This is a genomic window from Pseudoxanthomonas suwonensis (assembly GCF_010093235.1).
Lineage (GTDB): Bacteria > Pseudomonadota > Gammaproteobacteria > Xanthomonadales > Xanthomonadaceae > Pseudoxanthomonas > Pseudoxanthomonas suwonensis.
In genome coordinates this window covers 112,716-155,061 of record NZ_PDWP01000003.1, presented here as the reverse complement: position 1 = coordinate 155,061, position 42,346 = coordinate 112,716, and the positions used below count along the sequence as shown (strand labels likewise).

The 42,346-nt window shown below is 71.1% G+C and carries 39 protein-coding genes, 2 tRNA genes and 1 pseudogene (1 of these 42 running past the window's edge); 17 read left to right on the top strand and 25 right to left on the bottom strand.

The genetic code is table 11. The features are described from left to right. Positions 1-294 (top strand): annotated as a pseudogene (locus CSC68_RS02500) (hypothetical protein); the annotation flags it as partial. A gap of 249 nt (positions 295-543) precedes the next feature. Continuing rightward, a complete protein-coding gene (locus CSC68_RS02495; protein WP_162201914.1) occupies positions 544-3,918 on the top strand; it encodes an autotransporter domain-containing protein in 3,375 nt (1,124 codons plus the stop codon). Between the two features lie 86 nt (positions 3,919-4,004). Here the strand turns inward: CSC68_RS02495 and folE2 are convergent, their stop codons facing one another. From folE2 to efp, 6 genes are all read right to left on the bottom strand, one after another. Beyond that, positions 4,005-4,949, bottom strand: a complete 945-nt coding sequence (folE2, locus tag CSC68_RS02490; RefSeq protein ID WP_162201913.1) for a GTP cyclohydrolase FolE2 — start codon at positions 4,947-4,949, stop codon at positions 4,005-4,007. A gap of 164 nt (positions 4,950-5,113) precedes the next feature. Then, complete coding sequence (locus CSC68_RS02485; RefSeq protein WP_162201912.1) at positions 5,114-5,830, bottom strand: squalene/phytoene synthase family protein; 717 nt, start codon at positions 5,828-5,830, stop codon at positions 5,114-5,116. Positions 5,831-5,883: 53 nt separating this feature from the next. Continuing rightward, on the bottom strand, positions 5,884-6,570 hold the full coding sequence (gph, locus tag CSC68_RS02480) for a phosphoglycolate phosphatase (protein ID WP_162201911.1): 687 nt from the start codon (positions 6,568-6,570) through the stop codon (positions 5,884-5,886). Beyond that, positions 6,567-7,295, bottom strand: a complete 729-nt coding sequence (gene ubiG / locus CSC68_RS02475; protein WP_211365678.1) for a bifunctional 2-polyprenyl-6-hydroxyphenol methylase/3-demethylubiquinol 3-O-methyltransferase UbiG — start codon at positions 7,293-7,295, stop codon at positions 6,567-6,569. Before ubiG ends, gph begins: the two co-directional genes overlap by 4 nt. A 73-nt stretch (positions 7,296-7,368) precedes the next feature. Beyond that, entirely contained in the window at positions 7,369-8,706 is a 1,338-nt protein-coding gene (locus CSC68_RS02470) for a TRZ/ATZ family hydrolase (protein ID WP_162201909.1), read from the bottom strand. Between the two features lie 383 nt (positions 8,707-9,089). After that, positions 9,090-9,656 carry an elongation factor P gene (gene efp, locus CSC68_RS02465; RefSeq protein WP_162201908.1) on the bottom strand — a complete coding sequence of 189 codons (567 nt, stop codon included), beginning with the start codon at positions 9,654-9,656 and terminating at the stop codon, positions 9,090-9,092. Positions 9,657-9,769: 113 nt separating this feature from the next. On the opposite strand from efp, the gene epmB reads away from it, so the two are divergent. Next, entirely contained in the window at positions 9,770-10,810 is a 1,041-nt protein-coding gene (epmB, locus tag CSC68_RS02460; protein ID WP_162201907.1) for an EF-P beta-lysylation protein EpmB, read from the top strand. Positions 10,811-10,823: 13 nt separating this feature from the next. On the opposite strand, the gene queA is transcribed toward epmB, so the two are convergent. Then, positions 10,824-11,855, bottom strand: coding sequence for a tRNA preQ1(34) S-adenosylmethionine ribosyltransferase-isomerase QueA (queA, locus tag CSC68_RS02455; RefSeq protein WP_162201906.1), 1,032 nt, complete (start codon positions 11,853-11,855; stop codon positions 10,824-10,826). 59 nt (positions 11,856-11,914) lie between these two features. Then, on the bottom strand, positions 11,915-12,346 hold the full coding sequence (locus tag CSC68_RS02450) for an Lrp/AsnC family transcriptional regulator (protein ID WP_162201905.1): 432 nt from the start codon (positions 12,344-12,346) through the stop codon (positions 11,915-11,917). Between the two features lie 196 nt (positions 12,347-12,542). On the opposite strand from CSC68_RS02450, the gene CSC68_RS02445 reads away from it, so the two are divergent. Then, the gene (locus CSC68_RS02445; protein WP_162201904.1) at positions 12,543-14,039 is read left to right on the top strand and encodes an aminotransferase class III-fold pyridoxal phosphate-dependent enzyme; all 1,497 of its coding nucleotides are present in this window, start codon (positions 12,543-12,545) and stop codon (positions 14,037-14,039) included. A gap of 143 nt (positions 14,040-14,182) precedes the next feature. Here CSC68_RS02445 and CSC68_RS02440 read toward each other — a convergent pair whose 3' ends face one another. Genes CSC68_RS02440 through CSC68_RS02430 form a run of 3 tightly spaced genes read right to left on the bottom strand, consistent with a single transcriptional unit; the run spans position 14,183 to position 17,356 of the window. After that, a complete protein-coding gene (locus tag CSC68_RS02440; RefSeq protein WP_013534880.1) occupies positions 14,183-14,800 on the bottom strand; it encodes an inorganic diphosphatase in 618 nt (205 codons plus the stop codon). 55 nt (positions 14,801-14,855) lie between these two features. After that, positions 14,856-16,232 (bottom strand): purple acid phosphatase family protein, encoded by a 1,377-nt coding sequence (locus tag CSC68_RS02435; RefSeq protein WP_162201903.1) that lies wholly within the window; start codon positions 16,230-16,232, stop codon positions 14,856-14,858. Next, positions 16,220-17,356: an NHL repeat-containing protein gene (locus CSC68_RS02430; RefSeq protein WP_125076891.1), complete on the bottom strand. Its 1,137-nt coding sequence runs from the start codon at positions 17,354-17,356 to the stop codon at positions 16,220-16,222. Before CSC68_RS02430 ends, CSC68_RS02435 begins: the two co-directional genes overlap by 13 nt. A 164-nt stretch (positions 17,357-17,520) precedes the next feature. Between CSC68_RS02430 and CSC68_RS02425 the strand changes: the two genes are divergently transcribed. After that, positions 17,521-19,920: a TonB-dependent receptor plug domain-containing protein gene (locus tag CSC68_RS02425; protein WP_162201902.1), complete on the top strand. Its 2,400-nt coding sequence runs from the start codon at positions 17,521-17,523 to the stop codon at positions 19,918-19,920. 98 nt (positions 19,921-20,018) lie between these two features. Next, positions 20,019-20,651, top strand: coding sequence for a uracil phosphoribosyltransferase (gene upp, locus CSC68_RS02420; protein ID WP_162201901.1), 633 nt, complete (start codon positions 20,019-20,021; stop codon positions 20,649-20,651). Positions 20,652-20,709: 58 nt separating this feature from the next. Here the strand turns inward: upp and CSC68_RS02415 are convergent, their stop codons facing one another. From CSC68_RS02415 to rsmD, 7 genes are all read right to left on the bottom strand, one after another. Then, positions 20,710-22,470: a glycoside hydrolase family 9 protein gene (locus CSC68_RS02415; protein WP_162201900.1), complete on the bottom strand. Its 1,761-nt coding sequence runs from the start codon at positions 22,468-22,470 to the stop codon at positions 20,710-20,712. 141 nt (positions 22,471-22,611) lie between these two features. After that, positions 22,612-23,517, bottom strand: a complete 906-nt coding sequence (locus tag CSC68_RS02410; RefSeq protein WP_162201899.1) for an MBL fold metallo-hydrolase — start codon at positions 23,515-23,517, stop codon at positions 22,612-22,614. A gap of 54 nt (positions 23,518-23,571) precedes the next feature. Continuing rightward, the gene (gene ggt / locus CSC68_RS02405) at positions 23,572-25,341 is read right to left on the bottom strand and encodes a gamma-glutamyltransferase (RefSeq protein ID WP_162201898.1); all 1,770 of its coding nucleotides are present in this window, start codon (positions 25,339-25,341) and stop codon (positions 23,572-23,574) included. Then, on the bottom strand, positions 25,338-25,619 hold the full coding sequence (locus tag CSC68_RS02400) for a YfhL family 4Fe-4S dicluster ferredoxin (protein ID WP_162201897.1): 282 nt from the start codon (positions 25,617-25,619) through the stop codon (positions 25,338-25,340). Before CSC68_RS02400 ends, ggt begins: the two co-directional genes overlap by 4 nt. Before the next feature lie 108 nt (positions 25,620-25,727). Beyond that, positions 25,728-26,231 carry a hypothetical protein gene (locus tag CSC68_RS02395; protein ID WP_162201896.1) on the bottom strand — a complete coding sequence of 168 codons (504 nt, stop codon included), beginning with the start codon at positions 26,229-26,231 and terminating at the stop codon, positions 25,728-25,730. Positions 26,232-26,260: 29 nt separating this feature from the next. Beyond that, positions 26,261-26,788 carry a pantetheine-phosphate adenylyltransferase gene (gene coaD, locus CSC68_RS02390; RefSeq protein ID WP_162201925.1) on the bottom strand — a complete coding sequence of 176 codons (528 nt, stop codon included), beginning with the start codon at positions 26,786-26,788 and terminating at the stop codon, positions 26,261-26,263. Further along, complete coding sequence (gene rsmD, locus CSC68_RS02385) at positions 26,775-27,416, bottom strand: 16S rRNA (guanine(966)-N(2))-methyltransferase RsmD (protein ID WP_162201895.1); 642 nt, start codon at positions 27,414-27,416, stop codon at positions 26,775-26,777. The genes coaD and rsmD overlap by 14 nt, the downstream gene beginning before the upstream one ends. Positions 27,417-27,500: 84 nt before the next feature. On the opposite strand from rsmD, the gene ftsY reads away from it, so the two are divergent. The 3 genes from ftsY to CSC68_RS02370 all read left to right on the top strand — a co-directional run bounded on the left by ftsY (position 27,501) and on the right by CSC68_RS02370 (position 30,190). Further along, positions 27,501-28,745 carry a signal recognition particle-docking protein FtsY gene (gene ftsY, locus CSC68_RS02380; protein ID WP_162201894.1) on the top strand — a complete coding sequence of 415 codons (1,245 nt, stop codon included), beginning with the start codon at positions 27,501-27,503 and terminating at the stop codon, positions 28,743-28,745. Positions 28,746-28,838: 93 nt separating this feature from the next. Beyond that, positions 28,839-29,897, top strand: coding sequence for an A/G-specific adenine glycosylase (mutY, locus tag CSC68_RS02375; protein ID WP_162201893.1), 1,059 nt, complete (start codon positions 28,839-28,841; stop codon positions 29,895-29,897). A gap of 14 nt (positions 29,898-29,911) precedes the next feature. Further along, positions 29,912-30,190 carry an oxidative damage protection protein gene (locus CSC68_RS02370; protein WP_162201892.1) on the top strand — a complete coding sequence of 93 codons (279 nt, stop codon included), beginning with the start codon at positions 29,912-29,914 and terminating at the stop codon, positions 30,188-30,190. Between the two features lie 761 nt (positions 30,191-30,951). Here the strand turns inward: CSC68_RS02370 and CSC68_RS02365 are convergent. Then, a tRNA-Phe gene (locus CSC68_RS02365) sits at positions 30,952-31,027 on the bottom strand. 153 nt (positions 31,028-31,180) lie between these two features. Between CSC68_RS02365 and CSC68_RS02360 the strand changes: the two genes are divergently transcribed. The 6 genes from CSC68_RS02360 (at position 31,181) to dxs (ending at position 35,923) form a co-directional block, all read left to right on the top strand. Then, entirely contained in the window at positions 31,181-31,639 is a 459-nt protein-coding gene (locus CSC68_RS02360) for a DUF6491 family protein (protein ID WP_162201891.1), read from the top strand. A 118-nt stretch (positions 31,640-31,757) separates the two neighbouring features. Continuing rightward, positions 31,758-31,967, top strand: a complete 210-nt coding sequence (locus CSC68_RS02355; RefSeq protein ID WP_162201890.1) for a hypothetical protein — start codon at positions 31,758-31,760, stop codon at positions 31,965-31,967. Positions 31,968-32,046: 79 nt separating this feature from the next. After that, positions 32,047-32,643, top strand: a complete 597-nt coding sequence (locus CSC68_RS02350; protein ID WP_162201889.1) for a lipocalin family protein — start codon at positions 32,047-32,049, stop codon at positions 32,641-32,643. A gap of 31 nt (positions 32,644-32,674) precedes the next feature. Continuing rightward, positions 32,675-33,163, top strand: coding sequence for an LEA/WHy family protein (locus CSC68_RS02345; RefSeq protein WP_162201888.1), 489 nt, complete (start codon positions 32,675-32,677; stop codon positions 33,161-33,163). A 176-nt stretch (positions 33,164-33,339) separates the two neighbouring features. Then, positions 33,340-33,861: an HNH endonuclease gene (locus CSC68_RS02340; RefSeq protein ID WP_425501191.1), complete on the top strand. Its 522-nt coding sequence runs from the start codon at positions 33,340-33,342 to the stop codon at positions 33,859-33,861. 154 nt (positions 33,862-34,015) lie between these two features. After that, entirely contained in the window at positions 34,016-35,923 is a 1,908-nt protein-coding gene (gene dxs / locus CSC68_RS02335) for a 1-deoxy-D-xylulose-5-phosphate synthase (protein ID WP_162201886.1), read from the top strand. 43 nt (positions 35,924-35,966) lie between these two features. On the opposite strand, the gene CSC68_RS02330 is transcribed toward dxs, so the two are convergent. Further along, a complete protein-coding gene (locus CSC68_RS02330; protein WP_246193424.1) occupies positions 35,967-36,941 on the bottom strand; it encodes a TraB/GumN family protein in 975 nt (324 codons plus the stop codon). A 283-nt stretch (positions 36,942-37,224) separates the two neighbouring features. Here CSC68_RS02330 and CSC68_RS02325 point away from each other — a divergent pair, with 283 nt between their 5' ends. Both CSC68_RS02325 and CSC68_RS02320 read left to right on the top strand, forming a co-directional pair. Then, the gene (locus tag CSC68_RS02325; protein WP_162201885.1) at positions 37,225-37,815 is read left to right on the top strand and encodes a hypothetical protein; all 591 of its coding nucleotides are present in this window, start codon (positions 37,225-37,227) and stop codon (positions 37,813-37,815) included. Between the two features lie 237 nt (positions 37,816-38,052). Then, positions 38,053-38,271 carry a hypothetical protein gene (locus CSC68_RS02320; protein WP_162201884.1) on the top strand — a complete coding sequence of 73 codons (219 nt, stop codon included), beginning with the start codon at positions 38,053-38,055 and terminating at the stop codon, positions 38,269-38,271. Between the two features lie 144 nt (positions 38,272-38,415). Here CSC68_RS02320 and CSC68_RS02315 read toward each other — a convergent pair. The 5 genes from CSC68_RS02315 to pheS all read right to left on the bottom strand — a co-directional run. Next, positions 38,416-38,492: transfer RNA gene (locus CSC68_RS02315), tRNA-Pro, on the bottom strand. Positions 38,493-38,559: 67 nt separating this feature from the next. After that, complete coding sequence (locus tag CSC68_RS02310; protein WP_162201883.1) at positions 38,560-38,916, bottom strand: MerR family transcriptional regulator; 357 nt, start codon at positions 38,914-38,916, stop codon at positions 38,560-38,562. Continuing rightward, positions 38,909-39,214 carry an integration host factor subunit alpha gene (locus CSC68_RS02305; RefSeq protein ID WP_162201882.1) on the bottom strand — a complete coding sequence of 102 codons (306 nt, stop codon included), beginning with the start codon at positions 39,212-39,214 and terminating at the stop codon, positions 38,909-38,911. The genes CSC68_RS02310 and CSC68_RS02305 overlap by 8 nt, the downstream gene beginning before the upstream one ends. Before the next feature lie 15 nt (positions 39,215-39,229). Further along, entirely contained in the window at positions 39,230-41,647 is a 2,418-nt protein-coding gene (gene pheT / locus CSC68_RS02300; protein ID WP_162201881.1) for a phenylalanine--tRNA ligase subunit beta, read from the bottom strand. 136 nt (positions 41,648-41,783) lie between these two features. Continuing rightward, positions 41,784-42,346, bottom strand: the 3' portion of a protein-coding gene (gene pheS / locus CSC68_RS02295) for a phenylalanine--tRNA ligase subunit alpha (protein WP_162201880.1). Its footprint extends 433 nt past the window's final position; 563 of the gene's 996 nt are visible here — the last part of the coding sequence; its start codon lies off the right edge, out of view — the gene reads right to left on this strand; the stop codon is at positions 41,784-41,786.

Here is a 42,346-nt window from a genome sequence, read left to right as displayed (position 1 = left end):
GGCGATGTTCCGCTTCCTGCGCATCGCCATCCGATACCGCCCCGGTCGTCCCCTGGCGAGCTGGTACCCAATACCGGGATGCGGGTGCCGCGCACGGCCGCGGCCGGCGAGACCTTCACCATCAGCGTCCCGGTCGGCGCGGTGGTCGAAGCCTTCGGCGAGCATGTGGAAGCCCAGGCCGGAGGAGAAATCCGCCTCCAGGCCCCGGAAGCACCCGGCGTCCATGTCATCCGTGTCAGGCAATCCGGGCGCGCAAGTCCGGTGCCGTTCCGGATCACGATCACGCCGCGCTGAGCCGCCCTGACCCGGGCGGCGCACCAGCACGCCGCGGGAGCCGTCTCCGCTGACACGCATGCCTACGCGATGTGCGTCCGCCCCCGCGCGCTACCCAGTGGCACTGCCGAACCATGGACCGCCAGTGACGCCGGCCTTGCACGTTCGTCGGATCGCGCGGCCGCGACCGTTGTCCTGAACACCGGATAAAGCTAGCGTCCACTCCGTCGTCGCGCACGACGCGGCGGCCCTAACAGACAAGGATTTCCAATGAACAAGACGTTCTGCCTCCGCGGCCGCGGGCCCCGTGGGCACTCGGCGCTGGCCCTTGCCATCGCCACTGGCCTCGCCTCCCTCGCCTCGGTTCCCGCCACTGCCGCCGGGCTGGATACCCTGCAGCAGCAGGCCGCCAAGGCCGCGATCGCCAGCGCCTTCCGTGCCGCGAATCCGGCCGTGGCCATGGCGCTCGCCCAGGCCCCGCTGCCGGGCGACGCCTTCAGCCGCCGCTGGACCGCGGTTACGCCCTCCAACCCGTCCGACCCCGATGGCTGGGTCGACGATGAATTCGAGGCCGACTGGGGCCTGGCCGCCATCAACGCGCAGTACGCCTATGCGCGCGGCCTCAGCGGCGCCGGCGTGCGCCTGGGCCTGGTCGACTCCGGCACCGCGTTCCATCACTCCGAATTCGCCGGCAAGGACCATCGCGCCCTGGTGATGGCCGACCTGCTGGCCGACGGCTCCCGCTGCGCGGACACCGGCGTGGTGTGGAACGCGTCCGGCACCTGCTTCTACTCCGAAGGCGACAAGCCCGCCGTCACGGCCGAGGACTTCCTCCTGGTCGATCCAGCCGACCTCGCGCCGGATTGGCAATTCCTCGCCGGCAATGTCTTCTACAAGTTCGACAGCCACGGCACCCACGTGGCGGGCACCATCGCGGCCAACCGCGACGGCAGCGGCATGCACGGCGTCGCCTTCGGCGCCGCCCTCAGCGCCGTGCGCATGTTCAACGACGCACTCACCCTGTACGACTACGACTGCCTCGCAGGCTTCGATGAGTGCCTCACGGTTACGACCAACCCCAGCGGCAGCGCACTGGGCTACGCCTACGACCAGGCCATCGCCCAGGGCGTGCACGTGATGAACCACAGCTGGGGCTTCGGCTACGAGGTCTACACGCCCTCGGACGCCGTGATCCGGACCGAACAGATCCTGCTGCATCCGGGGGATGCCGCCTACGTCGGGGCCATCGCGGACGCCTCGGGGCGTTCGGGCATGGTCCAGGTGTTCTCGGCCGGCAACACGTTCGACGTCATCGCCAACCCCGGCGTGGCCAGCCCGCAGCCCACCGCGCCGGCCACCCTGCCCGTGGTCTTCCCGGAGATCGAGCAGTACTGGGTCAGCGTGGTCAACCTCAACGACCAGCTCCAGCTGAGCAACCGCTCAATGAAGTGCGGCATCACCGCCGAGTGGTGCATCGCGGCCCCGGGCAGCGAGGTCCTTTCGACCGTGGTGGCCGAAGGGACGGACGTGGGCGACGAATGGGACTCGCTGGCCGGCGACTGGCTGGTCGACTCCGACGGCAACCTGCGCTTCGAGCTCGAGGACCGCATCGGGGTCGAGGGGTACGCCAAGTACTCCGGCACCTCCATGGCCGCCCCGCACGTGACCGGCGCCCTGGGCCTGCTGCTGGAGCGCTTCCCGTACCTCACCGCCGCCCAGGTACGCGACGTCATGTTGACCACCGCCACCGACCTGGGCGCGCCCGGCGTGGACGAGGTCTACGGCTGGGGACTGCTGAACCTGCGCAAGGCGATCGAAGGCTACGGCCAGCTGCGCGTGGACACCGAGGTGGTGATGAACGCCGCCGCCGGTGGCATCAAGACCTGGGAAGGCGGCGCATGGGATGACTGGACCAACGACATCGGCGGCCCGGGCCGGCTGACCAAGTCCGGCGCCGGCTGGCTGCGCCTGTCCGGTGACAACAGCTTCGGCGGCGCCACCGTCACCTCGGGCATCCTCGAGTTCGACGGCGACAACCACCTCACCTCCAACGTGCGCGTCGAAGGCGGCACCCTGGTGGTCAACGGCAGCTTCAGCGGCAGCCCGCTCGACGTGGTCGGCGGCATGGCCGTGGTGAACGGCACCGTCTCCGGCACCCCCACCTACGTCGGTCCCGATGGCACCCTGGGCGGCAGCGGCACCCTGGGCGACACCCGCGTGGCCGGCACCATCGCCCCGGGCAACTCGATCGGCACCCTGACCATCGACGGCGACTACGTGCAGGAAGCCGGTGCGCGCTTCGTGGCCGAACTGCTGCCGCCGGACCAGGCCGACCTGCTGCGCGTCACCGGTACCGCCACCCTCAACGGCGGCACCCTGGTGCTCAGCTCCGAGGCGGGCCAGCCCTTCGTGCTCGGCCAGCAGTACCAGCTGCTGACCGCCGAAGGCGGCATCATCGGCAACTTCGCCTCGGTCGACAACTCGAACCTGTCGCCGTTCCTGTCGGTCTCGCTGCTGCAGGACGCGGGCACCTTCGGCGTGGACGTGATCCGCGGCGCGGCCCTGGCCACCGCCGCCGGCACCCCGAACCAGTCGGCCATCGCCGCCTCGCTCGACGCGCTGCCGGACAGCAGCAGCCTGCTGCGTGCCCCCACCCAGCTGTCGGCCGCCGAGGCCCGTGGCGCGTTCGACAGCCTCTCCGGCGAAATCCACGCCAGCGCCCAGCAGGTCCTGCTGGAAGGCAGCCGCCTGGTCCGCGATGCGGCCCTGGGCCGGGCCGGCGGCAACGCGTTCGACGTGGAAGCCGGACGGGATACCGGCGCCTGGGTGGAGATCCAGCACCAGGGCGGCGAGATCGCCGCCGACGGCAACGCGGCGCGGGCCAGGTACAGCGGCAACGCCGTGCTGGTGGGCATCGACCACGCCTTCGACGCCGGCTGGCGCATCGGCGTGTTCGGCGGCACCGGCGACACCGACTTCAACGTGCGTGGCCGCGGCTCGCGCGGCGAGGCCAGCAGCACCCACGTCGGAGTCTATGCCGGCACCTCGTGGGGCAGCTTCGGCCTGTCGCTGGGCCATGCCCGCAGCCAGAACGAAGTCGACGTCAACCGCACGGTCGCCTTCCGTGGCTACTCCGACGCCCTGGCCAGCCGCTACGACGCCGACAGCAGCCAGACGTTCGTCGATGTCGGCTACCGCTTCGCCAGGGGCCGGCTGGAACTGGAGCCGTACGTCCAGTACGCCCATGTCGAAGTCGACACCGACGGCTTCAGCGAGCGTGGCGGCGCGGCGGCCCTGGCCGGCCGTGGCGCCGAGGCCCGTGCGGACCTGTCCACCGTCGGCCTGCGCCTGGCCACCCACCTGCCCGGCAGCGAGCAGTCCGATGCCTGGCTGAGCCTGCGCGCGAACCTGGGCTACCGCCATGCCAGCGGCGACCAGGTCCGGCACGCCCGGCTGGGCCTGGTCGACGGCGGCGAGGCGTTCGACGTGGCCAGCCCGGCCATCCGCGACGAGGCCCTGCTGCTCCAGATCGGCGCGGCCGCGCGCCTCTCGGCCAACAGCCAGCTGGACCTGGGCCTGAGCCATGTCGATGCCGACGTGGCCAACGACACCGGCATCAACGCCCGGTTTACGGTCAACTTCTGACCCGCTGGACGAAAAAGGGCGCGGCCTCGCCGCGCCCTTTTTCTTTGCGTGCGGCCCTGACGCAGGCCGCGGCGTGCCGGCGAGGCTTACGCGGCCGGGCCGCTGCCGCTCACGCTGGCCACCGCGTCGTGCGGATGCAGGCTCTCGAAGTGCGACACCGTGGCCTGGTAGTGCTCGATCCGCGGGTCGGCCGCCAGCACCGAGGCCACGCGCCGCGCGGCGTCCTCGCAGAACATCAGGTTGGCGGCGTTGAGCTCGGCGAAGGCCTGCTCGTCCTCGCGCTTGACCGCGGTCTGTACCGGGGTGCCCAGCGAAGCCTCCAGCGCATCGATCAGCGCCACCAGCGGCAGTTCGTCGAACTGCGGACGCAGCTCAACGCGCACCTTGGCCTCGCTGCGCTGCGCGTGCGGGGTGGCGGCCATGCCGCGCTCCGAGGACAGCCACTGCGCGATTTCCTCGACCCGCAGCGCTTCGGCATCACCGAAGTCGGCGCGCAGGCGCGCGGCGTTGGCCTGGCGCGACAGCGCCGCCGAGCACGGACAGGTGCTCGAGTACTCCAGGCCGAAGCCGAGCACCAACTTCAGGTGGCCGTCCTCCAGCAGCGCCTCGATCTCCACCGGATAGCGCTTCCAGCCGGCGTTGTCGCTGCGCAGGGCGCGGCGCAGCAGCAGCGCCTCGTAGCGCAGGCGCAGGCGCGCGCGGGTGGCCAGGCCCGCCTGGGATTCGATGCTCGCCTGCAGGATGTGGCGCAGGCCGGCCGGGGTGACTTCGTGCCGGGCCAGCTCCTCCTGCAGCCGCATGTACAGGCGCGACATGTGGATGCCGCGCTCGCCGGCGCGATGCAGGTTCACCGACAGGTCGGCCTGGGCGGCGACCTGGACATGGCCGCCGGCGCCGTCGGGCACGCGCACCGGGATGGCGATGCCCTCCATGCCGACCCAGTCCAGCGGACGGGCCAGCGCGGCCGGCTGGTGGGCGACGTCCGGCAACAGTTCGCCGGCGCGGGAGAGATCGGGAGCAGGAAGGGCCATGGGGAGGATTCGATGTTCGGGGGGAGCATCCGGCCGGACGGCGGAGCGTCCGCTTCGGGCCACGCGGGCAGGAAGCGCCGGACCAGTGCGGGCCATTGTAACGGCTGGGGCCCCCCGGCCCCGGCGCGACAGCGGGACGGAGTGTGCCGGCCGGCGGCCCCGGTTCAGCCCCGGGCTGCCCGCCAGGCGCTCCAGAGGATGCGCAGGGGGTGCGCGCCGGCGCTGCGTCCGGCGGCCTGCGGACGCAGCCTTCCACGCGCCAGGGCCGCCCAGATCCGGCGCGGCACCGCGCCCGGGACGCGCCCGTGCCAACGGGACAGCAGGACGCCGGCCCACGACCGCTGCGCGCGTTCGGCCTGGGCGGTGCCCGAATCCCCACCCAGCAGGCTCTGCGGCACGGCCGCCTGGCCAAGCTCGGACAACCGCCCGGCCAGCACCTGGACCGCGATCTGCTCCGCCTCCGCGACCGGGCCGCCCAGCACCACCGCCTCCACCTCCGCCACCGCGGTCGCGTAACGGGACAGCGCGGCGACGGCGCCCTCCGGATCGGCGGCGCGGCCACGGGCCGCAACCAGGTCCGGCAGCGCGGCGGCCAGCCGGTCCCAGGGGGCCGGCACCGGCTCCAGCATCCGCCCCAGCGGGGGGCGGGAGCGGGGTCCGGCCCAGTCGGCCAGCTCGGTGGCCCACCAGCCCAGCTTGGCGTCGGCCGGCAGCGGGTCGCCGGCGATGTTGAGGATGTCGTCGAACTCCTGCAGCAGGGCGAACCAGGCCACGACCCGGTCGCGCTCGGCCTGCGGCACGAACACCTCGGCCACGGCCCACTCCGGCCAGCGCTGCCGCCATTTGTCCAGGAAACTGTCGAGGGCCGTGGGTGTGCTCATGGAAACTCCGGCGGGCGAGCCCGCGGGCCGGACGCGGATGCCGGCGGTTGCGGTCACCGGGTCGGCCAGGCGGCCGGGGTGACCAGTTCGTGCGGGCGTTCGGCCACGCGGTCGGCCTGCCAGGTCAGCGGGTCGTCGCCGTCGAGCCGGTAGCCCCACAGGACCGCGATCGAGGGCATGCCGGCCGCCTTGGCGGCCAGCACGTCGCGCTCGTCGTCGCCGACGTAGACGCAGTCGGAAGGATCGACGCCGAGGGTGCGCGCGGCCTCCAGCAGCGGCAGCGGGTGCGGCTTGCGCTCGGCATAGGTGTCGCCGCCGACCAGCACCGCGCAACGCTCCTGCCAGCCCAGTCCGGCGACCACGTCGCGGGCCAGGTACTCGGCCTTGTTGGTGATGATGCCCCAGCGCGCGCCAGCGGCTTCCAGCGCTTCCAGCATCCCGGCGATGCCGTCGAACAGGCGGCTGTGCCGGCCCAGCTCCTGCTGGTAGACCTCGAGGAACTCCGCCACCAGCGCGGCGTGCGCCTCGCCCTCGGCTTCGGGGAACACGAAGGACACCATCGCCCGCGCGCCCTTGGACACGTGCTTGCGCAGCGCGTCCGCATCCACCGGGCCGAGGCCACGGGCAGCGAGCATGCGGTTGGCGGTGGCGACCATGTCCGGGGCGCTGTCCAGCAGGGTGCCGTCCAGGTCGAACAGTGCGACCGGCGGGAAACGCCCCGCCCCTGCCCCACCCGTCACGGCTTCACCGCGCAGGCCAGGTAGTTGACCGAGGTCTGGCGCGACAGGCTGGCGCGCTGGCGCAGCGGGTCGTAGAACAGGCCGCTGACGTCCTCCAGCTGCAGGCCGGCATCGCGCAGCCAGGCCGCCAACTCGGAGGGCTTGATGAAGTCGGCATAGCGGTGCGTGCCCTTGGGCAGCAGCCGGGCCACGTACTCGGCGCCGACGATGGCCAGCGCGAACGCGGCCGGGGTGCGGTTGAGCGTGGACAGGAACAGGCGGCCGCCGGGCCGCAGCAGCTTCGCGCAGGCGGCGATGATCGCGCCCGGATCCGGCACGTGCTCGAGCATCTCCATGCAGGTGACGGCGTCGAAGCTGCCGGGACGCTCCCCGGCCAGCGCCTCCACCGACTGCACCAGGTACTCGACCTGCACGCCGGACTCCAGCGAGTGCAGGCGCGCCACCTTGACCAGTTCGGGAGCCAGGTCGGCGGCGGTCACGCGCGCGCCGCTGCGGGCCAGCGCCTCGCTGAGGATGCCGCCGCCGCAGCCCACGTCCAGCACCGTGCTGCCGGCCAGCGGCACGCGGCTGGCGACATAGTCCAGGCGCACCGGGTTGAGCACGTGCAGGGCCCGCTGCGGGCCGTCCGGGTCCCACCAGCGGTTGGCCAGCGCGGCGAACTTGTCCAGCTCGGCCTGGTGGTAGTTGGCGCCGGTGTCGGCTTCGGCGTGGGTCATCATCGTCATTCCTCCGCGAGGCGGCCATTGTAGGCCAGCCTTCCGCGACGGCCGCGCGATGCGCGGCCACCGGTTGCAGGTTTCAGCGGCCGAGCGCGGCGATGCGCTGGCGCCACTGGCGGGCATTGGCGAGCACGGCGGCGGTGTCGATATCCACCAGCTCGCGCGAATCCAGCTTGCGGCGGCCGGCAATCCACACGTCGGTCACCTGCTGGCGGCCGGTGGCGTAGACCAGCTGGGACAGCACGTGGTGCAGCGGCTGGGTTTCCAGCGCCGACAGGTCCACGCACACCAGGTCGGCCTCCTTGCCCGGTTCGATCGAACCGATGCGCTCGCCGAAACCCAGCGCGCGGGCGCCGCCCAGGGTGGCCGCGCGCAGGGCGGTCGCCGCGTCCAGGGCGGTGGCGTCGTTGGCCACGGCCTTGGCCAACAGGGCCGCGGTGCGCAGCTCGCCGAGCATGTCCAGGTCGTTGTTGCTGGCGCAGCCGTCGGTGCCGATGGCCAGGTTGACGCCTGCGCGCTGCAGGGCGCAGGCCGGGCAGAAGCCGGAGGCCAGCTTGAGGTTGGACTCGGGGCAGTGCGCCACGTGCACGCCGCGTTCGGCGCACAGGTGGATCTCGGCCTCGGTCAGCTGGGTCATGTGCACCGCGATCAGGCGGTCGTTGACCAGGCCCAGTCGGTCCAGTCGCGCCAGCGGACGCTGGCCGTATTCCTTCAGCGAGTCGGCGACTTCCTGCGCGGTCTCGTGGGTGTGCAGGTGCACCTGGGTGTCGAGCTGGTCGGACAGCATCCGCACCCGCTCGAAGTTGGCGTCGCTGACGGTGTACGGCGCGTGCGGGGCGAAGGCGGTGGCGATCAGCGGATCGTCGCGCCACTGGTCGTGCACCTCGCCAGCCTTGTCGAAGTACTCGTCGTCGCTGCGCGCCCAAGCGGTGGGGAAATTGATCACCGGCAGGCCGACCAGGGCGCGGAAGCCGTGCTTCTTGTAGACCGCGGCCTGCACGTCCGGGAAAAAGTAGTTCTCGTTGGCGCAGGTGGTGCCGCCGCGCAGCATCTCGGCGATGGCCAGGGCCATGCCGTCGGCGACGAACTCCGGCCCGATCACCGCGGCTTCGACCGGCCAGATGTGCTGCTGCAGCCAGGTCATCAGCGGCAGGTCGTCGGCGACGCCACGCAGCAGGGTCATCGGGTTGTGGGTGTGGGCGTTGACCAGCCCCGGGATCAGCGCCGCGTCGGGACGCTGCACGACCTCGGTCGCGGAGAAGCGCGCGCGGGCCTCGGCGGTCGGCAGCACCGCCACGATGCGGCCACCGGAAACGGCGACCGCGTGATCCTCCAGGACCACGCCGTGCGGTTCGACCGGGACGACCCAGCCGGCTTCGATGAGAAGGTCGCAGGCCTGGGGGATAGTGTCGGTCATGCGTTCCTGCCCGGTTCGTTGTTGTTATTGGAGGACATCATCCCAGCGTGGGACGGATGCGTCACGCATGTTCCAGCCGCAGCGGACCAACCACCGCCGTCCCCACGCAAGCGGGGACCTGGCGACTTCGATCGCGGAGGTATGACGGCCTGCGAATGCGGTGTTGCGCGGTGTCGATGCCACGACGCCCGCGGCAAGCCGTGGATCTGGAAGGCGCTGGGCTGGCCTGCCAGCCACCCGATCACCCTGGGACGCTCGCCAGACGCGGGAATCCGCGCGCATGGGTGCGGCGGCGCCCCTGCAAGGGCGCTACCCCGGCTTACGCCGGGATGACGACGATCCGCCAAGGCCGCGGCCGCCAGCGGCGGCCACGGGCCGGCTCGTCACTTCACGCGGGAGACGTACTCGCCGGAGCGGGTGTCGACGCGGATGATCTCGTCCTGGGCCACGAACAGCGGAACGCGGACCACGGCGCCGGTCTCCAGGGTGGCCGGCTTGCCGCCGGTGCCGGCGGTGTCGCCCTTCACGCCCGGGTCGGTCTCGACGATGCGCAGCTCGACGAAGTTCGGCGGCGTGACCTGGATCGGGTTGCCGTTCCACAGGGTGACCACGCAGTCCTCCTCGCCCTTCAGCCACTTGGCGGCGTCGCCGACGCCGGCCTTGTCGGCCTGGACCTGCTCGAAGGTCTCCTGCTGCATGAAGTGCCAGTACTCGCCGTCGTTGTACAGGTACTGCATGTCGGTATCGACGACGTCCGCGGCCTCGACCGAGTCGGTCGACTTCATGGTGATTTCCTGCACGCGGCCGGTGCGGATCTGGCGGTACTTCACGCGGGTGAAGGCCTGGCCCTTGCCCGGCTTGACGTACTCGGTGTCGGTGATGATCGCGGGCTCGTTGTTGACCAGGATCTTCATCCCGTTCTTGACGTCGTTCATGCCGTAAGAGGCCATGGGAACTCCTTGGGGTATGGCGTGGCCGCCAAGCGGCGGCCGGCAAGTTGGTGGCGGCGGTTAGAATGTGCAGGCGCCCCGCCGTCTCGGCCGGGCCGTCCTCCAGACCGCACATGATACCTGCAGCCCCCACGCCCATGCAGCCGGAGCCCGTGCTGGCGCCCGCCCCCGTTCCCGCCACCCCGCGCTGGCAGCGCCTGTGGCGCGAGGCCGTACGCGACCCGCGGGAGCTGCTGGCCCTGCTGGGCCTGGACGCGGTGGCGGCCGGGATCTCGGAGGCCGCCGCGTCGCAGTTCGCCATGCGCGTGCCGCGTGGATTCGTTGCCCGCATGCGCCCCGGCGACCTGCACGACCCGCTGCTGCGCCAGGTCCTGCCGGTGCTGGACGAGGAGCGGATCGTGCCCGGCTTCGCCCTGGACGCGGTCGGCGACGGCCTGGCCAAGAAGGCCGACGGCGTGATCCAGAAGTCCCGCGGCCGCGCCCTGCTGGTGGCCACCGGCAGCTGCGCGGTCAACTGCCGCTACTGCTTCCGCCGCCATTTCCCCTACGCCGAGGAGACCGCCGCGCGCGACGGCTGGGCCGGCGCGGTGGCCGCGATCGCAGCCGATCCGGGCATCGACGAGGTGATCCTGTCCGGCGGCGATCCGCTGTCGCTGGCCACGCCCAAGCTGGCCGAGCTGAGCGCGCAGCTGGCGGCGATCCCGCACATCCGCCGCCTGCGCATCCACAGCCGCCTGCCGGTGGTGCTGCCCGAGCGCATCGACGAGGCCTTCGTGGAGTGGATGTCGGCCCTGCCCTGGCCGGTGGCGTTCGTGATCCACGCCAACCACGCCAACGAGTTCGATGCCCCGGTCGACCAGGCCCTGGCCCGCCTGCGCCGGGCCGGCGCCCAGCTGCTCAACCAGGCCGTGCTGCTGCGCGGGGTCAACGATTCGGTCGACGCGCTGGCCGACCTGTCCGAACGCAGCTACGCCGCCGGCGTGCTGCCCTACTACCTGCACCAGCTGGACCGGATCCAGGGCGCGGCACATTTCGAGGTCGAGGACGAGCGCGCCCGCGAACTGCACCGGCAGCTGGCCGCGCGCCTGTCCGGTTACCTGGTGCCGAAGCTGGTGCGCGAGGTCCAGGGCGATCCGGGCAAGCGCCCGCTATGAGCCGGGCGGGGCCTCAGTCCTCCAGGCCCCACAGCAGCATCGCGTCGCCGTAGGAGAAGAAGCGGTAGCGCTGCTCCACCGCATGGCGGTAGGCGGCGAAGATCCGCTCCTGCCCGGCGAAGGCCGAGACCAGCATCAGCAGCGTGCTTTCCGGCAGGTGGAAGTTGGTCACCAGCGCGTCCACGCTGCGGATCCTGTAGCCGGGGAAGATGAAGATCCGGGTCTCGCCGGCGAACGGCTGCAGTTCGCCATCGCGCATCGCGCTCTCCAGCGCGCGCACCACGGTCGTGCCCACCGCGACCACCCGCCCGCCGGCAGCGCGGGTGCGGCGGATCTGCGCCACCAGTTCGGCGCCGACGTTGAGCCACTCGCTGTGCATGGGGTGCTCGCGCACGTCCTCTACCCGCACCGGCTGGAAGGTGCCCGCGCCCACGTGCAGGGTGACGTGGCCGAACTCCACGCCGCGCTCGCGCAGGCGCTGCAGCAGGGCGTGGTCGAAATGCAGGCCGGCGGTCGGCGCCGCCACCGCGCCGACTTCGCGCGCGAACACGGTCTGGTAGCGCTCGGCGTCGGCCGCGTCGGGCTGGCGCTGGATGTACGGTGGCAGCGGCAGGCGCCCGACCCGGGCCAGCCATTGCTCCAGCGGCTCGTCCACCTCGAAGCGCACGACAAAAAATGCATCCTCGCGCCCCACCACCTCGGCCTGGCCGCCGCCATCGAGCTCGATCCTCGAGCCGGGCCTGGGCGACCTGCTGGCGCGCATCTGCCCCCGCGCGTGCGCGTCGGGAAGCAGGCGCTCGATCAGGATCTCGACCCGGCCACCGCTTTCCTTCTGCCCGAACAGCCGCGCCGGGATCACCCTGGTGTCGTTGAACACCAGCAGGTCGCCGGGTTGCAGCAGCTCCGGCAGGTCGCGCACGTGCAGGTCGGCGAAGTCGCCTTCGCCGGGCGGCACCACCAGCATCCGGCTGGCCGAGCGCTCGGCCAGGGGCGCCTGCGCGATCAGCTCCTCGGGCAGGTCGTAGTGGAAATCGGACTTCTTCAAGGCGGTGGCGGCGCGTGGGGGGCCGGCATTGTACGGCCGCGCGCCGGCCCGGCCGGTCTTCAGCGCTCGAACTTGGTCGACAGGATGATCGAGGACGAGGTGCGCTCGACGCCTTCCAGCGCGCCGATGCGGTCGGTCAGCTCGTCCATGGCGCCGACGTCGGCGGCCACGCCCAGCGCCACCAGGTCATGGACGCCGCTGACCGAATGCAGCGCGCGCACCTCGGGCATCTCGGCCAGCGCCTTGACCACCGCCGGCGCGCGCTTGGGCGAGACGGTGATCAGGATGTGCGCGCGGATGCGGTCGCGCTCGTAGCCGTCGTCCAGCCGCACCGAGTAGCCGCGGATCACCCCCTGCTTCTCCAGCCGGTCGATCCGGCTCTGCACCGTGGTCCGCGACAGCCCGAGCCGGCGCGCCAGCTCGGCGGTGGACTGGCGCGCGTTCTCGCGCAGCAGGGACAGCAGGCGTTCGTCGGCGGCAGATAGTTTCATGGCGACGCCATTTTTCGTCGATTCGCCGAAATACTAGCGCCTATTCGCCGGAATACAGCTGCCATGTGACGATCCGGCCCCCTTAAGATGGGGGTGAACGCGCCCCGCGACCACGCCGGGCGACCACCGCCCCGCCGGGACCGGCCCCAGCGACCACCTGTCGCCCCGGCCGCCCGGCCCGAACCGGAGGCCTGCCATGTCCGTTCTCGCCCCACTCGCCCCGCTGCGCGCCCATGCCGGAAACCGCCTGACCACCGGCCTGGACGACGCCACCCTGGAGCGCCTGGCGGCCGGCCACCCGGACCTGCGCGCCGCGATCGAGGCCGCCGGCGCCGGGTACGCGCGCCAGCACGCCGACCTGGCCGACCTGCTCGACCTGGACGAGGAGGCGCAGATCGCCGCCGTCCAGCAGGGTTTCGTCAACTTCTACGCCGATGACTGCGTGACTCCGTACATCGCCCTGGCCGCGCGCGGCCCGTGGGTGGTGACCCTCAAGGGCGCGGTGCTGTACGACGCCGGCGGCTACGGCATGCTCGGCTTCGGCCACGCGCCGCCGGAGGTGCTCGAGGCGATGGCCCGGCCGCAGGTCATGGCCAACATCATGACCCCCAGCCCCTCGCAGCGGCGCTTCGTCCAGGCGCTGCGCGCCGAGATCGGCCACGGTCGCGGCGGCTGCCCGTTCGAGCGCTTCATGTGCCTCAACTCCGGCTCCGAGGCCGTGGGCCTGGCCTGCCGCATCGTCGACATCAACGCCAAGCTGCAGACCGATCCGGGCGCGCGCCATGCCGGCGCCACCATCAAGCGCCTGGTGGTCAAGGGCAGCTTCCACGGCCGCACCGACCGCCCGGCGCTGTATTCGGACTCCACTCGCCGCACCTACCGCCAGCACCTGGCCAGCTACCGCAACGAGGATTCGGTGCTGGTGGTGCCGCCGTACGACATCGCCGCCCTGCGCAAAGCCTTCGCCGACGCCCAGGCCAACGGCTGGTTCATCGAGGCGGTGTTCCTCGAGCCCGTCATGGGCGAAGGCGACCCGGGCCGCGCCGTGCCGGTGGACTTCTACAAGGCCGCCCGCGAACTGACCCGCGCCCACGGCAGCCTGCTGCTGGTCGACTCGATCCAGGCCGGCCTGCGCGTGCACGGCGTGCTCTCGATCGTCGACTACCCCGGTTTCGAGGGCATCGATCCGCCGGACATGGAGACCTACTCCAAGGCGCTCAACGCCGCCCAGTTCCCGCTGTCGGTGCTGGCGGTGACCGCGCATGCCGCGGGCCTGTACCGCAAGGGCGTGTACGGCAACACCATGACCACCAACCCGCGTGCGCTGGACGTGGCCTGCGCCACGCTTGGGCTGCTGACCCCGCAGGTGCGCCAGAACATCCGCGTGCGCGGCGCCCAGGCGGTGCAGAAGCTGGAAGCGCTGAAGGCCGAGCTGGGCGGGCTGATCACCAAGGTCCAGGGCACCGGCCTGCTGTTCTCCTGCGAACTGTCGCCGGAGTTCAAGTGCTATGGCGCCAACTCCACCGAGGAATGGCTGCGCACGCACGGGGTCAACGTGATCCACGGCGGCGAGAACTCGCTGCGCTTCACCCCGCACTTCGCCATGGACGAGGAAGAGCTGGACCTGCTGGTATCGATGGTCGGCCGCGCCCTGCGCGAAGGGCCGCGTCGGGAGCAGGTGGCGGCCGCCTGAAGGCGCGAGTCGCTTGAAGGGCTAAAACGAGGCTCAAGCGCTGACTTCGGGAAGGGGCCGCCGTGCCTTGGGCATGCGGCGCGCCCCTCGGGACGGCGGACTCCCTCCGAAGTCATGCAACCGGAAGCCCTGCCGTTGCCGCCTCACTCCCCTCGGTACCGCTCCAGCGCCCGGCCGATCAGCGCCCTGGCCTCGGCCGCATCGCCCCAGCCCGACAGCTGCACCGGGTTGCTGCCTTCCGGCAGGTCTTTGTAGATCCGGAAGAACGCCTCGATCCTTTGCCGCTCGATCTCCGGCAGGTCGGCCAGGTCGCGGATCCGCGCATAGGTCGGATCCACCTTGTCGACCGGCACGCCGACGATCTTCTCGTCGTGCTCGCCCTTGTCGAGCATGCGCAGCACTCCGATCGGGCGGAAGCGGAGCAGCACGCCCGGATGCAGGGGCTCGCGGGTCAGCACCAGCGCGTCCAGCGGATCGCCGTCGCCGGCCAGGGTCCGCGGCATCGAGCCGTAGTTGGCCGGGTAGACCACCGGCATCGACTGGAAACGGTCGACGAACAGCAGGCCCTCCTCATTGATCTCGTACTTGGTGAAGCTCCCGGCCGGGATCTCCACCGCCAGCAACACCTCCTCCGGTGCCTGCCTGGGCTGGGACGCCTGCAACGGATGACGGACGGGCGCCTGCTCCTGCCCGGCGAGAGCCGGCCAGGACAGGCAGGAAAGCAGCGCCACCGCGGCGACGCGACGGATCAGCACGTGCATGGGTTCGGCTCCTGGGGAAACGGGTGGATTCGACCGGCGGCGAAGCGGCGGCGCATCACTCCCAGCACCGGTCGGCACGCCCCTTGGGGGTCCGCGCGCGGGCGCAGGCGCGCTCGCCGATGCGGCCGTCGGCCTGCTCGACCAGCCGGGTCGCCCCGCCCTCGCGCACCAGTTCGAAGGCGTCGTACAGGCGGCCGGTCGCGGTGCGCGATTCGTAGCGCAGGCGTGCGCCGTCGAGCCGGATCACCTGGAACAGCTGGGTGTCCTCGGCCACCGGCGCCATCGTCGCGCGCGCCTCGGGCGAGAGCCGGTACTGCTTGGCGCCGGCCACCGAGACCAGGTACTGCGGCGTCGCCTGGCCGGCCCGCAGCCCGCCGCGACGGCCGTAGACGTGGTCGTGGCCCTGCAGCACCAGGTCGACCCGGCGCCGCTCCAGCACCGGCAGCACGTGTTCGCGCAGCAAGGCGTTGTCGCGGTCCTGGCGCGGCGAGAACATCGGCTGGTGGACCATGACGATGCTCCAGCGTCGCGGGCTGTCGGCCAGCACCGCGTCCAGCCAGCGCGCCTGGTCCCGGGCCGTGCCCAGGTCGAGGGCGGAGGTGCCGTCGAGCCCCGCCACCCGCACGTCCTGGTAGTCGAACCAGTAGCTGGTGCCGCGCGCACCCGGCGCGCCGTTGCCGGGCAGGGCGAACACGACCGGCCAGTGCGCGCCGAGCACGCGACGTTCCTGCGGCGTGTCCTCGAACTCCTCGAAGTACTCGTGGTTGCCCGGCGCCGGAGCGACCACCATCGAAGTCGGCCGCGCGCCGAGGGAGGCGAACCATTCGCCCCATTCGTTGTCGTCCTCGCCGTCGCCGCCGCTGACCAGGTCGCCGGCGAACAGCGCCAGGCGCGCGTCGGGGGCGTGGCGCATGGCCTCGCGCAGCACTCGCGTGCCCAGGCTCAGGTTCTTGTTCTGGGTGTCGCCGAAGTACAACAGGGTCAGCGGCGCATCCGCGGCCGCGGCGGTGCGGGTGTGGAACCAGGCGCTCCAGCTGCGGGCGCCCTGCACCCGCCAGGCATACAGGGTGTCGGGCTGCAGCCCGCCAACCTCGACCCGGCGCTGGTGCGCAAGCCCGTTCTCGGTCCGCAAGGGGGTGCTGCTCGCCAGCAGCCGGCGCGGGCTGCCCCTGTCGGGCGAATCGCCGGCGACCACGATCTCCAGCGCGGGCGAGCGTACCGAGGCGTCGGTGCGCCAGGCCACCGCGAAGCCGGTAGCCGCCTGCTGCAGGGGCGAGGCGACGATCCGGTCCGGCGCGCCGGTCGGTGCGTGCCAGGCGGCGCCTTTCGGGACCTGGGGGTTCGGCTCGGGCGCGGCGTCGCGGGCCTGCAGCGATGCGCAGGCGGCGGCCAGCAGCAGCCCGGCGGCAATGCAGCGGATCAGCGGGCGCATGCCGGCAGCTTCAGCGCGGCGGCGATGTCGCGCCAGTCGAACGCGGCCACCCCCAGGTCCAGGTGCGAGGCGTACAGCACGCCCTGCGGGAAGCGCGCATCGCCGCGCTCGTCCAGCCAGATGCCATCGGTCAGGCCGGTGACCTCGCCCGCGAATGAGCCCGCGTGCGCCAGGCTGCGGCGGTCGAACAGGTGGAACACGGTGCGGTCGGCGAACTGGTCGCTGCCCACCCACCAGCCGCTGCCATCCGCACAGCGCAGCAGGGCGATACCCTCGGCCTGGGCCCGGTACTGGCTGGCGCCCACGTCGCGGCCGCGGTAGCGGCCCTGCAGGTCGTACTCGCGAAGGCGGGTGCCGGTGGGCACGTCCTCCTCGGCCACCAGCAGGCGGTCGTGGGCTTCGTCGCCGAACAGCGACTCCGGCACCCGGATCGCGCCGGCGGCGCTGGTGTCGCCGAAGGTCCCGGCGGCGCGCGCGCTCCAGCCGTCCGCGGCCTGGACCACCTCGTAGCGGCGGAAGCGCCGGTCCAGCTGGTCCAGCGGCGGCACGATGTCGTCGCCCTGCGCGTCCTCGCCGGCCATGTAGGCGTCGCTGACCAGTACCTCGTAGCCCTGGCCGCGGTGGCGCACCCATAGGCCGTAGGGCTGCTGCAGCCCGTCCTGGCCGAAGCTCAGCAGGGGCGCGAAGTCCGGCAGGGAGAACATCTGCACCCGGCGGTTGTCGCGCTCGACCACGAACAGGTAGCGGTCGTCGATCGTGGCCACGCCGTTGGGCCTGCGCAGCTGGCCCGGGCCCGTGCCCGGACCACCGACGGTACGCAGGCGCCGGCCGTTGTCGCCGTCGTAGACCACCAGCCGGTCGGTGGCCTTGGCGCTGGCGACCAGCATCCGCTTGCCGTCCTGGATCCAGCTGGCCGGCGAATCGATGTTGTCCTCCGGCGTGGGCGGGGTCAGGAAGGCTTCCTTCACCACCACATGCGGTACCTGGTGGTCGCGCAGCAGGACGTCGTCGGCATCGTACTGGTCGGGTTCGCGGTCCGGCACGGCGGCGGTCGGCGTAGTCGAGCAGGCGGCCAGCGGCAGCATGGCAGCCAGCCAAAGGCAGGAAGACAGGCGCAACTTCATGGTTTCCCCAGCATGGTTCCAAGACAGGTGCCGCATCGTATGAAACGATTGTGACAATCCTGAGACCCGACACGCCGCTGTCATCGCCCGCCCACGTGTCACACCGGTGCCATATCCGGCGGTGAAAGTTCCGTTCATTTACCACCCCACGGAACTTCCTTTCGATGAAACGCAACACGCTCGCCATCTGCCTTTCGCGCGCCCTCGCCTGCGCGGTCCTGCTGCCCCCATGCGCCGCGCTCGCCGCCCCGGCACCGGCACCGGGGCCGGCCGCCGCCGCCGCGGGCGAGCCCAAGCAGTTGGACGCGGTCGTGGTCCAGGGCGAGATCGCCTACCGCAACCGCGCCCCCGACATCGAACCGACCCTGGTCTACGACCTGGAATACTTCCAGCGCTTCGAGCCCAACACCGTCGGCGACATGCTCAAGCGGGTGCCCGGCGTGGGCTTCGTCGGCAGCGACATCATGGAGTACGACGGCGCCCAGCTGCGCGGCCTGGGCGGCGGCTACACCCAGGTGCTGATCAACGGCAAGAAGGTGCCCGGCGCCGGCGACGACCGCTCGTTCTACGTCGACCGCATCCCGGCGGAGATGGTCGACCACATCGAGATCAAGCGCAGCGCCAGCGCCAACCGCAGCGGCGACGCGATGGCCGGCGCGATCAACATCGTCCTGCGCGACGCCTACGTGTTCGACGGCAGCTACTTGCGGATCGGCGCCGACCGCTGGGACGACGGCGAGGTGAACCCGACCTTCGGTGCGGTGACCTCGTTCGAGGCGCTCGGCGGGCGGCTGCTGGCCGGGGTCAACGTCCAGGACCGCTACCGCTCCAAGTTCAAGCGCTCCGACCGCTTCACCGACGACACGATGGAGGAGAAGGTCAGCTGGGAGGACCAGACCGAGGTCAAGGACGGCCGCGACTACTCGGCCAACCTGAGCTACACCGCCGAGGTCGGCGAGACCGGCCGCTTCGGCGTCGACGCCTTCTACGTCAAGACCGACCGCGACGTGACCGAGGTGTCGTTCGAGGAGGAAGTGGACGACGACGAGGTCGAGAACAAGCGGGTGCCGGGCCTGAATCCCTACGACCAGAAGAACTACGGCATCGGCCTGGACTACCGCTTCGACATGGCTGGCGGCACCACCCGGCTGAGCCTGGACCACGCCCGTTTCGAGGATTACGAAGGCACCACCGAGGGCGAGCACGTCTACGTCGGCGATGCGGCCGGCTGGGACGAGACCTGGAGCATCGACGGCGCCGAGTGGGACGAGACCGTCTACGAGGCCGAGGCCATCGACGCCAAGGACAGCGAGACCGGCTTCACCCTGGCGCATACCCGTCCGCTCGGCCGGGCCGAGCTGCAGTTCGGCATCGACGTGCGCAACAAGAAGCGCGAAAGCCTGGTCACCAGCTACGAATGGGAGGCCGACGAGGAAGGCCAGGCCGCGCCGGCCTTCCCGGCCGACTACGCCCTGGACGGCAGCGTGGCCTCGGTGATCGAGGAGAAGCGCGTGGACCCGTACGTCATGCTCAGCGGCCGCGGCGAGGTCTTCGCCTGGGAAGCCGGCCTGCGCTACGAGACCACCCGGGGCCAGGTCGAGTACATCGAGGACGAGGAAAGCGAGGGCCGCATCGACAAGGGCTACGACCAGTTGCTGCCCTCGGTGAACCTGCGCTGGGACGTGACCGATGCCGACCGCATCAGCCTGTCGCTGGCCAAGACGGTCAAGCGCCCGAACTTCAACGAGCTGATCCCGGCCCTGCTGGACGGCGAGTTCGGCGACAACGACTACATCGGCAACCCGGAACTGGAGCCGGAGACCGCCAATGGCATCGACCTGGGCTTCGAGCACCGCCTGGGCCGGCGCGGCGTGGTGGGCCTGAACTTCTTCTACCGCGACGTCAAGGACCTGATCGAGCTGGTCAACACCGGCGCGCCCAGCGAGGCGGCGGTCGAGGACTACGAGGACGACATCGCCGACATGGTCGACGACGGCGACTACGCCAGCGAGGCCGAAGCCATCGCCGCCAACCCGTTCGAGGCCGAGAGCTGGTTGTTCACCTCGGCCAATGTCGGCGACGGCAAGGTCTACGGCTTCGAGTTCGACCTCTCCACCCCGCTGTCCGCGTTCGGCATGGACGACACCGGCGTGTTCCTGAACTACTCATGGGTCGACTCCCGGGTCGATGACTTCATGGGCCGGCGGCGCTTCAACGACCAGGCCAAGAGCACCTTCAACATCGGTTTCATCCAGGACCTGCCGGCCCTGGCCGCCAGCTTCGGCCTGACCTACCGCAGGCAGGGCGACGCCTACGCCCGGTTCCTCGGCGAGGAAGCCATCATCCGGTACGGCGGGGAACTGGACGCCTTCGTCGAGAAGCGCTTCGGCCGGAACTTCTCGGTGCGGCTGTCGGCCAACAACCTGCTCGACGCGAGCAAGGACGAGTTCTTCGACAAGTTCAACACCCTCGAGGACCAGCTCGACCGCGACTACGACGAGTACGAGCTCGAGACCGAGGAAGCCGGGCCCAGCTACCAGCTGGTGATGCGCATGGCGTTCTGAGCCGCGCACCGGGTGGAGCCGGCGCAGCGCCGGCTTCGCCTTTCCGCATCGACGCGTTTGCTGCAGACTTTCCAGGCCCCCATACCTGCAGGCCCGCCATGAAAGCCGTCGAAGTCCACCATCCGCTCGTCCAGCACAAGATCGGCCTGCTGCGTTCGGCGGAACTGAGCACCAAGGGCTTCCGCGAGCTGGTCACCGAGCTGGGCACCCTGCTGGCCTACGAGGCCACCGCGGACCTGGCGATGGAGGAGACCACCATCGAGGGCTGGGCCGGCCCGGTGCAGGTGCGACGCATCGCCGGCGCCAAGATCAGCCTGGTGCCGATCCTGCGGGCCGGGCTGGGCATGCTGCCTGGGGTTCTCGCCCTGATTCCTGCCGCGCGCGTGAGCGTGGTCGGGCTGCAGCGCGACGAGGAAACCCTGCAACCGGTCCCCTACTTCGAACGCCTGACCGGCCGGCTGGACGAGCGCGATGCCTTGATCCTGGACCCGATGCTGGCCACCGGCGGCTCACTGATCGCCACCATCGACATGCTCAAGCGCGCCGGCGCGCGCCGGATCAAGGGCATTTTCCTGGTGGCTGCGCCGGAAGGCCTGGCCGCGGTCGAGGCCGCGCACCCGGACGTACAGATCTACACCGCCGCCATCGACGAGCGGCTCAACGACAAGGGCTACATCCTGCCCGGCCTGGGCGACGCCGGCGACCGCATCTTCGGTACCCGCGTCGACTGAGCGATGCCGGCCTCACCGCAGGAACGGCGGCCACCGGCCGCCGTTCCTGCGCCACCGCTCACTCCGCCGGCGTCAGCGCCTGCACCGCCGCGGCCACGTAGACCAGCGGCGCGTTCCAGTTGATCGCCACCTCGTTGCTGGCGTAGCTGCAATCGTGGTCCATCCACGACAGCGCCGGCACCCTGGACGGATACCGCACCGGCGCACAGTCCGTCGCATCCTGCTGGCCCGGATTCGGTCCGCCGGAGAGCCAGCCCGGCACCGGTTCGACGATGCCATCGGCCTGCGACGGCCGATGGTGCACGTGCATCGGCGTGCGCAGGCCGTAACCGGTCACGAAGGACACGCCCAGCGGATTGCGGCCCAGCACCCAGTCCAGCTGCGACTGCGCCGCGTCCAGCAGCGCGCGGTCGCCCTCGAGGTGGTAACCCTGCAGCATCAGCAACGCCTGGTTGAGCGCCACCGCGTTGCTGCCCCAGACGAAATCGCCGGCCTGCATCGAGCCCTTCCAGGCCGAATCCGCCTGCCGCTGCTGCAGCGAACGCGCCGCCTGGGCCAGGCCGTCGCGCACGCGTACGCGCGCGGCATCGTCAGGCAGCCGCGCGGGGTGCCGGGACAGCGAGATCCAGCCCAGCGCCCCGACATCCGCCCAGTTCGGCACCTGCGGCGTGACGGCGCGTGCGGCGAACACGTCCCAGTATGCCCTGTCGCCGGTGAGCAGGAACAGCTCGGCTGCCGCCCAGGCCCATTCGTCGTCCAGCTTCGAATCGCCATAGGCGCCGGTGCCCACGTCTTCCGGCTGCCGGTACTCGATCCCGGGATTGGCCTGCGCCCAGTCCCAGGCCAACCTGGCGGCCGAAGCCATGCGCTGCGCCAGCCCGGGAAACTGCGCCTCGTACGGCGCGTAGACGCGGCTGGCCATGGCCATCACCGCGGCGAAATCCAGCGCCGCCGCCGTGCTCTTGGCCACCACGTAGCGCGGCGCGGTGTCGCGGTGCGGCATCACCATGCCGGAGAACTGCAACGTGGTCAGCTTGTGGTACACGCCGCCGTCGGCCGGATCCTGCATGGCGAGCATCCACTGCAGGTTCCACAGCGCCTCGTCGAGGATGTCCGGCACCGCATCGCCGCTTTCCGGGATGCCGAGGTCGCGTCCGCGGAAGAACCCGGGGTGGTGCTCCCACGCGGCCAGCAGGGTCCACATGGTGATGCCGGAGTTGACCACGTACTTGCCGTAGTCGCCGGCGTCGTACCAGCCGCGAGGTGCGGAGATGTGGCTGCCGGCCGGTCGCTGCGGCGAGGCAGCCGACGCATGGACCAGGACCTTGTCGTCGGGATGCCCGGCCTTGCGCGCCCAGCGCCCGGCATGGGCGGGCTCCAGGGGCACGCCCGCTCGGTGGAAGTAGAACGCCTTGAGCGCGCCGGTGGCCACGCCCTCGTAGGCACCGGCGTCGACGACGAACGGGTCGGATGGAGGCAGGCCCTCCACCTGCAGGCGGTAGCGCCCGGGCGCGGACAGCGCGCTGAGGTCGGCGACCGCTGCGTCCAACCCGGCCGGTTCCCAGTGCGCAGGCGCTGACAGCACGCCTTCCAGCACCGGCTTGTGCCCGCCTTCGTCCACGACACGGAACCCCACCGCGCCGGCGCCTTCGACCAGTGCCAGCTTCTGCGAGCCAGGCGCGAAGCCAAGCTGGTTGATCCGCACCTGCTGCGGGCCGGATCCGGCCACCGGCGTGCGCGCCTCGCAGCCCAGCCCCAGCGGCACCAGGGCCAATGCCAGCGCCGCCTGCACCAGGCGACGCGATCCTTTTGCTGCCATCCTCCCTCCCTTGCCCTGCGGCAGGTTCCCGACCGGGAAACTTACCGGCGATGCAGGCGCAGCGATAGCCCACGCGCCAGGGCGCGTGCCCGTTCCGTGGCGTGGCGGCGGAGGCGCGACCCCGGGGCCGCGCCGTGGCTTTCAGGCCGCGAGGCTGTGTGCGCCCAGCGGCCGTGCCACCAGTTCGGCGACCTCGTGGATGGTGCGGTAGCGGCCCTTCTCGTCGCGCACCACCTGCGCCAGGGCACAGCCCGGGTCGTGGGTAAAGAACAGGTGCACGTTGCGCGCGAGCTTGTCTTCCAGGAACGCGCGCTTCTCGTCGATCAGCAGCTCGGCATTGCGGTCGTAGCCCATGGTGATGGGCAGGTGGACCCACGAGCGGCCCGGGATCAGGTCGGCGCAGAACACCACCCCGCCATGCGGCTGGCCGTCGACGGTCTCGGGGCCGACGATCTCGGCCAGCATCAGGCCCGGGGTATGGCCATCGCTGAAGCTGAAGCGGACGGTCTCGCCCAGCGCCTGCGAGCAGGGCCCTTCGACGATTTCCAGCCGCCCGCTGCTCTCGAGCAGTGCGGGCAGCTCGGGAATGAAGCTGGCGCGGTCGCGCGGATGCGGATGCCGCGCGCGTTCCCAGTGGGAGGCACCGACCAGGTAGGTGGCATTGGGGAACAGCAGCTCGGGCTGGCGGCCTTCGGTCCACGGCGCCAGCAGGCCGCCGGCGTGGTCGAAATGCAGGTGACTGAGCACCACCACGTCGATGTCCTCGTGCTCGAACCCGGCCGCGCGCAGTGAGTCCACCAGCACGTGGCGGTCTTCCTGCACGCCGTAACGCTCGCGCAGCTTCGGCTCGAAGAACGCGCCGATGCCGGTCTCGAACAGGACCGTCTTGCCGTTGAGCGGGCTGGCCAGCAGTGCGCGGCAGGCCAGGTCGATGCGGTTCTGCTCGTCGGGCTGCGCCCACCTCTCCCACATCGCCTTCGGCGCGTTGCCGAACATGGAGCCGCCGTCGAGCTTCTGCGAATTACCGCGAATTGACCAGAGTTTCATGGAACGAATGTAGCGCCGCATCGGTTAAGAATCCGGAACCCCAGCCCATCCCGCTCAGGGCGCGACGGCCTCCCCGCTTCGCAGGCGCACCTCGGCCTTGCCCACCGGATTGCGCGGATCGGTCCCGCCCTGCAACTGGCCACTGCGGCGATCCCACATCACGGTCTGCAGGTTGCCCCAGAAGTGGCTGGACGCACCGGCGGAAACGCTGCCCTCCGGCAGGTGCAGGGCGTGGCCCATGGCACGCAGGCGGCTGGCCACTTCCGGGCTGAAGGCGCCGGTCTCGGCCTCGACCACGTCCGGCTGCCACTGGTGGTGGTAGCGCGGCAGCGCCGCCACCGCCTGCGCGTCCAGGCCATCGGCGTAGCCCAGCACGCCCAGCAGGACCATGGTGATGATGCGGCTGCCGCCCGGCGTACCGAGCACCGCGACGCGGTCCGGCGACACCATGAAGGTCGGGGTCATCGAGCTGAGCGGACGCTTGCCCGGCTCCGGCGCGTTGGCCGCGTAGCCCATCACGCCGAAGGCGTTGGGCTGGCCTGGCAGCAGGGCGAAATCGTCCATCTCGTTGTTGAGCAGCACGCCCGTGCCCGGCGGCACCAGGCCCGAACCGAACAGCAGGTTCACCGTCTGGGTCACGGCGGCGCGGTTGCCCTCGGCGTCGATGATCGAGAAGTGGGTGGTCTCCTCGTCCTCCAGCGGCGTGGGCAGGCCGGAGAAGATGTCGCTGGGCGTCGCCTTTTCCGGATGGATGGTCGCGCGCAGGCCGGCGGCATATTCGCGGCTGGCCAGCACTTCCACCGGCACGTGCACGAAGCCGGGATCGCCCAGGTAGAAGGTGCGGTCGCGGAAGGCGCGGCGCATGGACTCGATCGTCAGGTGCGCGCGGTGTGCCGGATCCAGGTCCGCCAGGTTCCAGCCGGCCAGCACCTGCAGCATCTGCGCCAGGGCCACGCCACCGGAGGACGGCGGCGGCGCGGTCACGATCTCCCAGCCGCGATAGTCGAAACGCAGCGGCTCGCGTTCGTGCACCTGGTAGGCGGCCAGCTCCTGGGCGGTCCATTGGCCGCCCTCGGCACGCACGCCCGCCAGCAGCTTCTTCGCCACCGGACCACGGTAGAAGCCGTCGAAACCCTCCCTCGCCAGCGCTTCCAGGGTGCGCGCGAGGTCGGGCTGGCGCAGCAGCTGCCCCTGCATCGGCGGCTTGCCGCCGGCCAGGAACACCGCGCGGGTACCGGGATAGCGCTCCATCACCTTCCGGCGGGCCGCGTAGCCACGCTCCAGCCGCTCGTAGACCGGGAAGCCCTCGCGCGCCAGGCGGATCGCCGGCGCCAGGCTGGGGCTCAGCGGCAGGCGGCCATACTTCCCGGCCACGTGCACCAGGCCGGCAGGCAGGCCGGGGATGGCCGCCGACCACGCCCCGTTCTGCGAACGCTCGCGGTCGAGCCTGCCCTCGGCGTCGCGGTAGCGGTCCGGGGTGGCCGCCGCGGGTGCGGTTTCCCGGGCATCGATGAAGACATCGCGGCCGCTGGCCGCGTCATGCAGCAGGAAGAAGCCGCCACCGCCGAGGCCGGAGCTGATCGGCTCCACCACCGACAGCGCGGCGGAGACGGCGACCGCCGCATCGAACGCGTTTCCGCCCTGCTCCAGCACCTCGAAGCCGGCGGCGGTGGCGAGCTCGTGCGCGCTGGCGATGGCCGCGCCCGGCGGCTGGCTGGCGACGACCTGGCGCGACGCTTCGCCGCCGTCGGCGGCGAAGGCGGCCTGCGGGATCGCGGGCAGGAACAGGAACGCCAGCGCGAGCAGGCGTGCGGTGAGCCTCATGGGGCGGCCTCCGGTGCGTAGAGTTCCGGATGCTCCTGCTGCAGGCGCCGCAGCTTGTCCAGCAGCGCCTCCTGGCTTTCCGGATGCTCGGGGTCGGGATCGATGCATTCGACCGGGCATACCACCACGCACTGCGGTTCGTCGAAGTGGCCGACGCATTCGGTGCAGCGCGCGGGATCGATCACATAGATCGTCTCGCCCATCGAGATGGCCTGGTTCGGGCAGGCCGGCTCGCAGACATCGCAGTTGACGCAGAGTTCGTTGATCTTCAGTGACATCGCACAGCGGTCCGGGTCATGGGGGTGCCGCCTGGCCCCGGCCCCGCGGGCGCGGGGGGACCCTCCCGCCGGCGCCCGGCCGCGTCGCCGCGGCCGGGCCCGGGAAGGTCACTTGGCTTCGACGAAGACGTAGTCGGCGCCGGTCGGCTTGACCACGGTCATCACGCGCGCGTTGTCGGCGGCGTCGCCGATGAACACGATGCGCACGTCCTTCAGCGAGCCGTCCGGGACGGTCTCGAAGGCGGTCTCGATCAGGCCGGCCATGCGCGAGGACGCCGGCGAACCGAAGGCCAGCAGGTTGCCCTTCTGCACGCCGCGCTTCATCGCGGTGGTGGCGGCCTCGACCTGGCGCTCGTACTTGGCCTCGAACTCCGGATCCGACTCCGGCGGCAGGTAGTACAGGAACGGGTTGTTGGTGATGTTGCCCATGTTCTCCTGCACCACCGCCGGCAGGTACGCCTTCCAGGCGGCGTCGTCGTCCTTGGCCGGGGCGGCCAGCTTCCGGACCTCGGAGGCCTCGTTGGCCACCGGCTGTTCCTTGCCACAGCCGGCCAGCAGCAGCGGGGACGCCGCCAGGCTGGCGAGCAGGAGCGCGCGCATCGTCTTGTTCATCAGGAAACCCTCCCTTTCGTTCGAAAAAATCACTTGGAACCCTGCTCCTGCCGCGCCGCCTTCAGGGCCGCGGCCACCGCCGGGGTCACGAACCCCGACACGTCGCCGCCCAGGCGGGCGATCTCGCGCACCAGCGACGAGGAAATGAAGCTGTACTGCTCGGCCGGGGTCAGGAACAGGGTCTCGACCTCCGGGATCAGGTGGCGGTTCATGCTTGCCATCTGGAACTCGTATTCGAAGTCCGACACCGCGCGCAGGCCGCGCAGCAGCACGCCGGCACCGACCTCGCGCACGAAATGCGCCAGCAGCGTGTCGAAGCCGCGGACCTCCACGTTCGGATGCCCGGAAAGCGCCTCGCGGGCCAGCCTGACGCGCAGTTCCAGCGGCAGCGTGGGGCCCTTGGCCTGGCTGGCGGCCACGCCGACGATCACCTTCTCGAACAGCGGCGCGGCGCGGTCGACAAGGTCGATGTGGCCATTGGTGATCGGATCAAAGGTGCCGGGATAGACGGCAGTGCGGCGATGGGCCACGGTCGGGTCGTCGTCAGGGGGCCGGATTGGCCTCGCCGAGTGTATCAGCGCCCCCGGCGCCTCGGCCACGATACAGCGCCGCGCGGGCCTGCGAGGTGCGCAGCTCGCGGTGCAGGTGCCAGCCCGGCGGTGGCGCCGGTTCGCTGCCCGCGGGGCTTTCCACGTAGAGCCACGCATCCGGCGCCATCAGCGGGGGCAGCGCGCGCAACACGGCGTCCCACAGGCCGGCCGAAAACGGCGGGTCAACGAACACGATGTCCACCGGGCCGGCGCCGGCCGCATCGGCGGACCCCAGCCACTGCAGGGCATCGGCCTCGACCACCCGTGCCTGCGCCCCGAGCCGCGCGACGTTCGCGCGCAGCGCGGCCGCGGCGCCGCGGTCGCGCTCCACCAGCACCGCGCTGGAGGCGCCACGCGAGAGCGCCTCCAGTCCCAGTGCGCCGCTGCCGGCGAACAGGTCCAGCACCCGCGCACCGGGCAGCGCCGGCATCAGCCAGTTGAACAGGGTCTCGCGGACGCGATCGGAGGTCGGACGCAGGCCGGCGACGTCGGCCACCGGCAGGCGCGTGCCGCGCCAGCGGCCGCCGATGATCCGCACCACCCCGGGAGCGGCGGCGGCACGGGTACCCGGACGCGGCGGCATGCGGCGGCTCATGGACGGGGCCGGCGGCGGCCGGTTTCAGAAGCTGTGACGGGGTGCGGTGCTAGCATGTGCGCCATTCTCCGATATCCCTGCGAAATGGTCAGTTTCTTCCGCCGAAAGAAGCCCGAAAGCGCCCCTGCCACGCCATCCGGAAGCCGTTTCAGCGCCGAAGAGCTTGCCGCCGCCTTCCCGCAGGCACCCAGCGCCCCGGCACCGGCGGAAGCGCCCGTGGTGCCGGAGCCCCTGCCGGAGGCGCCGCAGCAGCCCGCCAGCGAGGGCGCGGTCGACCAGGCCGCCGGCGCGACCGCGGTGGAACCGGCCGCAGTCGTGGACCAGGCGGTGGCAGTCGAGGCAGCCGTCGTCCCGGCCGATGCCGGCACCCCGGTGGAGGATGGCGCCGCGGTAGGCCCGGCCGCTGCGCCCGGCCGCACCGGCTGGCGCGAGCGCCTGCGCAACAGCGCCTTCGCGCGCAGCTTCGGTGGCCTGTTCTCGCGCAATCCCAAGCTCGACGACGACCTGCTGGACGAGATCGAGACCGCCCTGCTCACCGCCGACGTCGGCGTGGCCGCGACCACCGCGCTGGTGGAGAGCCTGCGCAAGCGCATGAAGGCGCGCGAGTTCGCCGATTCGCGGGCACTGTTGGCGGCGCTGCGCGCCGAACTGGTGGCGATGCTGCAGCCGGTGTCCCAGCCGCTGCGGATCGATCCGGACACCCGCCCCTTCGTGTTGCTGACGGTGGGCGTCAACGGCGTGGGCGAGACCCCCACCATCGGCAAGCTTGCCCGTCGCTTCAAGGACGAGGGTCGCAGCCTGATGCTGGCCGCCGGCGACACCTTCCGCGCCGCGGCCGTGGCCCAGCTCCAGGCCTGGGGCGAGCGCAACGGCGTGACCGTGATCGCCCAGGGCCAGAACGCGGACGCCGCATCGGTGGCCTACGACGCGCTGCAGGCGGCAAAGGCGCGCGGCACCCAGGTGCTGATCGCCGACACCGCCGGCCGCCTGCACACCCAGGTCGGGCTGATGAACGAGCTGGGCAAGATCAGGCGCGTCCTGCAGAAGCTCGATCCAACTGCGCCGCACGAAGTGCTGATGGTGATCGACGGCACCACCGGCCAGAACGCGCTCAACCAGCTGCGCCAGTTCAACGCCGCGGTGGGCGTGACCGGCCTGGTGGTGACCAAGCTCGACGGCACCGCCAAGGGTGGCGTGGTGTTCGCCCTGGCGCGCGAGTTCGGCATCCCGATCCGCTTCGCCGGCATCGGCGAACGCCCCGAGGACCTGCGCGTGTTCGATCCTGAAGCCTTCGTCGACGCGCTGCTGCCCGAGGCGCTGGGTTCCTGAGCGCGGGCATGCGCACCATTGCCGCGACCACCGCGGACCTGGCGCTGCCCGGGTCCGTTGCGCCGGGGTGCGCCGCATCGCCGGAGTGCGCGCGTGGCTGAGCCGGTCGACCGCTTCGTCGCACCGCTGCTGGCCTGGTTCGACCGCCACGGCCGCCACGACCTGCCCTGGCAGCATCCGCGCACGCCCTACCGGGTCTGGCTATCGGAAATCATGCTGCAGCAGACCCAGGTCGCCACGGTCGTCCCGTACTTCCTGCGTTTCGTTGCCAGCTTCCCCACCCTGCCCGACCTGGCCGCCGCCAGCACCGACGAGGTGATGGCGCACTGGGCCGGCCTCGGCTACTACGCCCGTGCCCGCAACCTGCACGCCGCGGCCAGGCTTTGCGTGGAACGGCATGGCGGCGACCTGCCGCGCGACTTCGATGCCCTGCTCGCGCTGCCCGGGATCGGCCGCAGCACCGCCGGCGCCATCCTGTCCCAGGCCTGGGGCGACCCGTTCCCGATCCTCGACGGCAACGTCAAGCGCGTGCTCGCGCGCTGGCACGGCATCCATGGCTGGCCCGGCACGCCGGCGGTGGAAAAGCAGATGTGGACCCTGGCCGCCGCCCACGTACGGCATGTCCCGCCGGGCCGCATGGCCGACTACACCCAGGCGCAGATGGACTTCGGCGCCACCCAGTGCACGCGCGCCGCGCCGGCCTGCCTGACCTGCCCGTTGGCCGATGGCTGCGTGGCGCTGCGCGAGGGGCTCGTCGATGCCCTGCCCACGCCGCGCCCGGGCAAGACCCTGCCGGAACGCGAAGCGATCGCCCTGCTGCTGGAGGACGGCGAGGGCCGCCTGCTGCTGCAGCGACGCCCGCCGACCGGCATCTGGGCCTCGCTGTGGACCCTGCCGCAGGCGGAGACCGAATCCGAACTGCGCGCCTGGTTCGAGCGCGAGGTGGACGGCGACTTCGACGCGGCCGATGCATTGCCGACCATCGTCCACACCTTCAGCCACTACCGCCTGCACCTGCAGCCGCTGCGGCTGCGCAAGGTCGTCCCGCCCGCCCGCGTGGGCGACAATGACGCCCAGCGCTGGGTGGCACGCGCGGAACTGGCCGGCTTCGGCCTGCCCGCGCCCATCCGCAAGCTGCTCGACTCACACTGAAGCGACCAAAGCCCATGTCCCGCACGATCTTCTGCCAGTACGAACAACGCGAGGCCGAGGGCCTGGATTTCATCCCCTGGCCCGGCGAACTGGGCAAGCGCATCCACGCCAGCATCGGCAAGCCCGCCTGGGCCGCCTGGCTTGCGCACCAGACCATGCTGATCAACGAGAACCGGCTGTCGCCGCGCGATCCGCAACACCGCGCCTTTCTCGAACAGGAAATGGAGAAGTTCCTGTTCGGCGGCAGTGCCGAGAAGCCGGCGGGCTACGTGCCTCCCGCCGAAGAATCCTGAGCCCGGACCTGCTGCCGCGTCGTGCCATCGGCCGGCGGCACCCCAGACGAAAAGTCCGCGCCTCTCGGCGCGGACTGGTTATTCGGCAAACGCCCCGGCCCGGCTTCCTTCCGGCGGCTTGGTCCTTGGCAGAGCGGTAATCCCTTTCCAGTGCATGCCGTCGCTGCCGGGGCGAGGCCAGAATGCCAACACCGTCCAGGAATGTAAGTCGGGAAAAACTGCGCGCCTTGTAGGAAAAGTCCTACACGGCAGATCCGCCGGTTTTTGCCGGCCACTCAATGACTTGGGAGGCCCGCCCCGCGCCTGCTGGAGGCAGGGACGATGGTCGCTGCAGGGTCGTGAAAACGACGTCGGTGGACTGCTCTCACCCGTAGCAGCAGTACTTCCATATCGGCTCCAGGGCACGGAACTTCATCCCAGGCGCAGCCCATGGGATACAGGCCGTTCGTCCCCTTTCAGCGGCGAGCCGGATGCGACGCACGCAGCAGCCTTCTCCGGTCGAGGACATCGGCCTCGTTCCGCGTATCCCGAAGCGCACGCGCCGGAAAATCCCAAGCGATGCGATCGAATCGTGCGGAATCCACCCCACCACCCGAGACGAGGACAACATGCGGCAGCTGGTGGAGCCACGAAGCCGTGCCAGCGACGGTACGCGCACCTCGCGGCGGATCACTGCATGCGGCAACGTGCCGGATCGGCACACTGGCGGCACAAAAAGAAAGCCCGCACTGGGTGCGGGCTTTCTAACACCTTGAATTCAATGGTGGCCGGGGAGGGAATCGAACCCCCGACACGGGGATTTTCAATCCCCTGCTCTACCAACTGAGCTACCCGGCCATCTTCGCTGCGGCTTGGCCGCTGCGAGGGGCGGCATCATAACGGGCCTTTCGGCATCCGACAAGCGTCACGTGCATGAATGCTTGCCGATGCCCCTCCTCACCGCCACGGCGGCCTGGGCGAAGATGGCGTCCCGTCCCCGAGGAGCACGCAATGAAGAGCTTGCGAGTGACTGTCACCGCGACCATCGCCCTGGCACTTGGCGCATGTGCCGGCACGCCGCGGATGGGCGATGCGGACCGGCTGGAACTCCATCGCGCCCATGCCGGCGCGCCAGTATCCAACTTCCCCCTGCGCGGGCAGCTGGATGGCTGGACGGCGCTGGGCGACCAGGCCCTGGTGGTGTGGACGCGTCCGCGCGAGGCATGGCTGCTCGAACTCGCCGGACCCTGCCAGGACCTCGGCTACGCGACCGCGATCTCGCTCAGCAGCAGCGGCTCGCGGGTCCACGCGAAGTTCGACGGCGTGGTTCCGCTCGGGGCCATGACCAGCCAGGTCGGACGCTTCCCATGCCGGATCCACGAGATCCGCCCGCTCGACACCAAGGCCCTGAAGCAGGCACAGGACGGGCTGCGGGAAGCACGCGTGGAGCCGCGCCGGGAGCAGCCCTGAGCCTGCCCCGGCTTTCCCCTACAGGCCAGCCGGGCTTCCCCGATTGCCGGGCCCCGGGTAGCGTTGCAGATTCGCGCGCGGGTTCGAGGGGAGAGCGTCGCGGGAGAGGGGAGGCTTCATGGAGTACAGGAGACTTGTCGTCCACAAGGACCATCGCGGCTGCGTCCTGCTCGACGGCGACCGCCCGATCGCATCCTGCCGCTCGGTCGACAAGGCGCTGGAACTGGCCCGTACACTGGCCGCCGCCCACCACCTGAGGTCGGGCCCAGGCGTGGTCATCGAACTGCGCAGGTACGGACAGCAGCCGCGCCCGGTCCGCGTGGAGTGAGCGGCGCCGGGACGGCGTCGGCGTGGTCGCCGGCCGGCGGTGCTAGCATCCGCCGGCCGTGCTTCCCCCAGGAGACCGCATGCGTACGTCGTTCCTGAGCATGCTGCTGCTCTGCATCGTACTGCCCCCCTGCACCGCCGGCGCCGCCGGGCCGGTGGCCTCGGTCGAACAGCTGGACCTGAGCCGCTATGCCGGGCACTGGCACGAGATCGCGCACCTGCCGGTCTCCTACCAGCGACGCTGCGTCGACGACATCACCGCCCACTACACGCTCCGCAGCGACGGCACGATCGGCGTGCGCAACGCCTGCCGCGCGCGCGACGGCGGATACATCGCGGTCGAAGGCGTGGCCCGCCAGGTCGAAGGTTTTCCGGCGCGCTTCCAGGTCCGCTTCGCGCCGGGCTGGCTCGGCTGGCTGCCGCTGGTCTGGGCCGACTACTGGGTGCTTGCGCTCGACGAGGACTACCAGTGGTCGCTCGTCGGCGAACCGGGCGGCCGCTACCTCTGGATCCTCGCGCGCGAACCGTCCATGGATGCCGGCCCCTTCGCCGCGCTCCGGAAGCGCGCCGAGGACATGGGCTACGACCTTTCGGACCTGGTGATCGCCGCGCCGCTGCGCGGGGACGCCGACGCGCCAGGCCGTCCGGCCGATGGCGAAGCCCCGGCGACCCCGTAGTATCCTGCCGCGCAAGTTCGACGGAGGCGGCATGAATCGATTCCCGCGAAGGATCTTCCCGGCCATCGCCCTCGGCCTGGCAGCGTTGCTGGTCGCCGGCTGCGGCAGCAAGGCGCGGCGTGTCTCGCCGCCTGCCGCGTCCATCCAGCAGCTGACGGTCGAACGCGACGGCCGCTGGACGGTGGACCTGCGCCTCCACAACTACAGCAGCATTTCGATGCGTTTCGAGCGGGTGTCGCTGGCGGTAAGCGTCGACGAGCACGAGGCCGGCACGCTGCAGGCCTCCCCGGCCATCTCCATCGGCCCGTCCGCGGCCGACACCGTCCGCGCCACCCTGCGCCCGCAGCCGATGGCCCGCCTGGCGGTGGCCGATGCGCTCGCGGGGCGGCGCACGCTGTCGTACCGGCTCGAGGGCGAGGTCAGCGCCACGCCCGACGAGGCGAACAAGCCGCGCACCTTCGAGGTCAAGTCCGGCAGCACGCTCAACCCCACGCCGGGGCTCGAGGGCGTCCTGCGCTGAGGGGCCTTACGCAAACCGTCGCCTTTCGGGTATAAGCTTGGACCCCGATGGAGACGGATACGGCGACGCTTGATCCGATCTTCGCCGGCACTCCGGTACCGGCGGATGCCACGCCTTCGCTCCGCACCCTGGCCAACGCGCCCCGCGTCCTCTCCCTGGACGCCCACGGCCGCGCCATGGACTGGATCCACTGGCAGGACGCGACCTGCCTCTACGCCCGCGATGCCGTCGCCTGGACCCTGGGCGAGCCCTGCATGCGCGTGCATGGCGGCTTCAACCGCGACACCGGCAGCCGCAGCGTCATCGAGCTGCATCCGATCATCGCCACCCGCGGCCACGCAAGGGCGCGGGCGCTGGATCCGACCCCGGCGCTGTCCAACGCCGCGCTGTTCGCCCGCGACTCCTACCTGTGCCTCTACTGCGGCCAGCAGTTCGCGCGGCCGCAGCTGACCCGCGACCACGTGATCCCGCTGTCGCGGGGCGGCCTGGACATCTGGGAGAACGTGGTCAGCGCCTGCTTCCACTGCAACTCGCGCAAGGGCAACCGCACCCCGCACCAGGCGAACATGCCGCTGCTGGCCGTGCCCTACCGGCCCAGCTGGATCGAGCACCTGATCCTTTCCAACCGCAACATCCTGGCCGACCAGATGGCCTTCCTGCGCGCGCAACTGCCGCGACGCTCCAAGCTGTCGCCCTGAGGCGCAGCGGCCATGCAGCCCAGGGACCGCGCGCCCCTGCAACGCAGCCACCGATGAACGCCGGCCCCTTCCCGGCGGGCCCGGCACCAGCCCTTGCTTGCCCCGTCACGCTCGAGGGGAGGAAAATGGGCCACCGTATGGTTTTCCGGCCACGATGATCGACCCCCAACGCTATCCGCGCCTCGCCCGCATCGATTCGCCCGCGGACCTGCGCCGCTTCGACGAAGCCGAGCTGCCCGCGGTCGCGCAGGAGCTGCGCGCTTACCTGATCGAGTCGGTCGGCCGCAGCGGCGGCCACTCCGGCGCCGGCCTCGGCGTGGTCGAGCTGACCGTCGCCCTGCATTACCTCTACGAGACGCCCGGGGAACTGCTGGTCTGGGACGTCGGCCACCAGACCTACCCGCACAAGATCCTCACCGGGCGCCGCGACCGCATCCACACGGTCAAGCAGAAGGACGGCGTGGCGCCGTTCCCCAAGCGCGAGGAAAGCGAGTACGACACCTTCGGGGTCGGCCACTCCTCCACCTCGATCTCCGCTGCGCTGGGCATGGCCATCGCCCGCAAGCAGGCCGGCGACGAGCGCCAGGTGGTGGCTGTGATCGGCGACGGCGCGATGACCGCGGGCATGGCCTACGAGGCGCTCAACCATGCCGGCGGCATGGACGAGGAGCCCAACGTCCTGGTCATCCTCAACGACAACCGGATGTCGATCTCCGAGGCGGTCGGCGGCCTGACCAAGATGCTGGGCCGCCTTACCGGCAGCGCCACCCTCAACAGGATCCGCGAAGGCGGCAAGAAGCTGCTCGGCGACAAGCACAGCCCGCCGGCGCGCTTCGTCAAGCGCTGGGAAGGCCACTGGAAGGGCATGTTCGTGCCCTCCACCCTGTTCGAGCAGATGGGCTTCCACTACACCGGCCCGATCGACGGCCACGACCTGCCCGCGCTGGTCGCCGCGCTGCGCACTGCCAAGTCGCTCAAGGGCCCGCAGCTGCTCCACGTGATGACCACCAAGGGCAAGGGCTACGAGCTGGCCGAGGGCGACCAGATCGGCTACCACGCCGTGGGCCCGTTCGACCCGGCCAAGGGCCTGGCTCCCAAGACCGGGCCGAAGAAGCCGACCTACACCGACGTCTTCGGCGACTGGCTGTGCGACATGGCTGCCGCCGAACCGCGCCTGCTGGGCATCACCCCGGCCATGCGCGAGGGCTCGGGCCTGGTGCGGTTCTCGAAGGAGTACCCGCAGCGCTATTTCGACGTGGCCATCGCCGAGCAGCACGCGGTGACCCTGGCCGCCGGCATGGCCACCCAGGGCGCCAAGCCGGTGGTCGCGATCTACTCGACCTTCCTGCAGCGCGGCTACGACCAGCTGGTCCACGACGTGGCCACCCAGAACCTGGACGTGCTGTTCGCGATCGACCGCGGCGGCGTGGTCGGCCCCGACGGCGCCACCCATGCCGGCAACCTGGACCTGAGCTTCCTGCGCTGCGTGCCGAACATGATGGTGATGGCGCCGGCCGACGAGGACGAGTGCCGCAAGATGCTCACCACCGGCCTGCGGTACGCCGGTCCGGCCGCGGTGCGCTATCCGCGCGGCACCGGCCCCGGGGTGGCGATCGAGCCGACCCTGGACGCCCTGCCGATCGGCCGCGCGCAGCTGCGCCGCCGGGGCGGCAGCGTGGCCCTGCTGGCCTTCGGCGCGACGGTCGCCGCCGCCGAGGCCGTGGCCGCGGAGCTGGACCTGACCGTGGTCAACATGCGCTTCATCAAGCCGCTGGACCGCGAGCTGGTGCTGGAGATGGCGCGCAGCCACGACGGCCTGGTGACCATCGAGGACAACGTGGTCGCCGGTGGCGCCGGCTCGGCCGTATCCGAACTCCTCAATGCCGAAGGCATCGCCATGGCGGTGCTGCAGCTGGGCCTGCCGGATGCCTTCCAGCACCACGCCAGCCGCGAGGACCTGCTGGCCGAGGCCGGCATCGATGCCGCCGGCATCCGTGCCTCCGTGCTGCGCCGCTGGCCGCAGCTGGCCGCGGCCACCCTGCCCCGCGCCGCCGGGGCCTGATCCTCCGGCCTGCGCCTCCGCCGCACGGCGGAGGCGCCCTGGTTCATACGCCGGCCGCGGCCGTGTTCCCCGGCCCTGGCAGCGACTCCTCCCCGTCGTACTCCTCGTCCGGTGCATGCACCTGGCAGCCGCGTGCCTGCAGCGCGGAGACATAGCCGCCGCGGTCGTGCAGCAGGCTGTCGATCGGCAGCATCGCGAACGAGACCGGGTGCCCGTCCAGCGCCGCCAGCGCCGCTTCCAGCCAACGCTCGCGCACCTGCCTGTCCAGGTCGGTGAAGCCGCGCCTGCGGGCCGTCCCGGTCCCGGTCCAGGCGGTCAGGCAGGCCAGGGTCTGGTTGCCGGCCTCCGGCATCGCGCGCAGCGCGGCGACATCGCCCGTGGCCCAGGCGTTGGCGCGGCGGCTGACCTGGGGCAGTCCGTGCTCGATCAGGTCCAGGGTGCGGGCGACGCAGTCCAGATCCTCCTGCCTGGCAGGTTCGGCACGGAACTCCGCCAGGGCCTGCCGCGGATCGTCGACCGTCAGCTCCAGCGTCGTGGATACCGGCTTCAACCCCCTCGCCTCCAGCACCGGCGCGACCACCGGGCGCACCAACCCACCACGCAGGCCATGGCGCCTGAGCGCAGCCTGGTACAGCTGGAAGGCGGCGATCACCGGGCGCTTCTTCTCGATGCCCCGGTCGCGGCCGAGGTAGCGCGTCTTCAACCTGCTCCAGCGCGCGTACAGCTCCGGAGGCAGCACGTCCTGCAGCTTCCCGCCGCCCGGATTGCGCATGGCCCGCAACGCCGACGGCGCCAGGGTCAGCCCGCGCAGGAAGCCGACGTCGGCCCCGAAGCTCACCCCCGGCGGATCCAGTACCGCGCCTGATTCGGCCAGCACCTGGCGCACCTCGTCGGCCTGCCACTGCATGCCGGCCGGAAGCGGCGACTGGGTACCCAGGATGTAGAGCACATGGTCGCCACGCGTCACGCGCCACAGCCCGGGACCGGGCTGGGCCCCGGTCACCAGCACCGGAGCCATGTCCACCACGGCCTCACCTGCGGCGGCCGGTGCTGGCGGCGTATCCGCCTGGACCGCAGCCGCCACGGACAACCCACCCGCCAGTACCGCCATCCAGCACGCCCGGATGTAGCGCATCTTCTCCACTCCCTGGTTGAAAAGCATGGAACCGCACACGGACCGGGGGCGCCCTCGCCGGACCGCGCATCAACTGCCGTGCAAGGGTCGGCACATGGCATCCTTACGCCGACCGCCATGGCGGTGGCCAAGGCGGCGTCATCCATTCGCACATGGAAGGGAACGAATGGCCACGGCCGTGGTCGCCGGCGCCGTGGCGCTCACCGGCGCATCAGACCGCAAGGGCAAGGCCGAGTTCACCAAGATCACCGTGGAACGGATCAACGTGGTCAACGCCGACGGGTCGCGCGCCCTGGTGCTGGCCAACGGCGAGCGCCTGCCGGCTCCGGTGATCAACGGCCGCGAGGTCGAAAGCGACCGCGGCCGCAAGCCCGGGATGCTGTTCTACAACGACGAAGGCGACGAGGTCGGCGGGCTGATCTACGCCGGCAAGTCCGGCGAGGACGGCCATGGCAGCGGTGGCGTGCACCTGTCGATGGACCGTTACGGCGGCGACCAGCAGCTGGCCCTGTACCACCACGAGCACGGTGGCCACATGGAGACCGGCCTGTCGATCTACGACCGCGGCCTGGAGAAGGAATACGGGCCACTGTACGAAGCCCTCAGCAGGCTGCCACCCGGGCCGGAGCGCGAAGCGCTGGCTGCAAAGTGGCGCGAAGCCGGCGGCCAGCAGACCCAACGGCTGTTTGTCGGGCGCCCCCGGGGGATTTCTCCGCGTTGGTCCTTGCCGACAAGCAGGGGCGCCCGCGCATCATGATGCTGGTCAGCCCCGACGGCGTGCCCTCCCTCCAGTTCCTTGGCGAGGACGACGAAGTGCTGCAGAGCTTCCCGGCCGCGCAAGGCGCGGGCGGCCGCTCCTGATGGCCGTGGAGATGCCGCGTCCACATAGGAACCCTCTGGTTTCCACCTGAATGGTGGACGTCGCGTTGACCGGCCCGGCGACCTAAGTCAGCGTCGATTCGCCGGATGTCCGGCCCTGGGAAGGAAACCCGCCATGAAGCCCAAGCACCTGCTTGTTCCACTCGCCCTTGCAGCCTGCATGACCTCCGGAAACGCCCTGGCGCAAACGAAGCGGGAAATCATCTACTGCACGGAGAACACCTGCCTGGTGCGCGACTGCGTCACGATCCCCGGGGCAGGCACGCAGTGCGGCATCGGCCTGGTGCCGAGGCTGTCGATCCGGTTCGGACCAGGCTATCCGAAAGAGCCCTGAGATGAAGGCCCCGCCCCGGCGGGGCCTTCGGCCCCTCGGAACCCGCCGCACGGCGGGTAGCGGCGCTGCTTCGCCATGACCGCCACGCGCCGACACGAAAAAGGGCTTGCGGATCGCCCGCAAGCCCTTCGTCGAAACCGAATTTGGTCGGGGTAGCCGGATTCGAACCGACGACCACTTGTCCCCCAGACAAGTGCGCTACCAGGCTGCGCTATACCCCGGGAAAAACTCCCGCCCTTGGGCGGGCTGGCGATTATACCGGTTGCCCGGCGCGATCGCGAGTCCGGCTCAGCGGCGCAGCAGCTGCAGCACTTCCTCCAGCTCCATGCGCACCTGGCGCACGATCTGGGTGCTGAGCGCCGACTCCTGCTTGGCGCCCTCGCCCTCCAGGCGCTGGCGCGCGCCGCCGATGGTGTAGCCGTGTTCGTACAGCAGGCTGCGGATCTGGCGGACCATCAGCACGTCGTGGCGCTGGTAGTAGCGGCGGTTGCCGCGGCGCTTGACCGGGCTGAGGCTGGGGAACTCGGTCTCCCAGTAGCGCAGCACGTGCGGCTTCACGTCGCACAGCTCGCTGACCTCGCCAATGGTGAAGTAGCGCTTGGCGGGGATCGGCGGAAGTTCGCGGTTGCTGCCGGGATCAAGCATTCGGCGCCACTCCCGCGAAGGCTTCCACGCGCTCCTTCAGCTTCTGGCCGGGGCGGAAGGTGACCACGGTGCGCGCGGAGATCGGGATCTCCTCGCCGGTCTTCGGGTTGCGGCCCGGGCGCTGGTTCTTGCGCCGCAGGTCGAAGTTGCCGAAGCCGGACAGCTTGACCTGCCGCCCGTCCTGCAGCGCCTCGCGCAACACATCGAAGAACGCATCGACGAATTCCTTCGCCTCGCGCTTGTTCAGGCCGACTTCGTCGAACAGACGCTCGGCCATCTCCGCCTTGGTCAGTGCCATTTCCTTGTCCCCGTGTCAGCCGCGGATCTTCGCCCCGTGGCTGCTGTCGAGGGCGGCCACCACGCGGGACACCACGGCATCGGCGTCTTGATCGGTCAGAGTGCGCGTGTTGTCCTGCAAAATCAAGCCCATAGCCAGACTCTTGAACCCGGATTCCACGCCCGGACCCTGGTAACGGTCGAACAGCTGCAGGTCGCGCAGGACCTCGCCGGCGGCGGCGCGCACGCTGGCCGCCAGGTCGGCCCAGGCCACCTGCTCGGCGACCACGAAGGCCAGGTCGCGGCGCACGGCCGGATAGCGCGACAGCGCCTGGGCGCGCGGCAGCGGACGCCGCTGCAGGGGTTCCAGGTCCAGCTCGAAGCCGTAGGCGTCCACGTCCAGCTCCAGGGCCTTGGCCAGGCGCGGGTGCAGCTGGCCGATCCAGCCCAGCCGGACCTCACCGCCTTCCAGGTCGGTGCGGAACACGTCGGCGCTGCGGCCGGGATGGCCGAACGGCGCGGCCGAAGGACGGAACGCCAGCTGCGCCCCGGACTGGGCGGCCAGCGACTCCAGGTCACCCTTGAGGTCATGGAAGTCGACCGGACGCGCCTTCTGGCCCCACTGCTCGGCGATGGCCTGGCCACAGGCGACGGCGGCGATGCGCCGGGTCTCGCGCGGCGCGGGGGCGCCGGGCTGGCGCTCGCCGTCTGCGGCGAACACCCGGCCCAGCTCGAACAGGCGCACGCGGCCGGCCTGGCGCGCGGCATTGCGCGCCAGCGCATCGACCAGGCCCGGCAGCAGGCGCGGACGCATCACCGCCAGCTCGGCGCTGAGCGGGTTGGCCAGCGGCACGGTGCCTTCGGTGCAGCCCCAGGCTTCAAGCAGCCTCTGGTCGACGAAGGCGAAGCACACCGCTTCCAGGTAGTCGCGGCTGACCAGGTGGCGGCGCAGGTCCGCCTCCGGCAGCACGGTCTCGCTGGCCGCGGCCACGCGCGCCGGGCCGGCGGGAATGGTCGCCGGGATGCGGTCGTAGCCGTGGATGCGCGCCAGCTCCTCGATCAGGTCTTCCTCGATCGCGATGTCGAAGCGGCGGCTGGGCGCGGTGACCTGCCAGCCGTCGGCGGTCGCGGACACCTGCATGCCCAGCGCGCGCAGGATGCGCTCGACCTCGGCATCGGCGATCTCGGTACCGAGCACGCGGGCGATGCGTGCGCGCCGCAGCGCGATCGGCTGCGGCGCGGCCAGCGCGCCGGCCACGGTGGACTCGGTGACCGGGCCGGGACGCCCGCCGGCGATATCCAGGATCAGCCGGGTGGCGTACTCGACCGCCTCGCGCGGCAGCTGCGGATCCACGCCGCGCTCGAAACGGTGCCCGGCATCGGTGTGCAGGCCCAGGCGGCGGCTGCGGCCGATGATGGCCGAGGGGACCCAGTGCGCGGCCTCGAGGAACACGCGGGTGGTGCTGTCGCCGACCTTGGTGTCCTCGCCGCCCATGATGCCGCCCACGGCCACGGCGCGCGCGCCACGGCCGCCGCGGCTGTCGGACACGACCAGGAACTCGCCATCGAGGGTGGCGTCGCGTCCGTCCAGCAGCTTCAGCACCTCGCCCTGGCGCGCCGGGCGCACGACGACCGGCGCCTCCAGCTTGTCCAGGTCGAAGGCGTGCATCGGCTGGCCCAGCTCCAGCATCACGTACTGGGTGACGTCGACCAGCAGGCTGATCGGACGCACGCCGGAACGGCGCAGGCGCTCGGCCATCCACACCGGCGTCGCGGCTGCCGGGTCGACGCCCTCGATCACGCGGCCAACGAAGCGCGGCACGCGCTCGCCGGCTTCCAGCGCGACCTCGACGGTGGCGTCGGTCGCGGCCGGCACCGGCGCGTTGTCCATCGGCGCCACCTCGCTGCCCAGCGCGGCGGCTACGTCGTAGGCAATGCCGCGCACGCTGAAGCAGTCGGCGCGGTTGGGGGTCAGCTTGATCTCGATGCTGGCGTCCGGCAGACCCAGGTACCCGGCCAGCGGCTGGCCGACCGGCGCATCGGCCGGCAGTTCCAGCAGGCCGGAGGCATCGCTGTCCAGGCCCAGCTCCTTCGCCGAGCAGAGCATGCCGAACGATTCCACCCCGCGCAGCTTCGCCGGCTTGATCGACATGCCGCCGACGTTGGAACCGACCGTCGCCAGCGGCGCGGCCAGGCCGACGCGCGCGTTGGGCGCGCCGCACCCGATCTGCAGCGGCTCGCCGTTGCCGATGTCGACCTTGCACACCTGCAGGCGGTCGGCCTCCGGGTGGCGGACGGCTTCCACGATGCGGCCGACCACCACGCCGGCCAGGCCATCGCCCAGGGCGGTGACTTCCTCGACTTCCAGGCCGATGGCCGTCAGCGTGGCCGCGAGCCCGTCGCGGTTGGCCAGGGTCGACACGTGGCTGCGCAGCCAGTTCTCGGAAAATTTCATGGGGTGCCGTGATTCGTGGTTCGTGATTCGTGATTGGAAGTGCCGCGGCGGTGATGGCGCTATTGCTGATCCTGGGTGGCCGGCTGGCCGTACACGCTCTTCCGGATCACCAGTTGCCAATCACCAGTCACGGCCCTCAGGCGAACTGCCTGAGGAACCGCACATCGTTCTCGAAGAAGGCGCGCAGGTCGTTGACGCCGTAACGCAGCATCGCGAAGCGCTCCACGCCCAGGCCGAAGGCGAAGCCGGTGTAGCGCTCCGGATCGATGCCGCAGTTGCGCAGCACGTTCGGGTGGACCATGCCGCAACCCAGGACCTCCAGCCAGCGCACGCTGCCGTCCGGCTGCTGCCAGGCGATGTCGACCTCGGCGCCCGGCTCCACGAACGGGAAGTAGCTGGGGCGGAAGCGCATCTGGAAGTCGCGCTCGAAGAACGCGCGCACGAACTCGGAGAGCGTGCCCTTGAGGTCGGCGAAGGTCGAGGTCTCGTCGACCAGCAGGCCCTCGACCTGGTGGAACATCGGCGAATGGGTCTGGTCGGAGTCCGAACGGTAGACCTTGCCGGCGGCGATCATGCGCAGCGGCGGCCGGTGGTCGCCCATGTAGCGCACCTGCACGCCCGAGGTGTGGGTGCGCAGCAGGCGGCCGTCGCCGAAGTAGAAGGTGTCGTGCATGGCGCGCGCCGGGTGGTGCGGCGGGA

Excerpts from the sequence above, each read along its gene's own strand:
- CSC68_RS02495 (WP_162201914.1), top strand. The coding sequence starts at position 544 with ATGAACAAGACGTTCTGCCTCCGCGGCCGCGGGCCCCGTGGGCACTCG.
- folE2 (WP_162201913.1), bottom strand. The coding sequence starts at position 4,949 with ATGGCCCTTCCTGCTCCCGATCTCTCCCGCGCCGGCGAACTGTTGCCG.
- CSC68_RS02485 (WP_162201912.1), bottom strand. The coding sequence starts at position 5,830 with ATGAGCACACCCACGGCCCTCGACAGTTTCCTGGACAAATGGCGGCAG.
- ubiG (WP_211365678.1), bottom strand. The coding sequence starts at position 7,295 with ATGACGATGATGACCCACGCCGAAGCCGACACCGGCGCCAACTACCAC.
- CSC68_RS02470 (WP_162201909.1), bottom strand. The coding sequence starts at position 8,706 with ATGACCGACACTATCCCCCAGGCCTGCGACCTTCTCATCGAAGCCGGC.
- efp (WP_162201908.1), bottom strand. The coding sequence starts at position 9,656 with ATGGCCTCTTACGGCATGAACGACGTCAAGAACGGGATGAAGATCCTG.
- epmB (WP_162201907.1), top strand. The coding sequence starts at position 9,770 with ATGATACCTGCAGCCCCCACGCCCATGCAGCCGGAGCCCGTGCTGGCG.
- CSC68_RS02450 (WP_162201905.1), bottom strand. The coding sequence starts at position 12,346 with ATGAAACTATCTGCCGCCGACGAACGCCTGCTGTCCCTGCTGCGCGAG.
- CSC68_RS02445 (WP_162201904.1), top strand. The coding sequence starts at position 12,543 with ATGTCCGTTCTCGCCCCACTCGCCCCGCTGCGCGCCCATGCCGGAAAC.
- CSC68_RS02440 (WP_013534880.1), bottom strand. The coding sequence starts at position 14,800 with ATGCACGTGCTGATCCGTCGCGTCGCCGCGGTGGCGCTGCTTTCCTGC.
- CSC68_RS02435 (WP_162201903.1), bottom strand. The coding sequence starts at position 16,232 with ATGCGCCCGCTGATCCGCTGCATTGCCGCCGGGCTGCTGCTGGCCGCC.
- CSC68_RS02430 (WP_125076891.1), bottom strand. The coding sequence starts at position 17,356 with ATGAAGTTGCGCCTGTCTTCCTGCCTTTGGCTGGCTGCCATGCTGCCG.
- CSC68_RS02425 (WP_162201902.1), top strand. The coding sequence starts at position 17,521 with ATGAAACGCAACACGCTCGCCATCTGCCTTTCGCGCGCCCTCGCCTGC.
- upp (WP_162201901.1), top strand. The coding sequence starts at position 20,019 with ATGAAAGCCGTCGAAGTCCACCATCCGCTCGTCCAGCACAAGATCGGC.
- CSC68_RS02415 (WP_162201900.1), bottom strand. The coding sequence starts at position 22,470 with ATGGCAGCAAAAGGATCGCGTCGCCTGGTGCAGGCGGCGCTGGCATTG.
- CSC68_RS02410 (WP_162201899.1), bottom strand. The coding sequence starts at position 23,517 with ATGAAACTCTGGTCAATTCGCGGTAATTCGCAGAAGCTCGACGGCGGC.
- ggt (WP_162201898.1), bottom strand. The coding sequence starts at position 25,341 with ATGAGGCTCACCGCACGCCTGCTCGCGCTGGCGTTCCTGTTCCTGCCC.
- CSC68_RS02400 (WP_162201897.1), bottom strand. The coding sequence starts at position 25,619 with ATGTCACTGAAGATCAACGAACTCTGCGTCAACTGCGATGTCTGCGAG.
- CSC68_RS02395 (WP_162201896.1), bottom strand. The coding sequence starts at position 26,231 with ATGAACAAGACGATGCGCGCGCTCCTGCTCGCCAGCCTGGCGGCGTCC.
- rsmD (WP_162201895.1), bottom strand. The coding sequence starts at position 27,416 with ATGAGCCGCCGCATGCCGCCGCGTCCGGGTACCCGTGCCGCCGCCGCT.
- ftsY (WP_162201894.1), top strand. The coding sequence starts at position 27,501 with ATGGTCAGTTTCTTCCGCCGAAAGAAGCCCGAAAGCGCCCCTGCCACG.
- CSC68_RS02370 (WP_162201892.1), top strand. The coding sequence starts at position 29,912 with ATGTCCCGCACGATCTTCTGCCAGTACGAACAACGCGAGGCCGAGGGC.
- CSC68_RS02360 (WP_162201891.1), top strand. The coding sequence starts at position 31,181 with ATGAAGAGCTTGCGAGTGACTGTCACCGCGACCATCGCCCTGGCACTT.
- CSC68_RS02355 (WP_162201890.1), top strand. The coding sequence starts at position 31,758 with ATGGAGTACAGGAGACTTGTCGTCCACAAGGACCATCGCGGCTGCGTC.
- CSC68_RS02350 (WP_162201889.1), top strand. The coding sequence starts at position 32,047 with ATGCGTACGTCGTTCCTGAGCATGCTGCTGCTCTGCATCGTACTGCCC.
- CSC68_RS02345 (WP_162201888.1), top strand. The coding sequence starts at position 32,675 with ATGAATCGATTCCCGCGAAGGATCTTCCCGGCCATCGCCCTCGGCCTG.
- CSC68_RS02340 (WP_425501191.1), top strand. The coding sequence starts at position 33,340 with ATGGACTGGATCCACTGGCAGGACGCGACCTGCCTCTACGCCCGCGAT.
- dxs (WP_162201886.1), top strand. The coding sequence starts at position 34,016 with ATGATCGACCCCCAACGCTATCCGCGCCTCGCCCGCATCGATTCGCCC.
- CSC68_RS02330 (WP_246193424.1), bottom strand. The coding sequence starts at position 36,941 with ATGGCTCCGGTGCTGGTGACCGGGGCCCAGCCCGGTCCCGGGCTGTGG.
- CSC68_RS02325 (WP_162201885.1), top strand. The coding sequence starts at position 37,225 with ATGGCCACGGCCGTGGTCGCCGGCGCCGTGGCGCTCACCGGCGCATCA.
- CSC68_RS02320 (WP_162201884.1), top strand. The coding sequence starts at position 38,053 with ATGAAGCCCAAGCACCTGCTTGTTCCACTCGCCCTTGCAGCCTGCATG.
- CSC68_RS02310 (WP_162201883.1), bottom strand. The coding sequence starts at position 38,916 with ATGCTTGATCCCGGCAGCAACCGCGAACTTCCGCCGATCCCCGCCAAG.
- CSC68_RS02305 (WP_162201882.1), bottom strand. The coding sequence starts at position 39,214 with ATGGCACTGACCAAGGCGGAGATGGCCGAGCGTCTGTTCGACGAAGTC.
- pheT (WP_162201881.1), bottom strand. The coding sequence starts at position 41,647 with ATGAAATTTTCCGAGAACTGGCTGCGCAGCCACGTGTCGACCCTGGCC.